Genomic DNA, 42,402 nt, shown 5'->3' with positions numbered 1-42,402 from the left:
TTTGTTGAGGCGCATAATATAAGGCTTTGAAAATCTTGTAAACCCTAAAATGAATCGTTTGGACGTTTAGTGCACGATTTTGTGTTGTTTGTGGAGAAAAGAATCAAAAAAGCTCTCCGGGTGGAGAGCTTTTGTTCAATTAATTGCTTTTAGAATAGAAGCGTTGAAGCTCTGTCAAACCTTGCATTAGAACAGGCAGTTTAGGCGATGTTTCGCGTAAACGCTTGTAATTGTCATCGTACAGCTTGTAGTTACCAAACTTATCGATAACGGTCGTTTGAGAGCCGGTGATCAGTGCGATTTCACGTGTATCGCCGGCTAAGATCCAACGACGGCGACTTTCATCAAACAAATTACGCCCGCTGCTGTAATCGTATGGGTTTGAAGATACGCCCAGCATGTCTTGCAACAGTGTCACTGACAAGTCTAAGTGGCTTGTACTGTGGGTAAATTCCGCTGGTAGCATACCTGGCCAATGGATAACCATAGGCACTTGCAGTTGATATTTGCTGTAGTTGCTGTTTGCGCCCCAACTGTTGGTATTGGTTTCGTTGAACTCGCTACCATGGTTTGAGGTAATAACCACAATCGTGTTTGCAAGCAGTTGCTTTTCTTCTAGGTCTGCGATGATCTTCGCAACTGTTTTATCAGCCGATTTTACCGCTTGCTCGTAAGCTTGCTTGAATCGCTCGCTAGCAGGGAGCTCTTCATTCGCTGCCATCGTTTCTGATTCGAAGTTATCAACGGTTGTCACTTCAATGAAGCTAAACCAAGGCTGCTGGGCTTGCTCTGTTAGCCATGTGTTCCACGCAGAAATAGATTGTGGATCGGTATGAGCTTGGCTTCCATCGAGTGAGTTTGCCAAGTTTAAGCCGCGGAAGATAACTTCAGAATACAAGTCTTCTTCAAAGCCATTGCCACTGAATAAACCAAAGCTATAACCCTGATCTTTCAGTACATCTAGCATAACTGGTGCGCTACCTTGAGCTTTGATGCTACTTGCGTAGCTACTCGGTAAACCATAGAACAGACCAAATGCACCGTATGTATCATTGCTCGAACTGTAATGATTAACAAAGTTTTGATTGTCTTGTGCGAACTGGTACAAGCTCGGCATTTCGTCTTGGTTTAATGCGTCGGCACGTAAGTTGTTCACGCTGATCATCAGCACGTTTAACTTGTTAACACGACGATTGAATTCTAACTTCTCTAGTGGGTAGCTTACTAAATCAATATTACCTTGGTTCTCAGCTAAGCGTTTTAGGTACTCTTCGCGGTCAAGAAGACCGTGTTTTTCCATAAAGCTCTTCGCTGTCATAGGGTATGACAGTGGGAAGTTAGAGCGTTGGCTGGTAATAGGATTGTAGAAGTAAGCATCAGCCCAGATGTAAACCAAATGGCTCGCGATGAAGCTTAAGAAGAACACGGCAGCCAATGGTCGACCAACGTGTTTATGAGAAAGTTTGCGCTGTTTACGCCATACCCATTCAGATAAAGCGAGTTGAACAAGGAAGATCAGCGGCATCACAACAAATAAATGTTGGAGATCTGAGCTGAGTGCGCTTTTGTCTTCGCTAAACAACAACTCCCAAACCACAGGGTTTAGGTGCAGATTAATTGATTGATACGCTTGAGTATCAATCAGCAGCACGGTTTGACCAACCGTAGCAAATATCACTGCCACCAAACGGAAGAGTTTCCTAGATGGCAGGACAAACGTCAGCGGAAATAGAACCAATAAGTACAGAGCAAAAACAAGAAAGCCAAAATGCCCCACCCACGAAACCGCCAAATAGAATTGACCCATCAGGGTTTCTGGCCAAGGCGATTGAACGATATAGCGTGTACCTATCAACATCGAAGCGACGATGTTGAAGAATGCAAACCAATGCCCCCAACCTACTAGTCGGGATACGCGTTCGCCGTATGAGTTTCCGCTGTCTACCATGTACTTGTTCTATTATCCGTTTTTAGTGTGATTTTGGCGCTTCAAGAGAAGACATCAGTGCCTGAGCAAATTTTTCAGCAATAACTTTGCGTTGTGAAGCAGCAACTTGTTGATTTAAGACATTGGTTGCGATATTTCCGGCAATCATTAGCGTCAACTCAGGAGAAGCAGCGTGTTTTTCAAGAACAGCACCCACTTCAGCAAGAATTTTCTCTACTTGTTCGTCAGTATATTTAGATGTAATCGGCATAAAGACTCTAATAATGATAGTAAAAGCGGCTTATGATAACCTACAATGCCCAACAACTTAAACCTTGTAGCAAGATAAAATCACTATGAGCCTTCATCTTTCAAACGTTATTCTGCATCAATTGTGCAAAAACGATCAGGACGAACTGGTTGTTAAACTTCGCCCGGCGTCGTTAGAAAACGATACCTCAACAGAAAACCTTGTCGCGGAACTGCATCGCGTATTCCATTCTAAAGCAGGAAAAGGCTTCGGCTCTTTCCAATCAGACAGCGAATTTCAGTTTTGGCTTCAAGAAATGCGTAAAGGAGAGAGAGATTTTTATGATTTCTCACAAATTAGTGCAAATCGCTTGAAAGAAGAGTTGATCAAGTACCCATTTGCTGACGAAGGTATCTTAGTCTTTGCTGAGTATCAGAGCTTGGCTACGGATTATTTATTTATTGGTATCTTACCAATGAACCAAAGCCTAAAAGTGACAGAAGGCTTAGATATCGATGCTACGGATTATTTAGACATCACTAAGATGGACATCGCGGCACGCATCGATCTATCGAGTTATGACACTGATCGTGATTCAAACCGTTACCTTTCTTACATCAAAGGTCGCGTAGGTCGTAAAGTGGCAGACTTCTTCTTGGATTTCTTGCAAGCGGATGTTGGTTTAGACACTAAACAGCAAAACCAAGTGCTGATGCAGGCGGTGGAAGATTTCTGTGCCGATTCTAAGTTAGAAAAGCAAGAAGCGAACGAATACAAAAAGCAGGTTTACAATTACTGTAACGAGCAAATTAAATCAGGCGACGAGGTGCAAATCTCTGAACTGTCTGGTGAGCTTCCTCCTAGCCAAGATGGTACTAGCTTTATGGATTTCACCAAAGAGCAAGGTTACGAGTTGGAAGAGTCATTCCCAGGCGACCGTTCTACAGTGCGTAAACTAACTAAGTACGTTGGTGCTGGTGGCGGCTTAAATATTAGCTTTGATAGCCTGTTGCTGGGTGAGCGTATTTTCTACGATCCAGAGACAGACACGCTTACGATTAAAGGCACACCGCCAAACTTGAAAGATCAGTTGAGCCGTAATTAATTGAAAGAAGAGAGCATTGTGCTCTCTTTTTTTATGTGAAGTGTGCACACTAAAAGCGCAATTCATGGTATATGCTTGTTATTAATAGAGATAATTGAGGAATGGGCGTTGCTGCAATTCAAAGAGGGAATAAAACAAGCAATCTGGTTTTTGTTTGCGGTATGGTGTGCCTTTGCTGTGGGTATTTGGCTGCAAGCTCAACAAACCATACGTACGATTTCAACCGTTGATGAACTCAGCAGCAAGGTTGATGAAGTGCGTCATATCTTTAACTTTGAGCTGCCTTATCGTGCTCAGCACGTTGACCAAGTCTCTCTCAAACTTCAGCTTGTTTATGCAGTTCGTTTGCAATTGCAGAGCGAGTACTCTGACCGCTGGGGTGGCCCGGACTTAACGCAACTGCTTTATTCAACTGATCGCTTTCTTGAAGGCGCGAGAACATTTATCGGTAGCGATAGTGAGCTAGTCGCTCTGGCTGACCAACTCCATAATAGCCGAGAGTCAGCCAGTAACTCTGAGCAACTGAGAACCATGTACTATCGCTTAGGTGCTTTGGTCTTAGAAGCCATGTTTAGCGATGCAGCGACAAGCTCAGATACTTACCAAGAGCTTGATTCTCTTTTTACCGAGTCACAAAAGCTAGAGCAAAAAGAGCAAGGGGCATTCCAACGTCGATTGGCTCAAACGTCAAGTGTGCTTGCCGCTCATGCTCAAGGCAGCCACCTCGCTAGCCAATTGCTTAACCCTGAATTTTCTAATCAGTTTGCCTCTGTCATTAACTCCCTTGAACAAAAGCTGATGTTTTACATCTCCTTTTTAGTGTTAGTAAGTGGTTCCTTACTCGCGGTGGTTTCTTGGGCTCTGTTCTACAAGGAAACTCCAGTCTTAGATGCTCCAATTCAACCTTGTGAAAAAACGGATACACCAATGAAGCCGAACCCATCTGAAGTGATTTTGCCGACAGAGAAGCAAGTTACCGAGCCAAGTGGTGAGGAGCGCATGCCAGTGGATGTGGTAAAACCAACCACTCCTCTAGAAGAAGAGAATGACGATGCATCTTCTTTAGCCGCGAGTGTGAGCGTGGAGACGGATGAGCCTTATATCGATATAGAGAAAATGCTTGATTCGCTCTCTGGTGATGAAGAGTCTGTGCGTATGTTGTTAGAGGTTTTCATACAAGATCATTCTGAAGATGGTACGAAGCTAAGAACATTGATAGCCGAGGGTAAGGATGAAGAACACGCTCAGCGTATCGCCCATAGCTTGAAGGGAGTGTCAGGCAGCATTGGAGCGATGCCTCTACACTATATATCTGGGGATATCGAATCTTTAATTAAACAAGGTCAGGAAGTCGTTACAGACAAGCTGGATATGTTGGAAGATACCCTGCAGAAAACGACACTTTTTGCTGAGGCAGTTCTTAATAGTGAAAACATTCGAGAAGTGCTAACAGATTGATATTCCTCTGACTTAAAATAGTAGAGATTCAGGTATTAAGGGGCGCTTGCGAACCTTATGCTTTGGTTCGTCATTGTTCCTGTCCTACACCATTTGATCATAGGTAATTTCATGTTCATCCGCCGACTGTCTTCTTGGTTGATAGCCTGTCTGGTTTTAAGCCTTTCGGGATGCTCTCTCTTAGAAGTAAAAATCGATAGTCAAACTGTACCGCTCACCAAACAAGAGCTAAACATGCGCATTATGACGCGTGAATACGCTCAGCAGTTCTTTGCTCAAGTAGAGCAAGCTGCCGATGTGCTCCAAGACAACTACGAGCCTAACGACAAAGTAAACCAATCTTATATTTTACTTTGGAAAATCAATGCGGAAGAAGGGCTTCAAGCTGCCGCTTACCAAGTCTCGCCAATGGCGGCTCTGATTGACACGTGGGTATTTACTCACCAAATGGACCAGTTCTTCAGTGTCGGTGCAGGGAAAGATCTATTCACTACCGGGGAAGCACAACAAGTGTCTGCTCACTTAGCCAAGGAAGTCGATAAGCTTGCACAATCTTTGTTGAAAAAAGACGTGTACTCGAAAACCAAAGTGTTTGTGGCTGACTTTGTTGAGAAATACCCATTCGCGGATTTGAGTATGATCCGTACACCAGCTTATCGAGCTTGGTTACAAGCGAATCAGATCAGTGAGGAAGAAGCTGTAACGACATTGGGTACGATGCCTGAGGCTATCGGTGATGTGTCTGATCGTTTGAGCTTAGTGTCTGAACAAACACCCAAAATCATGACATGGAAAGCGCAGTTGCTCGCACTCAATAGCTCAGCAAGTATCGAACAAGTAAATGCAGCGCTAAACAGCTTGAAGGTTACTTCTGAGTCGTTGAAAGACTTTATCGATAATAACCCTGAGTATATGCGTAACTTGGCACAGCAAATGGCAGTGCAGTTGCAGCCACTTGTTGAAGATATCGACCAGAAAACAGAAGAGCGCTTGGTTCAGTTGAGTGAAGAGCGACAAGCACTAGAAAAAATGGTGGCGAGAGAACGCCAAGAGATTGCTCAAATTATTACAAACGAAAGAGAGAAGTTTGCGCAAGACCTCGACCACGTTTCACAAGAGGTTGTGAACCTTGCAATGGATAAACTGATCGAACTGGTGAAGAGCACCATCATCTACTTCATTTTGTTCATCCTAGTGATCTTCTTTGCTCCTCTTGTTTTGGGCTATGCCTTAGGTAAACGTTCAGCGGTAAGAGCAGGTACCAAATCTGCCTGATTAGCCAGAGCTTAGCCAAACGACAAACATAAAAAAGGACCGAATCGTCGGTCCTTTTTCTATTCTATTGAAAGTTAGAACTATTTAAGCCGTTTGCTGCTTTAGTTCACCTTCTGCTTGTTCTTCTGTTGCTGGTGCTGTTGGTTCGCATTTGTCGACAAACCAACCCATGTACGACGTGAAGATAGTGACGATAATACACACGAAGCTCAACCACATGAATGGCGCGTAAGACAATGTTGCCACACCCAGAATACTCGCCATGTAGATGCCGTTATCACTCCAAGGCACCATACCTGACGTTAACGTACCGCCGAATTCGGCGTTACGAGATAGGTTTTTACGTTTGTAGCCAAGGCGATCGTAGTTTTTCGCACAGATTTTTGGTGTCAGAATCAGTGATACGTACATCGCCGAGCCGAATACGTTACCCATGAAAGCTGTACCAATGGTGCTTGTCGCCAGAGAACCCGCACTTTGAACACGTCGCTCGAACAGTTTCGCAATTGTCTCAAGCACGCCCACCTTATCTAGCAAGCCACCAAAACCAAGACCAAATACGATAACTGCAACAGAACCTAGCATAGAAGACATACCGCCTCGGTTCAGAATCGAGTCAATGAAATCCACACCCGAAGAAATTGCAAATGGTGCCCAAGCGGTATTGAATGCCGTTAGGAAGTCTACATCCTGAATCATTACTGCCCAGATAATACCTAGTAGTGAACCGAAGCTGATCACAGGGAAAGAAGGCATGCGCATAGCGAGTAGAGCCAATACGATAATGACTGGAACAAAAGAATAAGGCGTAATGAAAAATTGTTGTTCCATAGCCTGAATTACTGAGTCAACTTGGCTCATATCCACTTTACCTGCGAAGTGGAAGCCAAATGCAGTAAACATAATACCCGTAATGATGTAACTGATCAGGGCAATAGGCAGCATCCCTTTGATGTGCTCTACGACTTCTACGTTTGACATTGAAGAAGCAAGAATCACGGAATCAGAAAGTGGAGACATTTTGTCGCCAAAGTAACAACCTGATAAAACCGCGCCAGCTGTAATTGGTGCTGGAACCCCAAGACCTTGACCAATTCCCATCATGGCAATACCAGCAGTACCTGCCGCACCCCAAGAAGTGCCTGTTGCTAACGCAGTCAAAGAACAGATGATCATTGTCGCTAACAAGAAGATAGAAGGGTGAATGGCTTTTAAGCCGTAGTAGATGATGGTTGGTACGATACCACCAGAGATCCAAGTACCGACTAAGGCACCTACAGCAAGAAGGATCAGCACGGCACCTAAACCATTAGAAATCCCATTTAGTGCTGCTTTTTCAAGGTCTTTGTATTGGTGACCTAATCTTAGACCCAATAACATGATAATGAACCAACCAATGTACAGCGCAAGCTGGATTGGAAGGTCTAATTTGGCAGTAAATGAAAATGCCAAAAGAAGAAACAAACCTAGTGAGATAAATACCTGTATCAGACTAGGAAGACGTGTTGTAACTTGCTTCATATGTGCCTCTGTCGTTCATGGAGCAATAGAGGAAGGCCGCTCCCTGTTTTAATCGCGCATAACATACATTAACAAAAATTATATTTCGAACATTTGGTGCTTTATCTTGACTTTCATCCGATAAAACGTTTGCTTGTGAAATTAATAACTAAAAAACTTTAAGTTTAATAGTTTGAAATGTTTTGTGATGTAAAAAATATGTGCTGCAAATGTTGTTTTCTCACAGAGTGGTAAGACCATGTAGCACAGTGTTGGCAGTTTTCTCGGTAGGTTTTAGTGCTGAACCGATAAGAAAAGAGAGGAAAATACCTTGGATTATAAAAATTCGCGGTAAACGTTAAAAAAGTTGTGTTTATTTGCAAATTAGGGCTTGAGATTTTGTGTCGAAAATTGAACTATGGAGAAAGTTTTAAAAATATACATGGAGAGTTAGTGCGATGAGAGTAGGTTTAGTTGGTTGGCGCGGCATGGTGGGTTCAGTCCTAATGCAACGTATGGTTGAAGAGAAAGATTTCGATTTGATCGAGCCAGTTTTCTACAGTACGTCTCAAATAGGTATCCCAGCTCCAAACTTAGGTAAAGAAGCTGGTTTACTTCAAGATGCGTTCGATATTGACAGTTTAAAACAACTTGATGCAGTGATTACGTGTCAAGGTGGTGGTTATACAGAGAAAGTTTATCCAGCGCTTCGTCAAGCTGGCTGGAAAGGTTACTGGATCGATGCTGCTTCGACACTTCGTATGGTCGACGACTCTATCATTACGCTGGACCCTGTTAACCTGAAACAAATTCAACAAGGCATTCACGGTGGTACAAACACGTTTGTTGGTGGTAACTGTACCGTTAGCTTGATGCTTATGGGTCTTGGCGGTCTGTTTGAGAAAGGTCTTGTCGAGTGGACGAGTGCGATGACGTACCAGGCGGCATCTGGTGCAGGCGCGCAAAACATGCGTGAGCTGATTTCTCAGATGGGCGTAATCAACGACTCAGTAAGCTCTGAACTAGCAAATCCAGCGAGTTCAATTCTCGATATCGATAAAAAAGTTGCCGACACCATGCGCGGCTCTTCATTCCCAACCGATAAGTTTGGTGTGCCACTAGCTGGCTCTTTGATTCCTTGGATCGACGTCAAGCGCGACAACGGTCAAAGTAAAGAAGAGTGGAAAGCGGGTGTAGAAGCGAACAAGATCCTTGGTTTCCAAGATGGACCAGTGCCAATTGATGGTACGTGTGTTCGTATCGGTGCAATGCGTAGTCACTCTCAAGCACTGACTATCAAGCTTAAGCAAAATGTGCCAATGGATGAAATCGAAGAAATCATCGCAACGCACAACGACTGGGTAAAAGTGATTCCGAATGACCGCGACATCACGGCTCAAGAACTTACGCCTGCGAAAGTAACAGGTACCCTGTCAATCCCTGTTGGTCGTCTACGTAAGATGGCAATGGGCGATGACTTCCTAAATGCGTTCACTGTCGGTGACCAGCTATTATGGGGTGCAGCAGAGCCATTACGCCGTACTCTACGCATCATTCTTGCTGAGAAAGCGTAGCTTGTCTCAACTTTGAGATGTCTATTTTGAAAGCGCCCAACTGGGTGCTTTTTTGATATTCACGTGACAAAAAATTGACTTTTGACCTTTAGCTTTGCTGCGTCTTACAAATCGGAGCGCTGTTATGAAGCAAACATCTAAAGGTTTCACCCTTATTGAACTCGTTGTTGTCATTGTTATTTTAGGCATTCTTGCAGTCGTTGCTGCACCGCGCTTTTTAAACTTACAGCATGACGCTCGGGTCTCTTCAATTCAGGGCATGGCAGCCTCTGTGCACAACGCTGCGGAACTTGCTTTCGGTAAATCAGCTATTGAAGGACAAGAAAAGCTTCCGGCGTACCATGTTGATGGTGCAGGTAGCGTCCAATTTGGTTATCCAATTGTAGAAAATGGTGGTCTAGAGCAGTTTATGACGGCTGAGATGAACTACAAAAACGGTGATGGTGAATGGGTCTGGGATGCATTCAATGCTGGTAAAACTCCAGCCAATCCAAACTATCGAGTTATCACACAATCAAAGTGGGTGAAAGCTTATGACCGAGACTCAATCAAAGCAAGTAACTGCTATGTAAAATACACTACTGCAATGGAAGAGGGTGATGATTACAAGGTTGAAGTCTTCACTGATGGTTGCTAAACCAAGAACGGGCTTCGTCCTGCGGGAATGTTTTTTGCGTGAGAGCTAAAAGCTATATAAAAGCCGATGTGAATTCATCGGCTTTTTTGATCGTAAGTCTGGAGTACGGAACGGGCTGTACTTTGCGAAATTTCTTTATTAAGAGAGACAAATAGAGGGGCTGGCGCCCTCGTTCTTTAGAGTGAGAGATATTGTTCTCCAAACTAACGCCGCGTCATTCCCGAAAGCGACGAAGGAGCGCAGTCGGGAATCTCTTGTTGGAGGCATTACGCCCTGAGATTCGGGAGCGCTCCACTTTAGGCATCGAAAGCCGATTCCTGTTCTATTCTTCCTCGTCCGAACTCACGACGCGATTATCAGGATCTGCTAGTTCACTGCCACAATGCTTACAGTGCATCGCATCTGAATCATGACCAGAGCGATTACAATTCGGGCACTTTACTAATTGTTTGTGCGCATTCATCTCATTACTGAGTTCTGCAGTGATAATGCCGGTTGGGACCGCAAGTATCGAATAACCGAGCAGCATAGTTAATGATGCGATGGCTTTCCCAAGGTGAGTTTGCGGCACCATGTCGCCATACCCAACAGTGGTAATCGTTACGATCGCCCAGTAGATGCTTTTAGGAATACTCGTAAAGCCGTTGTGCGGACCTTCAATAACGAAAATCAGTGCGCCGAAAATGGTGACCAGAATACCTACGGTGCTAAAGAAGATAAGAATCTTACGACGCGCCATCAATAGAGAGCGTAGCAATATGTTGGAATCTTGTAGGTAGCGCACCAATTTCAAGATGCGGAAGATGCGCATGACACGTAGTAATCGCACTACACCCATAAACGAAGCACCAGGGAAGAAGATCGCTAAATAGGTAGGCAGAATCGCTAACAGATCAACTACACCATAAAAGCTGGTGGCATAAGACTTAGGTTTTGGAGAGCAGTACAGTCTTAATAAATACTCAATAGTGAATAGGGCTGTGAAGGTGTATTCGATGTAACGCAGTTCTCGCGACCATTCAGTCATTACCGATGGCAGTGATTCTAGAATCAAAACCACGAGAGAAGTAATGATCGCAATAATCAGTGCGATATCGAAGGCACGCCCAGCACGTGTATGAGTACCGAAAATAATGACGTATAAATGATGCTTGAAAGACTTGCGAGGCATGATGTTGCACTGTCAGCGTTAAAATGAAACGGATTGCAACATCATACCAGAAGTTATGAAATTTAGGCTAAACCAGGGAATAGGTTTCTTAAACCGTTAGCAATAAACTCAATACCAAGAGCGCCCAAGATTAGACCCATAATACGGGTAATCACGTTGATGCCTGTTTGACCAAGGAAACGAACGATCAAAGGCGCAGAGCGGAACAACAACCAAGAGCAAAAACAAAACAGCATGATCGTAACGCTAATACCAACCGTGTCGAGTGCACTTGGGTAACGTGCGCCATAAACAATGGTTGAGCTGATTGCACCTGGACCTGCCATCAAAGGCATCGCTAGCGGTACTACACCTATTTGTTCGCGGCTTACGTATTCCGACTTCTCTTGTTTATTTTGCTTATCTTCACCCAGTTTACCGCTCATCATCGAGAACGCGATACTCAGAAGTAGTAAACCGCCCGCAACACGGAAAGAGTCCAGAGAAATACTGAACATATCCAACAACAACTGACCAGCAAAAAGAGAAATGATCAAAATAATCGCAACGGCAACGTTGGCTGTCGTGGCGGTCTTATTTTTCTCTTCTGGTGTCATATGACCGGTTAGTGATACGAACACAGGCATGATACCAACAGGGTTCACTGCTGCGACCAAACCTAAGAAAAACTGTAGGAAAATAGCTAACTCTAAAGTCTGCATGTTGCTTACTCGTAAACGTTCACAATAGTGAAAAAGAGAGGGGGTAATTTTAGGCGGTAATGTAAGGCAAAAGTGCGGTAGGAAGAAATGAAAAAAACTAACGTATTTGGGCTAGTATTTGTGAGAAAAACTAATTATTGAAGAAAATGTATTCAATCTGGAAACGAATTGTTACGTAGAAAATTGATGAGAGAGCATACTGATTTACACAAACGTTAACATTCGCACATTTTTCACAAAAAGAAAGGTGGTTTGTAGAGAGATAAGACGTATTCGATATACTCTCAGTAGCACAAAAATTAGGGTCCACATGTAATTTTGTTGGCTAAAAATGAAACTTTTTTACAGATTGTTGTTATTTCTTTTAGTTTTTAGTTCGTTTGCTTCTTTTTTGCTCAATAAAAAATGAAGTTTAATTTATTTGTTTATCAATGATTTATGTTGTTTTGTTGTGGTAAACCACTACTTTGGGGGTATTTCAGTTGTGAGAACTGATCCAAGTCAATTTTTTCACACTCTGAAATATTATACTCAGCCCTGAAAGCAATTTACTAAGATGGTTGTTAGTTAGGTCGCTGATAAACAGTAAAAACGAAAGACAATAACCTTACTAAAAAGTTTTTAATATTTATTATTTTAGGAGATCCACCATGCCTGTAACTAACTTAGCTGAACTAGATGCTCTAGTAGCACGCGTTAAAGCAGCACAAGAAGAGTTCGCAACATTTTCTCAAGAGAAAGTAGATGCAATCTTCCGCGCAGCTTCTCTTGCAGCTAACCATGCTCGTATCCCACTAGCACAACAAGCAGTTGCTGAATCTGGAATGGGTATTGTTGAAGATAAGGTAATCAAAAACCACTTCGCTTCAGAATTTATCTACAACAAATACAAAGACGAAAAAACATGTGGCATCTTAGAAGAAGATGACAACCTAGGCACAATGACTATCGCTGAGCCTGTAGGTATCATCTGTGGTATCGTTCCAACGACTAACCCGACTTCTACTGCTATCTTCAAATCTCTAATCTCTCTAAAAACTCGTAACGGCATCATCTTCTCGCCACACCCACGTGCGAAGAACTCAACTAACGATGCGGCGAAACTAGTTCTAGATGCAGCAGTAGCAGCTGGTGCACCAAAAGACATCATCGGTTGGATCGACCAACCATCTGTAGAGCTTTCTAACGCTCTTATGAAGCACGACGGTATCGCTCTTATCCTTGCAACTGGTGGTCCAGGCATGGTTAAAGCAGCTTACTCTTCTGGTAAGCCAGCTATCGGTGTAGGTGCAGGTAACGTTCCTGTAGTTATCGATGAAACAGCTGACATCAAACGTGCTGTTGCTTCTATCCTAATGTCTAAAACTTTCGATAACGGCGTAGTATGTGCTTCTGAGCAAGCTGCAATCGTAGTTAGCGAAGTTTACGACGAAGTGAAAGAGCGTTTCGCTTCTCATAAAGCTCACGTTCTATCTAAAGCTGACGCTGATAAAGTACGTAAAGTACTTCTTATCGACGGCGCACTAAACGCGAAAATCGTAGGTCAACCTGCTCCAGCAATCGCTGAAATGGCTGGCGTTAAAGTTCCTGCTGACACAAAAGTTCTTGTAGGTGAAGGTCTAGGTAAAGTTTCTTACGATGATGAGTTCGCTCACGAGAAACTATCTCCAACTCTAGGTCTATTCCGTGCTGACAACTTCGAAGATGCAGTTGCTCAAGCGGTAACAATGGTTGAAATCGGTGGTATCGGTCACACATCTGGTCTTTACACTAACCAAGACGTAAACGCAGACCGCATCCGTTACTTCGGTGACAAGATGAAGACTGCACGTATCCTTGTAAACATCCCGACTACTCACGGTGGTATCGGTGACCTTTACAACTTCAACGTAGCACCTTCTCTAACTCTAGGTTGTGGTTCTTGGGGTGGTAACTCTATCTCTGAGAACGTAGGTCCTAAGCACCTTATCAACAAGAAAACTGTAGCTAAGCGAGCTGAAAACATGTTGTGGCACAAACTACCTAAGTCTATCTACTTCCGTCGTGGTAGCCTTCCAATCGCAATGAGCGACCTAGAAGGTAAGAAACGCGCATTCCTAGTAACTGACCGTTTCCTATTCAACAACGGTTACGCTGATGAAGTAGTTAAACTGCTTAAAGAGCAAGGCATCGAAGTTCAAACATTCTTCGACGTAGAAGCGGATCCAACACTATCTGTTGTTGAGAAAGGTGCAGAAGCAATGAAGAGCTTCCAACCTGACGTAATCCTAGCTCTAGGTGGTGGTTCACCAATGGATGCTGCGAAGATCATGTGGGTAATGTACGAGCACCCAGAAACTCACTTCGCTGAACTAGCAATGCGCTTTATGGACATCCGTAAACGTATCTACAAGTTCCCTAAAATGGGTAAGAAAGCTGAGCTTGTATGTATCACTACAACTTCAGGTACTGGTTCAGAAGTTACTCCATTCGCTGTTGTTACAGACGACAAGACTGGTGCTAAGTACCCACTAGCTGACTACGAAATCACGCCAAACATGGCTATCGTTGATGCTAACCTAGTAATGAACATGCCTAAGTCTCTAACAGCATTCGGTGGTTACGATGCAGTAACTCACGCTCTAGAAGCTTACGTATCTGTTCTTGCGAACGAGTACTCAGATGGTCAAGCTCTACAAGCGCTTAAGATGCTTAAAGAGTACCTACCTTCAAGCTACGCGAACGGTGCAAACGACCCAATCGCTCGTGAGAAAGTACACAACGCGGCAACGATCGCTGGTATCGCGTTTGCTAACGCATTCCTAGGTGTTTGTCACTCAATGGCGCACAAGATTGGTGCTGAGTTCCACCTACCTCACGGTCTAGCGAACGCACTACTAATCTCGAACGTTGTACGTTACAACGCGAACGACAACCCAACTAAACAAACTGCGTTCTCTCAATACGACCGTCCACAAGCACGTCGTCGTTACGCTGAGGTTGCTGACCACCTAGGCCTAAGCCAAGAAGGTGACCGTACTGCTCAGAAGATTGAACGTCTACTAGCATGGTTGGACGAGCTGAAAGGCGACCTAGACATCCCAATGTCTATCCAAGCTGCAGGTGTTTCTGAAGCTGACTTCGTAGCGAAACTAGACGAACTAGCTGTTGAAGCGTTCGATGACCAGTGTACAGGTGCTAACCCTCGTTACCCTCTAATCACTGAGCTAAAAGAAGTTCTAATGGCTTCTTACTACGGTAAAGCATTCGTTGAAGGCGAAACTTTCGAAGGTACAACTGTTATCAAGAAGAAAGCAGACCAAGTAGCGAAAGAAGCAGCACCAAAAGCTAAGAAAGAAAAAGCTAACGCATAAGTACGACGTTAGTTATGAAGTAGGTTTTCGCTAGCACGAAACTTACAATCGGGAAAACTCAAAGCCCCAGTCGAAAGACTGGGGCTTTTTTTGTTCTTTACATTACCAACGGCTCTGTTAGGTGGCGGATTTAGGTAGGAAGGTTTACTTAGACTTCGGTCGTGACGACGCGTCCGCTAAAGTACTCATTTGCGACAATGTAGGCGGTATTTCTTACCAACTCATCTTGGATCTGAGCCCAATGTCGCTCGTCTAGATCTTCGCTGGTATGGTTTACGGATGGGATGACGCCACCCACACGAATATTGAAAGGGGTCAGCTCTTTTGCCCAGCTGTGAGTAAAGCCAGACACCAGTGCTGCCATGCTCTCTACTCCAGTGAGATCTTCATGGTTGTCATGTGAGATAACGTTAACGATCACGCCTTTCTTCTCTCTCGAACGAAATCGTTCAGCACTGACTTGCCCATAGGTATAGAGAAAGCGAGCCGCAGAAGAAAGGTGGTCAATGTAGGTACTCATTGGCTCTGGAGCCATTAAGCTTGGCATTGGTGAGCTAGTCCAGCAGTTTACGATTACATCGGGAGTCGCACCTAATTGCGACTCTATTTGGTCGAACAATAAGTTGATGGATGTCGTGTTGTCATTGCACACATTCATCGCATATACCCTGTCGGAAAACGCACTGATTTGCTCGTAGCTTGCCTTCAAGGCACTAGGGTTCTGATCACAAAGTACCAACGTTGCCCCAAGATGGGCAAAGTGGTTGGAGCAAGTTCTGCCCAATACAGAGCCTGCAGATGTGACGAGAATGATTGAGTCTTTAATATCCATAGCACCTTCACTGTAATTTCTTGTGTTAAACAATACATCAGTGGTTTGTGCTATCAGCATGGATGAATTTATTTGAGCTCAGTGTGAAAAGGCTCAAACTAACGCTTTTGCGCGACAATTATTGTTTAGGAATTTGTAAGGCGTCACATTTCTGACGTGCTTGGAATGTAAGCTCTTGGCGGAAAAGTGAAACGTTATGCTTGAGTTTGGATTTGGTAATGACGTTGAGCCGTCACTAGTTGATTGTACAAACCTGCATCGGGAATAAGGGTTTTGTTGCGCTCACCTAAGCTGCGGCGCTCGTGACCTGAAAGGTTGTGATAAACCTCTTCTGGTAGATTAAATGTGTCTTCAGGAAGGTAAGTGAGTGCATCAGGCTTTAGGTAGTGGCTCAGTTTTGCCGAAGGCAAGCCAGCATCATGAAACTGTTTCGCTTGTTCTGCTGCGAGTTCATAGCTACTGCTATCAGAACGTAGAGACTGAGGTTGAGATAAACCGAATTGTTGACGAAGAATGTCATCACTGGTGATCACTTCTCGGACTTCTTCAACCGGAACCACATCGCGGACATCGTTAGAAAACATAGACAGAATCAACGAGAAATCAGCGCGACGACCTTCGTGTACGGCATGGTTAATACCATTACCGAACTGAAGTTCGTTGATGATTGCTGCTTTGTCTAAAGTATGGATTTGCATGATGTTCCTCGCTTGATGCACTTTTAGCGGCAACGGAGAGAAGAACTTTAGGAAAAAGAGGGGATTAATTGAAGAAATCGGTTGGAGATGTAATAAAAAAGCCCGCAACAATGCGAGCTTTTTGAATATGACTAAATTGAACTTAGGGGGAAGTTAATTACTTCGCTAGGTTCTCAGCTATGAAATCCCAGTTTACAAGCGCCCAGAAGCCGTTCATGTAATCAGGACGTACGTTGCGGTAATCGATGTAGTACGCGTGTTCCCACAGGTCAACAGTTAGAAGTGGAGTCGTACCTTCTTCTGTTAGAGGTGTAGCAGCGTTAGAAGTGTTAACGATTTCTAGAGAACCGTCAGCTTTCTTAACTAACCAAGTCCATGAAGAACCAAAGTTGTTGATTGCTGCGTCAGTGAACTTCGCTTTGAATTCTTCGAAAGAACCGAATGCAGCGTTGATTGCATCAGCAACTGCACCAGTTGGCTCGCCGCCCGCGTTTGGCGCTAGGCAGTGCCAGTAGAACGTGTGGTTCCAGATCTGTGCTGCGTTGTTAAATACGCCACCAGTAGAAGTCTTGATGATCTCTTCTAGTGTCTTGCCTTCAAACTCAGTACCAGGGATAAGACCGTTTAGCTTAACAACGTAAGTGTTGTGGTGCTTACCGTGGTGGAAATCTAGAGTCTCTGCAGAGATGTGTGGTTCTAGTGCGTCTTTCGCGTAAGGAAGAGCTGGTAGTTCAAATGCCATTGCTCGATTCTCCATAGATATGAAAGGGTTACCTTTCGATTGCTTCCAGTGTTTTTATTTATATGTAGTCGTTACGACTGACTTGAAAAGTATTTTAGCAAGTTTTTACTTTATTAAAACCCCGATATGAAAATATTTTAAGAGGAAAGGGGCAAAGACTTACTAATTATATGGTTTTTATTCTGTGTTTATTGAGTAGAATGTGGCAATAATTAAAGTTCACGTCCATGAATGAGGAAGCGATGGAAACTATCGATAAAATCAAACAGCAGATCTCTGAAAACGCAATCCTGCTGTACATGAAAGGATCACCGAAACTACCTAGCTGTGGTTTCTCTTCTCAAGCAGCACAAGCTCTAATGGCATGTGGTGAGAAGTTCGCTTACGTAGACATTCTACAAAACCCAGATATCCGCGCTGAGCTACCAAAATACGCTCAATGGCCTACATTCCCACAACTGTGGGTTGAAGGTGAGCTGATCGGTGGTTGTGACATCATTTTGGAAATGTTTCAAAAAGGTGAACTTCAGCCTCTTATCAAAGAAGCTGCGGCACGCGTTGAAGGTGACGCTGAGTAATTCGTAAATACTCACATTTGGCGATAGAATACAAAGGAGCCGCATTGGCTCCTTTTTCTTTTTTAGGTTAGTGGAATGAACTTGAAGCTTTACTACGTACATGATCCAATGTGCAGCTGGTGTTGGGGCTACAAACCAACCATCGAAAAATTGAAGCAGCAACTGCCAGGTGTGATTCAGTTTGAGTATGTTATGGGTGGGCTTGCGCCAGATACTAATCTGCCGATGCCTCCGGAGATGCAGCAAAAGATTGAACAGATTTGGAAGCAAATCGAAAGTCAGCTTGGTACCAAGTTTAACTATGATTTCTGGACGTTGTGTACACCAGTACGTAGTACTTACCAATCTTGCCGTGCAGTTATCGCTGCAGGTTTCCAAGACTCTTATGAGCAAATGCTGGAAGCGATTCAGCACGCTTACTATTTACGTGCGATGCCTCCTCATGAAGAAGCAACCCATCTGCAACTCGCAAGAGAGATTGGCTTAAACGTCCAACAGTTTAAGAATGATATGGATGGCACTTTGCTGGAAGGTGTTTTCCAAGACCAACTCAGTCTTGCAAAGAGCTTGGGTGTTAGTTCTTACCCGAGTTTGGTACTGCAAATTAACGACGCTTACTTCCCGATTGAAGTGGACTATTTGTCGACAGAAAATACGTTGAAGCTTATCCGCGAGCGCATCATCGACAACATGCCAGCGCAGTAAACTGAAACTGGTTTTCAAAGCCCAAATAACAAAAAGCCGCTCAATGAGCGGCTTTTTCGTAACGAATTGTATCTATTTAAATGATGCGACTACAGCACCATTGCAGCAATCCAACCGAAGATGATCAAAGGGATGTTGTAGTGGATAAATGTCGGCACTACGGTTTCCCAGATGTGCTCGTGCTGACCATCTGCGTTTAGACCCGATGTTGGACCTAACGTTGAATCAGAAGCCGGAGAGCCTGCATCACCTAGTGCTGCTGCTGTACCTACTAGTGCGATTGTCGCCATCGGTGAGAAACCAAATGCTAGTGAAAGCGGCACATAGATAGTTGCAAGGATTGGAATCGTAGAGAACGACGAGCCGATGCCCATTGTTACCAGCAGACCAACGATCAGCATTAATAGTGCTGCAAGAGGCTTGTTGTCACCGATGCTGGTGGATAGCGATTGTACAAGCGTCTCAACGCCGCCGGTTTGCTTCATTACTGCAGCGAAACCTGCCGCCGCAATCATGATGAAGCCAATCATTGCCATCATGTGTACACCTTTAGTGAACACGTCGTGCGTCTCTTTCCATGCGATAACACCACCGAAAGTGAACACCATGAAGCCAGCTAGTGCACCGATGATCATTGAGCCCGTGTATAGCTGTACGCTTAGCGCAGCAAGAATACCTAAGCCTGCAACCACAATATGTTTTTTGTTTAGCTTCTCTTCAGATTCTTGAACAACGGTCAGTTCAGTTTCTTTGTATTCACGAGGCTTACGGTAGCTAAAGAAGATTGCAGTTAGAAGACCAAACAACATACCCGCGCCCGGCAACAGCATTGCCGTTGGAACTTGGCTTGCCACGACATCTGTTAGACCATTGTCATGTAAGTTCTTCAATAGGATGTTGTTTAGGAAGATGCCACCAAAACCTATTGGTAGAACCATGTATGGCGTGATCAAACCAAAGGTAAGCACACAAGCAACCAAACGACGGTCCAGCTTCAGCTTAGCGAATACGCCCAAAAGAGGTGGAATCAAAATTGGAATGAAGGCGATATGTACCGGAATCACGTTTTGAGATGACATGGTAACAAGTACAAGAGCAACCAATACTGCGTATTTTAGACCCGTAGTCGACGCAGAGCTCTCTTTACCATTTAGGCGTTTGATAACGCTTTTTGCCAAAAGGTCAGTGATGCCAGAACGAGAAATTGCAACAGCGAAAGTACCAAGCATTGCGTAGCTTAGCGCGATAGTCGCACCGCCACCCAGACCGCTTTCAAATGCAGCAACGGTATCCCCAAGGCTCATGCCTGCAACAAGGCCACCAACGATGGCACTAAACGTGAGGGCAACCACCACGTTCACGCGCATCAATGCTAACACGAGCATGACGCACACAGATATAACGACAGGATTCATACTTTTCCTAATATGTTGTGTTTACTTATTATTCTTCGTCTACAAGCGGCCAACCGCCTAGGGCCTTCCATTTGTTGACGATGCCACAGAATAACTCTGCAGTTTGTTGTGTATCGTAGAGGGCTGAGTGTGCCTCACGATTGTCGAATTCCATCCCTGCTGCTTTACATGCTTTAGCGAGAACAGTTTGACCATAAGCAAGCCCACTTAATGTTGCGGTATCAAAAGTGGCAAATGGATGGAAAGGGACTCTTTTAAGTTTACAGCGTTCATTCGCTGCATTAACAAAACCTAAGTCGAAAGCGGCGTTGTGTGCAACCATGATGGCACGCGAACAGTCTGCTGCTTTTTGTTCTTTGCGAATCAGTTTGTAGATTTCTTTAAGTGCTTCTTGTTCGGAAACTGCACCGCGAAGAGGGCTGAATGGGTCACGAATGCCATTAAACTCCAGCGCTTCTTTTTCTAAGTTCGCGCCTTCGAAAGGTTCGATATGAAAATGAATGGTTGAGGCAGGATGCAGATCGCCATTTTCATCCATACTTAGGGTGACGGCGCAGATTTCTAAAAGTGCATCAGTTTGAGCATTGAAACCTGCGGTCTCAACGTCTACTACCACTGGAAAATAACCACGAAAACGCTTTTTCAGGGTTAGAGCTTCATTTTCTATTGTCATGTTGGCTTATATTTGTGTGACGAAGGCTGCATTATTGCAGATTCTACCGATGAGAAAAACCGCAATTTGGGAGAAATGTAGAATTCTATTCCCCATTAACCAGTGAGGGTTATAACCAAAAACAAGGGAGCTGGTCACCTGTTATTCTCGTGATGTTATTTACCATTTTATACCCAAGTCATTCTCGCTGAAGCAAGCATCTCGATGTTACTTGGGTATATGCACTTGCCAAAGTGAGCGTTAACTCCTTATAACCACTTGTAAATTCCATGTTGGCGGGATTTTTGCATTGTTCTGCATGTTTTCAATTGATTCAAGTAAGCGGCAATAGACTGCCGTTTGAGAGATGTACCTAGATGAATAAATGGCTAGTAACCAGTGGTATCGTGATGTCTTTGCTTAGCGCAAACAGTTTTGCGTCGATGGGCAAGCGTTATGTCGCCACACCGCAACAATCACAGTGGGAGATGGTGATAAATACGCCATTGGAGTGCCAGCTTGTGCATCCTATCCCTGGGTTTGGTGATGCGGTATTTTCGTCTCGTGCGAGTAAAAAGATAAACTTGGATTTTGAGCTGAAGATGCGTCGACCTATGGGTGAAACACGTAATGTCAGTTTGATTTCTATGCCTCCTCCATGGCGTCCCGGCGAGCATGCTGATCGCATTACTAACCTCAAGTTCTTCAAACAGTTTGATGGTTATGTTGGTGGGCAAACCGCTTGGGGCATTCTTTCTGAGTTAGAAAAGGGACGTTACCCAACGTTTAGCTACCAAGATTGGCAGAGTCGGGATCAGCGTATTGAAGTGGCGTTGTCATCGGTACTATTTCAGAACAAATACAACGCGTTTAGTGACTGTATTTCTAACTTGTTGAAGTACAGCTTCGAGGATATTGCGTTTACGATCCTTCATTATGAACGCCAAGGGGATCAGCTCACCAAAGCATCGAAGAAACGCTTATCGCAAATCGCAGATTATGTGCGTCACAATCAAGATATTGATTTGGTGCTGGTGGCGACTTACACCGATTCAACTGACGGTAAGAGCGCAAGTCAAAGCTTATCGGAGCGACGTGCTGAATCGCTGCGTACTTACTTTGAGTCTCTTGGTTTATCTGGTGATCGGATTCAGGTCCAAGGTTATGGTAAGCGTCGCCCGATCGCAGACAATGGCTCACCAATTGGCAAAGATAAAAACCGTCGCGTAGTGATTTCACTTGGGCGAACTCAGGTTTGATCTGACATTTGACACAATAAAAGACGCCAGAGAATAAACTCTGGCGTCTTTGTCGCTATTTGACGTTGTTTGAATACTATTGTTAATCGTATTGGCTTATTGCCGAAAATTAGTTGAGTCGGAACTTGGCGATAATCTCACAATTCGTCGCGGTATCAATCTTCTCAACTTGTTTGGCAATCGTTGGGTTTGGATGGCGTTTCATAAAGTCAATCAAGGCTTTTGTACAGCATCCAATTGAATCAATAAAGCTTGCACAATCTTTGTTTGGACACTGAGGGATCAGTGTCAGTACTTTTTCAGACGCTAACTGAAGGTATTTGAGCTCGTACTCTGTATCACCTGCCCAACGCCAAAACTGAGCTAGGTTGTGGCATGAAATCACCGAAATCAATAGTCTCTCATCGGCTTCTATTTCCACGCATTCGCTAATATCTTCACTCAGGCTAAGGGCTTGCTGGTAATGAAGAATGCTGCGAACAGGGTCATCTAGTTGAAGTGCTGTATCGGCTAGAAGTGTGTGTTTTTCCCATTCACTGATCATTATCGTTATCCCACATATCGATGTTGCTGACAAATCTAAACGATAACCATTATCAAGTAAAGCAATTTGTTTATAAACAACAGGCAGGTCTCAGACCTGCCTGCAACAACATGATATGTTTCAATAGAGAAAGGGATTAACCTTCTAAACCTGCCGAAGCTTGTTTATTTTGAATCAGTTCTACCATGTAACCATCGGGGTCTTTGACAAAAGCGATGTGGGTTGTGCCGCCTTTAACTGGACCCGGCTCACGAGTTACGTTCCCACCTGCCGCTTTGATCGCGTCACACGTTGAGTAAATATCGTCTACACCGATCGCAATGTGACCAAATGCAGAGCCTAGGTCATACTCAGTTGTGCCCCAGTTGTACGTTAGTTCAATGACAGCACCTTGAGACTCATCTCCGTAGCCAAGAAATGCAAGGGTGTATTCGTACTCTTTATTTTCATTGGTACGAAGCAATTGCATGCCCATTACTTCAGTGTAGAACTTGATAGATTTGTCTAAGTCACCCACGCGCAGCATGGTGTGAAGAATTCGACCGTTTGACATTTTTTTGCTCCTAGCGATTGTTTCAGACAGGGTTATTCGTCTGGATACACTTTATCTTTGAATTCACACAGGTCTTCGATGATACAACTACCACAACGCGGCTTTCGTGCAACACAGGTGTAGCGACCATGAAGGATCAGCCAATGGTGTACATCAAGCTTAAACTCTTTTGGCACCACTTTAAGAAGTTTTTCTTCCACATCGTCGACAGTTTTGCCCATCGCAAACTTTGTACGGTTCGAAACACGATAGATATGCGTATCTACCGCAATTGTTGGCCAACCGAATGCGGTGTTCAGTACAACGTTAGCTGTTTTACGACCCACACCGGGTAACGCTTCAAGCGCTGCGCGATCTTCTGGCACTTCACCGTTGTGTTTTTCGAGCAGGATCTTACAAGTCTTAATGGTGTTTTCGGCTTTTGAGTTAAACAGACCGATGGTTTTGATGTATTCCTTTAAACCATCGACGCCCAAATCAAGAATGCCCTGCGGTGTGTTGGCAACTGGGTAGAGTTTATCTGTTGCTTTGTTCACACTTACGTCTGTCGCTTGCGCAGAAAGCAGTACGGCGATAAGGAGTTCAAACGGAGTGCTCCAATTGAGCTCCGTTTGAGGATTAGGATTGTTTTCTCTTAATCGTTCGAGAATTTCAATTCTTTTGACTTTGTTCATTGCTGACTTCCAAACCCGTCTTTGCGGTTTATGAAAAAGGCCCTACGAGTGGTAGAGCCTTGATTTTAGAATTTTTACATTATGCGTTAGTTACGCGAGCACGCTCAATGGCTGGTTTTTCTTCTTTTGGCTGACGTGCCTGAATTGAGCTATCGATAACATTTTTCAACGCTATCAAAAGTCCTACCCCGATGAAAGCGCCTGGTGGTAATAATGCAAGTAGGAAGCTGCTATCGAAGTGGAATACTTGAATGCGCAGTGCTGCAGCCCAATCGCCAAGGAGTAGGTCTGCACCATCAAACAGGGTGCCATTACCGATAAGTTCACGCATTGCGCCAAGTACAACCAGTACAGTTGTCATTCCCAGACCCATCCAAAAACCATCTAGTGCTGCTGGCAGTGGATCATTTTTAGATGCGTAAGCTTCCGCACGACCAATGATAATACAGTTGGTTACGATCAGAGGAATGAAAATACCAAGAGATAGATACAAGCCGTAGGCATAAGCATTCATGAGCAGTTGAACGCAAGTTACCAAAGAAGCAATGATCATAACGAAAACGGGAATACGGATTTCTTTTGGTACGTAGTTACGAATCAGTGAAACCGTCACGTTCGAACCGACAAGCACCAACAAAGTCGCAATACCCAAACCAAGCGCGTTGGTAATGGTGGAAGAAACCGCAAGTAGAGGACACAAACCCAGAAGTTGCACTAGGGCTGGGTTATTACTCCACATGCCGTTTTTCATTAGCAGTTTATTTTCACTCATGGTTGCCTCCTGCGCAGTCTAGGGGCTGGTTCAGAATCTCATCACGAGATTTATTAACATAGTTTACCGTGTTTCTTACCGCTTTCACTACTGCGCGAGGGGTAATCGTAGCACCAGTGAACTGATCGAAATCGCCACCATCTTTACGAACGCGCCAAGAATTCCAGTTACTTTCTGTCACTTGTTTACCCGTGAAACTCAAAATCCAGTCGGTAACACGTAAATCGATTTTATCGCCCAACCCCGGTGTTTCTTGATGGCTTAGGATACGAGTACCAAGGATCTTGCCTTGGTTATCGATGCCAGTGATGATTTTGATTTCACCGTTGTAGCCATCTGGAGCGATGGATTCAATCGCCATTGCCGTTGGTTGACCATCTTTAGTTGCGATATAAGTTGGCATCGCTCGAACCGTACCTAGATCGGGCGCTGACACCATCGTACACGCGGTAACAAGATTGTTGTCATGCATTTCTTCCGGAATCACTTGGTTAAGAACCGACAGCAATTGCTTTTGTTCCTGAAGTTTAATTTGATCTTTTGTTAGGTACTGAGTCAGTGCCACAAGACCGGTTGTAGCACAAGCGAAGATCGCAAGTGTCAGACCATTTTTTCTAATAGCGGTTAACATGTTTACCTCAGTGACCGTAAGTTCTTGGTTTGGTGTAGTAGTCGATCAACGGTACACACATATTGGCAAGCAGAACGGCAAAGGCAACGCCATCTGGGAAACCGCCCCAACTACGAATAATAAATACCAATGCACCAATAAGCGCACCAAAAATCAAACGACCTTTCACGGTAGTGGATGCTGATACAGGATCAGTTGCGATAAAGAATGCGCCCAACATCGTAGCACCCGAAAGTAGGTGGAAGATTGGTGAAGCAGTTTCTCCTGGTGTGATTAAGCTAAATACTGTGCTAAACAGCGCCAAACTGCCTAGGAAGCCAACAGGAATGTACCATTGGATGATGCGCTTTTTGATCATAACCAGTCCACCGACTAAGTAAGCAAGGTTTACCCATTGCCAACCGATACCAGCAAGACCACCAAACATAGGTTGTGATAGCACTTCACTTGGTGTCGCACCAGTGTGGATACCGGTTTTAAATGCGTCTAATGGGGTTGCCATTGTCACGCCATCCACTCCAGCGCGAACTTGTTGTAGTGACAAGCCATCAAAATCATAACCAGTGAAGATCAGAGATAACGCGTCTGCAAAACTAACGTGCTCAGACATCAATGAAACAGGTGCGCTCCAACTTGTCATCTGGACAGGGAAGGAGATAAGTAGCACCACGTAGGCGACCATCGCTGGGTTAAATAGGTTTTGACCAATACCACCGTATAGGTGCTTCGCGATCACGATGGCAAAAATCAAGCCGATGACCATGATCCACCACGGAGACCATGGTGGGATAGCAACGGCTAATAACCATGCTGTCACGATGGCACTGTTATCACGAAGTGCACGCATTGGTGAACGCTTACGCACAAGCATGACTAGCGCTTCTAGCGACACCGCGACCGCAATAGCGAACACAAGTTGAATGATGGTGCCCCAACCAAAGAAGTAGGTTTGAGCCACTAAGCCAGGAATTGCACACAGCGCTACCCATTTCATCAAATCAGGCGTACTACGACGGCTGTGAGCGTGTGGTGAACTGGCAATAAAAAACGACATTACTCGTTCTCCTCAGTATTGTTCTTATTCGCTTCTTGCTGAGCCTTACGCGCTTTAGCGCGGGCAATGGCAGCGGCAACTGCAGCTTTCTTTGGATCTTCAACTTGTTCAGCAGGAGCTTCAGTTTCTACAGGTTCTGTAGAGTTTTCTTGCTTAGCTTTGCGTGCTTTTGCACGAGCAATCGCAGCGGCAACTGCGGCTTTCTTTGGATCTTCAACTTGCTCTGCAGGCGCTTCCGCTTCAACAGACTCTGTTTGTGCTTCTTGCTGAGCTTTGCGTGCTTTAGCGCGAGCAATGGCTGCGGCAACAGCGGCTTTCTTCGGATCTTCCGCTTGTTCTGCAGGTGCTTCCGTTTCTACAGGTTCTGTAGAGTTTTCTTGCTTAGCTTTGCGCGCTTTTGCACGAGCAATCGCTGCAGCAACTGCGGCTTTCTTCGGATCTTCAACTTGCTCTGCAGGCGCTTCCGCTTCAACAGACTCTGTTTGTGCTTCTTGCTGAGCTTTGCGTGCTTTAGCGCGAGCAATGGCAGCAGCTACAGCAGCTTTCTTAGGATCACTGCCTTGCTGTTCAGACGTTTCTGATTCTACAGGTTCGGTTGAATCCTCTTGTTGTGCTTTTTTCGCTTTAGCTCTGGCGATAGCTGCCGCGACGGCTGCTTTCTTGTCACCAGCTTCAGCAGGTGTTGATGTGTCTTCTTGCTGAGCTTTCTTGGCTTTTGCACGGGCAATAGCGGCTGCAACTGCAGACTTCTTATCGTCAGCATTATCCTCAGATGTGTCACCTTGCTCTTTTTGTGCTTTACGCTCACGAGCAATACGTTTGCGCTCTTCGCGTAGCTTCGCCATTTCTGAGTTATCAGGTTCTGCTGCGCCAGATTGAGCTGCTGCAGCTTGTTTTGCTTTTGCTTTGGCAATCGCGGCAGCAACCGCTGGTTTCACTGCTGGCTCGGCTTTCGCTTCAGCGTTCTCTTTTTGCGCTTTCACACGAGCGATCGCTGCTGCAATCGCATCGTCACCACCAGATGCTTTCATGTCTTTACGACGATCATCCGCGGCTTTCTTGAAGCGATTCTCACGTTCTGCTTTTTCGCGTTCCATACGCGCTTTTTTCTCTTCAAAGCGCAGTTTAGCTCGTTCAGCGGCTGCCGCTTCTTGAGCGCGAGTACGGATTTCAGCTTTCGCTTGACGATAATATTGAACCAGTGGAATCTCACTTGGACACACAAATGCACACGCACCACATTCAATACAGTCTTTTAAGTTCAGCTCTTCCAGCTTGTCGTATTCTTGGCTTTTCGCATACCACTGGAGCTGCTGTGGCAGTAGTGACGCAGGACATGCCTCAGCACATTGGCTACAACGAATGCATTCCATTTCGTGTTGGTCAGAGGCGATCTCACGACGTTTCGGTGCCAGAATACAGTTTGCCGTTTTAGTGATAGGAACCTGAGCGTGAGGTAGGGTAAAGCCCATCATTGGACCACCCATGATCAGACGCTGCAGCTTTTTATCTGCTTTATAGCCAAACTCATCTAAAAGCGCTTGTACTGGCGTACCAAGAAGTGTCCAAACGTTACGTGGTTGTTTGAAGGTTTTACCTGTAAGCGTCACGATGCGATTGACCATAGGTTCGCCATCGATCACTGCACGTTTAATTGAGTATAGAGAACCAACGTTTTGAACCAGGATGCCAATATCTGCAGGGATAGCACCGCTAGGAACTTCTTTATTGGTCAAAATCTTGATGAGCTGCTTCTCACCACCAGAAGGGTATTTGGTTGGGATAACGCGGATCACGATGTCTTTGTTCATCGCCGCTTGTTCCAGTGCTTTGATTGCTGCTGGCTTGTTATCTTCAATACCGATGATGGTCAGTTTTGGCTTAAGGATATGCTCGACGATCTCGATCCCTTGGATCAATTCGTCAGCATGTTCTTGCATGAGTTTGTCATCGGCGGTGATGTAAGGCTCACATTCGGCTGCGTTAACGATAAGAATTTCGGTACGTGCAATACCCGATTGGATCTTCTTAGCAGTAGGGAAGCCTGCGCCACCCATGCCAGAGATACCAGCAAGGCGAATCACATCGATTAACGCATCAGCGGATTCTTGAGTGTAATCGGCAACGGGCGTTTTCTCACACCAAGCATCGTTACCATCTGGCGTAATCACTGCGCACAGTTCGCTCAAACCCGATGGGTGAGCAACGGTTCGTGGCTCAATAGCCGTCACTTGACCGGAAGTTGGTGCATGAACCGGAACGGTAAAGCCACTGTCTGACGCCGTTAGTTGCTGACCTTTCAACACCTTGTCGCCAACAGCAATCAATAGATTACCTGCTTTACCTATGTGTTGTTTTAGAGGTAGGACGATTTCCGACGGAATGGCTGCATGAACCAATTCAGTTTTGTTGGATTGCTTTTTGTTTTCTGCCGGATGCACGCCACCTGGGAAATCCCATAGCGAACCAGTACGAATTTGTTCAATCAAAGACAACATACGAAACCTTATTTAATTGAATCAGTCACGTTCGCTGCACTGGCAGCATCCGTAATGTTAACCACTGGAATGGCGTTAAGTTTCCACTTCCAGCTCTCTGTGGTGGTTTCCACAGGAATCATTTCAATACAGTCGGTTGGACAAGGCGCAACGCACAAGTCACAACCCGTACACTCGTCTTTGATCACGGTATGAAGCGCTTTGGTACCACCGACAATCGCATCCACAGGACACGCTTGAATACACTTGGTACAACCGATACACATGTCTTCATGGATGAAAGCAACGGTTTTGACTTTGTTGTCGAGGTCGTGTGCCGACTCTTCCGCTTCGACACCCATCAAATCCGCCAGTTTTTCAATGGTCGCTTGACCACCTGGGGGACACTTGTTGATTTGATCGCCGTTAGCAATCGCTTCTGCGTATGGACGACAACCTGGGTAGCCACACTGACCACACTGAGTTTGAGGAAGAATAGAATCGATTTGATCGACGATCGGGTCGGCTTCTACTTTGAAGCGAATCGACGCAAAACCGAGTATGGCCCCAAATACAGCGGCAAGCGCTGCAAGGGCAATGATCGCAATTAAAATAGTACTCATTGTCTACTTCACCAAACCAGTAAAGCCCATGAAGGCAAGAGACATAAGACCTGCGGTGATCATTGCAATCGAAGCACCTTTAAACGGTACAGGTACGTCAGCTGCAGCAATACGTTCACGCATTGAGGCAAATAGGATCAATACCAAAGAGAAGCCAACTGCCGCACCAAAACCGTAAATGATCGATTCAATGAAGTTGTGGTTTTCATTGATGTTAAGCAGGGCAACACCCAAAACAGCACAGTTGGTTGTAATCAATGGTAGGAAGATACCCAACAGACGATAAAGCGTCGGGCTGGTTTTGTGCACGACCATTTCGGTGAACTGTACAACAACAGCGATCACCAAAATAAAGCTCATGGTTCGTAGATATTCGATGCCCAGTGGACGTAAAACATAGCTTTCCACTAAGTATGCACACACAGACGCGAGCGTTAGTACAAAAGTTGTAGCTAAGCCCATGCCAATTGCTGTTTCCAGTTTTTTAGACACGCCCATAAAAGGACACAAGCCCAAAAACTTCACCAGTACAAAGTTGTTCACCAGCACAGTGCCGACCAACAACAAAATATATTCGGTCATAGTTATTACGTTCTTAAAATCCGATCCCAATATTATCGTGTTTTGTGACACCAATAACAACCAAAGAACGGTGTGGTTTTATGCACCCGATGGAAAATTATACGTGTATGTGATGTGAGTGGATGGATTAATAAGAAATTGAAAAGTTTGGTGAATGGTTGTTAACAAAGGAAAACGCAATTTTCGTCACTGATTTAACGCACGCTTTGCTGGCGGCTTCACTCTTCATTTCTTGGATAAAACGAAATAGAAAATGCTCATACCCCTAATGAGCTAGGGGGATGAGCTAAGGTTAACGTTTCTAGATTGATTTACAGTTTTTCTGTAAAGGTGCGGCTGATAACGTCTTGTTGCTGCTCTCTCGTTAGCGAGTTAAAACGTACTGCGTAACCAGACACTCGAATCGTCAATTGAGGGTATTTTTCAGGATGTTCAACCGCATCTAACAGCATGTCTCGGTTGAGAACATTAACATTGAGATGCTGACCACCTTCAATCGCAATAGCCTCATTGCTTGCTTCATGATGGAAGTACCCATCCATTAGCGCCGCAAGGTTCCTCTTCTGGCTTGACTCATCTTTACCTAATGCATTGGGTACAATTGAGAAGGTGTAAGAAATGCCATCTTTCGCGTAAGCAAACGGCAGTTTGGCAACCGAAGCTAACGAAGCAACCGCTCCTTTTTCATCACGACCATGCATTGGGTTTGCACCTGGACCAAACGGCATACCTGCGCGGCGACCATCTGGCGTGTTACCCGTTTTTTTGCCGTAAACCACGTTAGATGTGATGGTTAGGATCGACTGAGTTGGCACAGCTTCACGATAAGTGTGCATCTTCTGAATTTTTTTCATGAAGCGCTCTACTAGATCACAAGCGATGTCATCAACGCGTGGATCATTGTTACCGAATTTCGGGTAGTCGCCTTCGATTTCAAAATCAACGGCGATGCCATTTTCGTCGCGAATCGGTTTCACTGTTGCGAATTTGATTGCAGCTAAAGAGTCTGCCACCACAGATAGACCCGCAATACCACACGCCATGGTTCGATGTACGTCACGATCCATCAGTGCCATTAATGACGCTTCGTAGCTGTAACGGTCATGCGAGTAATGGATGATGTTCAACGCAGTGACATATTGAGTCGCTAACCATTCCAACATATTATCGAAGCGCGGCATTAGTGCGTCAAAGTTGAGAATTTCATCTTGAACTTTTTCTACAGATGGACCTACTTGCGCTTTAGATTTCTCGTCTATGCCGCCGTTGATTGTGTATAGCAGCGCTTTTGCAAGGTTGGCTCGTGCGCCAAAGAACTGCATGTGTTGACCAACAATCTGTGGACTCACACAACAAGCTATCGCGTAATCGTCGTTATTGAAATCTGGGCGCATCAGATCGTCGTTTTCGTACTGAACGGAAGACGTATCAATTGACACTTTTGCTGCGTATTGCTTAAACGTCTCTGGTAATTGCTCTGACCACAGGATCGTCATGTTTGGCTCTGGTGCTGGTCCCATAGTATGCAATGTATGTAAGTAGCGGAATGTCGTTTTAGTTACGAGCGTGCGACCATCTACCCCCATCCCAGCCATGGCTTCTGTTGCCCAGATTGGGTCACCAGAAAACAGTGAATCGTATTCTGGTGTACGCAGGAAGCGAACCATGCGCAATTTCATGATGAAGTGGTCGATCATCTCTTGCGCTTGTGATTCATCAATCAAACCATTTGCGATATCGCGTTCTAGATAAACGTCTAAGAAGGTTGATGTACGACCCAATGACATTGCAGCGCCATTTTGTGATTTAACCGCCGCTAGGTAGCCAAAGTAGGTAAATTGAATCGCTTCTTGTGCTGTTTTTGCGGGTAGCGACATATCAATGCCGTATTTCAGACCCATTTGACGAATGTCTTCAAGTGCTTGAACTTGATCGGCAATCTCTTCACGCAGGCGAAGTGTCTTTTCAAGATCACTGCCACGCTCTAGGAAAGTTTGTGTTGAGTTGTATTGCTCTTTTTTATCTGCTTTTAAGAATTCGATACCGTAAAGGGCGATACGTCGGTAATCACCGATGATACGTCCACGACCATAAGCATCTGGAAGACCAGTAATGATGCCTGATTTACGACACGCTAGGATCTCTTTGGTGTACAGATCGAAACACGCTTTGTTGTGAGTTTTGCGGTATTCGGTGAAGATCTTTTCTACGGTTGGGTCTAGCTCTCGACCGTACACTTCGCACGAGTTTTTCACCATACGAATGCCGCCATTGGCGATAATGGCACGTTTGAGTGGCTGTTCGGTTTGTAAGCCAACGATCTTTTCTAAATCTTTGTTGATGTAACCCGCATCGTGAGAAGTAATTGTTGATGGCAGAGCGGTATCGAAATCAACAGGCGCGTGTGTGCGGCTTTCTTGTTTAATGCCTTCAAGCACTTGGTTCCACAATGCTGACGTAGATTCACTTACCTCAGCTAAGAAGGACTCGTCTCCTTCATAAGGGGTGTAGTTTTTTTGGATGAAGTCACGAGTGTTGACAGCATTTTGCCATTCACCAGCAGCGAATCCAGTCCATGCGTCAAGCATATCAGTCGTCGGAATAGTCATTAGTAAATCCCTAAGTTATTGATAAATAGAATGGAGGCGACGAGTAGGACGGAACCATTCTTAACCCTTTCAATCGTATGGACTTACTATTTATGAGTAAAATGAATGCTTTTCATTTTTTAAATGACTAAAATGCATTAATATTTAAATCATAGGTTTATGGTTGGCTTTTGCTTTTGGAACCACACATTTAATGCTTGGTATCGTGAATTTATCGGCGAATTAAAAGTAAAACAGAGTAATGAGCAGATTTGCCGTCATTCGAATTAGGAAGAAGCGGTGTGTATGAAGAGATTGTGTAACTGTATTTACTAAGCTTATTTGTGCTGAGATTCTAGAGGAGCAGATACGAAAAAGCCGCGTCTTTCGACACGGCTTCGTCTGGAATTTGGCTCCTCCTGCTGGATTCGAACCAGCGACCTGCGGATTAACAGTCCGTCGCTCTACCGACTGAGCTAAGGAGGAATTGCTTTGCTTGAAAGCGGGTCGAATCTTACCGAGCACCTATATTTCTGTCAACACCTAAAAAACACATTTCTAGTAAAAAATAATGGAATTTTATCTTTACTTTCTTGTAATCCTTGCCAGTAAAGGGCTGGAGTTACTTATCCACCAAATTTGTGGATAACTATGTTGATGAGATCTGAGTAAAGATCTTTTACATGCAACAGTGTTGTTTTATTTTGAATTTTTAAGCAGAAATAGGCACTGAATAAGCAAATAAAACAGTGATTTATTTAGATTGACGCAGAATTAGTTAAAGTGGATAAAATTTAGCCTTTTGGGGATAAAGGATAATATTAGGTCTTTCTGGGGAAAAGTTGTGGAAACTAAATTGTGATGATTTGGGGAGTATCACCAAGTAGGGCGAAAGACTATAACAGAGTCACCAGACTAAGGCTAGATCAAAATAGAGAAAGCACAAAAATTAGTAACAATGAGCTATAAATCTAAAATAGACGTAGATTTCATCTAATAAGGTGTATATATATACAGCCAAAGTGCAGTAAATTTGAGGAAGGGTATGAGTAAAGTTTATGAACTGGTCTCTGAGTATCAACCATCTGGTGATCAGCCAACCGCTATCAAACAGTTATTGGAAGGGTTAGACGCAGGTCTTGCTCATCAGACGCTATTGGGTGTAACTGGCTCAGGTAAAACATTCACGTTGGCAAATGTGATTGCGCAAGCGCAGCGTCCTGCCATCCTCCTTGCACCAAACAAAACGCTGGCAGCTCAGCTGTATGGTGAGATGAAAGCCTTCTTCCCAAATAATGCCGTAGAGTACTTCGTCTCTTACTATGATTACTACCAACCTGAAGCATACGTTCCAACGACGGACACCTTTATTGAAAAAGATGCTTCAGTTAATGCTCATATTGAGCAAATGCGTTTATCGGCCACTAAAGCCTTACTAGAACGCAAAGATGCGATCATCGTAGCGTCGGTATCGGCTATTTATGGTTTGGGTGATCCGGAATCGTATCTGCAAATGATGTTGCACCTGCGCCGTGGAGATGTGATTGATCAACGTGATATGCTGCGCCGTCTTGCAGAGTTGCAATATTCTCGCAATGACGTTGCATTCGAACGTGGTCAGTTCCGCGTTCGTGGTGAAGTGATTGATATCTTTCCGGCAGAATCAGACCAAGATGCGGTCCGTGTCGAAATGTTTGATGATGAAGTGGATTGCATTAGCGTATTCGACCCTCTGACTGGAGTGGTGAAACAGCGTGACTTACCACGTTATACCATCTATCCAAAGACTCACTATGTGACCCCGCGTGAGCGTATCCTTGATGCGATTGAAAGCATCAAAGATGAGCTTGAAGTTCGCAAGAAGCAGTTGCTAGATAACAACAAGCTTCTAGAAGAACAACGCATCAGCCAACGAACTCAGTTCGATATTGAGATGATGAACGAGCTAGGCTTCTGTTCAGGTATCGAAAACTACTCCCGTTACTTAAGTGGTCGAGCGGAGGGTGAGCCGCCCCCAACACTATTCGATTACTTACCTCATGATGGTTTACTGATCATCGACGAATCGCACGTTACAGTTCCACAAATTGGTGCGATGTATAAAGGTGACCGTTCGCGTAAAGAGACGTTGGTGGAGTTTGGCTTCCGTTTACCTTCAGCATTGGATAACCGTCCGATGAAGTTTGAAGAATTTGAGGCGATTTCTCCACAGACGATATTTGTATCAGCGACACCAGGTAACTACGAGCTGGAAAAATCAGCCGATGAGATTGCTGATCAGGTTGTACGCCCAACGGGTCTGCTCGATCCGGAATTGGAAGTACGTCCGGTATCGACTCAAGTTGATGACTTGTTGTCTGAAATTCGCATTCGAGCGGCGAAAGATGAGCGTGTTCTGGTGACGACGTTAACCAAGCGTATGGCAGAAGACTTGACCGAATACCTTCACGAGCACGATGTGAAAGTTCGATACCTTCACTCAGATATCGACACCGTTGAGCGTGTCGAAATTATTCGCGACCTTCGTTTAGGTGAGTTCGACGTGTTGGTAGGGATCAACTTGTTGCGAGAAGGTCTCGATATGCCCGAAGTATCGCTGGTGGCGATCTTGGATGCAGATAAAGAAGGTTTCTTGCGTTCAGAGCGTTCATTGATTCAGACCATTGGGCGTGCAGCTCGTAACATCAAAGGTAAAGCGATTCTTTACGCAGATTCGATCACTAAATCGATGAAGAAAGCAATGGACGAAACGGATCGTCGCCGTGAGAAGCAAAAAGCATATAACGCAGAGATGGGCATTGAACCTCAAGCCTTGAAGCGCAATATCAAAGACATTATGGAGCTGGGGGATATCACTAAGTCCAAACGTCAACGGAACACTAAGCAAGTTCCGTTATCGAAAGTGGCAGAGCCTTCGCAAACCTACGAAATTATGTCTCCACAGCAGTTGGAGAAAGAGATCAGTCGTCTAGAAGCGGCGATGTACCAACATGCTCAAGATCTGGAATTTGAATTAGCAGCGCAAAAGCGTGACGAGATTGAGAAGTTACGCGAGCAGTTCATCGCTAACAGTTGATTGATTGCTTCATTCCATGCCCAAGTGTTTGTGTTTACATAAATCGCTTGGGCACTTTCTTTCCCCTTACTCAACAGACAAAAAAGAAGCCAATAGGCAGTCGGATCTATTGGCTCGTTTTGTGAACATATCGTTCACTAACAACGTCAGTTGGCTAGGTGACCCGAGGGGTCATTAGTTTAAGAGCATGGTTTGTGCCATAATTTAACCTGTTGATATTCGGTTTAGTTTATTTAGAATACCCACAATCTTACGAATGATTATTTGCAAAATGCAAAGCGTAATGCGATTATTATTTAAAACACAACAAAAAATCGGCTAGGCTATGCAACAAATAACAGAAGGTCAAAAGTCTCGTTATCTACTAATGGTAGAAGACACCGCATCTGTCGCGGCATTGTACCGTTCTTACCTAACGCCACTCGGCATCGATATCAATATTGTTGGTACAGGCAGAGACGCAATCGAAAGTCTGAACCACCGTATTCCTGATCTTATTCTGCTCGATCTTCGTCTACCTGATATGACGGGGATGGATGTATTGCACGCAGTGAAGAAAAGTCACCCAGACGTGCCAATTATCTTTATGACTGCCCATGGCTCTATCGATACTGCGGTAGAAGCAATGCGTCATGGTTCTCAAGATTTCTTAATTAAACCATGTGAAGCTGACCGTTTACGCGTCACGGTAAATAATGCGATCCGTAAAGCTACCAAGCTTAAAAATGAAGCGGATAATCCGGGCAACCAAAATTACCAAGGCTTTATCGGCAGTAGCCAAACCATGCAGCAGGTTTACCGCACTATTGACTCGGCGGCGAGCAGTAAAGCAAGTATTTTCATCACGGGTGAAAGTGGTACTGGTAAAGAGGTGTGTGCCGAGGCAATTCACGCAGCAAGCAAACGTGGTGATAAGCCGTTTATCGCCATTAACTGTGCTGCCATCCCTAAAGATCTGATTGAGAGCGAGCTATTTGGTCACGTAAAAGGTGCATTTACTGGCGCGGCAAATGACCGACAAGGTGCGGCTGAGCTTGCTGACGGCGGCACTTTGTTTCTTGATGAGCTTTGTGAGATGGACCTAGACCTCCAGACAAAGTTACTAAGATTCATTCAAACGGGGACGTTCCAAAAAGTCGGTTCTTCGAAGATGAAGAGTGTGGACGTACGTTTTGTTTGCGCAACGAATCGCGACCCTTGGAAGGAAGTGCAAGAAGGGCGTTTTCGTGAAGACTTGTACTATCGTTTGTACGTGATCCCATTGCACCTTCCACCGCTGCGTGAGCGTGGCGAAGATGTAATTGAGATTGCTTATTCGTTGCTTGGTTATATGTCTCACGAAGAAGGCAAAAGCTTCATCCGCTTCTCGCAAGAGGTGATTGATAGGTTCAATAGTTATGAATGGCCGGGTAACGTTCGTCAGTTGCAAAACGTACTGCGCAACATTGTGGTATTGAACAACGGCAAAGAGATTACGTTAGACATGCTGCCACCGCCGTTGAACCAGCCAGTGGTTCGTCAATCGGCATCAAAATTTATTGAACCTGACATTTTGACGGTGTCAGACATTATGCCGCTTTGGATGACTGAGAAAATGGCCATCGAGCAGGCGATTCAAGCGTGTGATGGCAATATTCCACGCGCTGCGGGCTACTTAGATGTCAGCCCATCGACGATTTATCGCAAGTTGCAAGCTTGGAATAGCAGGGACGAAAAACAAAACGTATGAGTATGAACGTATTAAATCAGCAAAAGATTGAAGAGCTGTCTGCTGAGATAGGCAGTGATAATGTGCCCGTTTTGCTTGATATTTTTTTAGGGGAAATGGACACCTATATAACCCGATTATCTGATCTTAAAGGCAATGAGCAATTGATCTATTTGAAAGAGATCAGCCACGCACTCAAAAGCAGTGCCGCAAGCTTTGGTGCAGATCGACTGTGTGATTTGGCTATTGCGATCGACCGAAAAGCGAAGTCGAATCAGTTAGCCGAGCAGGGTGAGGATGCCACAGAGATGCTCGCTTTGCTTGATGTCACACGCGATGCCTATCGCTCTTGGACAAACTAGCGCTTTGTAGACGCTATTCAATGAGCACTAAAACATAAAGCCCTTCCGGTGTGGAAGGGCTTTTTCATTCGAGCAAATGGCTCTAGCTGGAGTCGTTTTCTCGATGCGAACTTTCTAGTTCGACGGCAACTGGTTTTCAATCGCAAGTTTGAGCTTGTCTCGATCATGACGCCAATCGCGATTAGTAGAAGCTAACGACTCGGTGACCACATTCCAGTTCTCAAGCACCTCTGGCTCTGTTTCTTCTGCCAATACGACATCAATCTTTCTTCCTTGGCAAGCACGCTCGCACCATTCGAGTTTTTGCTTCATTGTCATACGCCCAGCAGGACCATACTCTGGACTCAAGTTGGCGACAAAAATCACTTTTGCAGTTTGATTTGCGGCAATAGCTTTACCCAATTCAGGTAGGAGTAGTGGCGGCATAATGCTTGTTAAGAAACTTCCGGGACCAAGAATGATGGCGTCAGCTTCAGCAAGCGCTGTCACAGCTTCTTTGGTTGCGGGAACTTCTGGAGATAGATCGAGGCGACGCAAATCGGCATCCATCTCATCGACGTTGGTTTCGCCCGTAACCCATTGCCCATCGACCGATAATGCGGTGAGATCGGAAGGGTGCTCAGACATAGGCAGAATGTTGACGTCGACTTTCAACATATTGCGAATAAGGTTAATCGCTTCTAATGGGCGTACCGATAGGTTATCCAGAGCGGTCAGCATTAGGTTACCTAGGTTATGTCCGTCGAGTTCGCCAGTACCTTTGAAGCGATATTCGAACATCATGGAACTGATTGATGGTTCAGTGATCAACTGGTTGATACAGTTACGCGTATCACCCCATGCAATACCCCCTTGGCAATGGCGAATACGACCGGTTGAACCGCCATTGTCGGTTGTAGCAACAATGCCAGTTGCATTGCTGCCAAAATCTTTTAATGCTGCCAACATACGGCCTAAACCGTGACCACCACCAACTGCGACCACTTTCTTATCGGTGTAGATATTCATTACGTTCTTCTAATAATCTTGTAAAAAACGACTACAATTTAACTTAATGAGTGCCAAAGGGGTACTCACTAAGCGGTAAATTGTGTTTCTAGAGAGTTTTTTATCACTCAAGTCTGGATTCCATTACAAATATTAAGTATTTTACACGGCAAAGCTATCAGGGGTTTACCTCCTCTGGTTGCCATAACTCCGAGCTCACTATGCTAAGTCTAAGGATAGGCGTTTTGAGCCAGTGACATTCTGTCACAAGGGCATAATTGGAAATGATTATGCCTCCCGTGTTTGGAAAGGTGTTCCGTGGCGCAACAATTCGAAGACAAATTTCATCGTAAGTTCTATTACTTGCGTCTGTCTGTGACTGACGTATGTAATTTCAAATGTACCTATTGCCTTCCTGACGGCTACAAGCCATCGGGCAATAAAAACTCGTCTTTTTTATCTCTCCCTGAGATCAAGCGTGTCGTAAGAGCGTTTGCAGATTGTGGTACCTCAAAGGTCCGCATCACAGGTGGTGAGCCGAGTTTACGCAAAGACTTTACTGACATTATCCATTCTGTCGCAACGACGCCTGGCATCAAAAAAGTCGCTACAACGACTAATGGCTACCGCATGGCGAAACAGGTTGCTGATTGGCGTGAAGCTGGGCTGACTAATATTAATGTTAGTGTGGATAGCCTTGACCCCCGCATGTTCCATCAAATTACTGGTGAAAATAAGTTCACTGAGGTGATGAATGGTATCGAGCGCGCATTTGAAGTGGGTTATGAGCAAGTCAAAGTTAACGTGGTGCTGATGAAAGACCTTAACCACAGTGAGTTGCCTGCTTTTCTTAACTGGATTAAAGACCGTCCAATCCAATTGCGTTTTATTGAGTTAATGCAAACAGGAGAAATGGATGAGTTGTTTGCTAAGCACCATGTCTCTGGTGTTGCGATCCGAAATCAATTAATCGCCAACGGTTGGTTACTGAAAGTCCGTTCTCATAATGATGGACCTGCTCAGGTTTTCGTTCATCCTGATTACAAGGGTGAAATTGGTCTTATCATGCCTTATGAAAAAGACTTCTGTGAGAGCTGTAACCGACTTCGTGTCTCGGCTATGGGTAAACTGCATCTTTGTCTGTTCGGTGAACATGGCGTGGAGTTACGTGACCTGTTAGAGCGCGACGAGCAAGAAAGCGAATTGATTGAACGTATTCAGGCACAGTTGCAAACCAAATCCGTAAGTCACTTCTTGCACGATGGCAACACTGGTATGACGCCGCATCTTGCGTCTATCGGCGGTTAACTCCAATCAGATTTCACATCAGGAGCAGACGTGGCTTCTGATGATTTTTCCAGAATCGATACCTTGCGTATCAAAAAGCAAATTAAAGAATAGGTGAACAAATGGGTCACGCTGAAAGCAAATTTCAACCTGCAAACATTGCCGTTCTAACGGTATCTGACACTCGTACTGAAGAAAACGACACCTCTGGTGGTTACCTAGTTGAACACGCGAAGGAAGCAGGTCATAACGTCGTTGATAAGCAAATCGTAATTGACGATATGTACAAGATCCGTGCGATCGTTTCCCAGTGGATTGCGGATGAAAACGTACAAGCAATCATGATCACTGGTGGTACTGGTTTCACTTCACGTGACAGCACTCCAGAAGCGCTTAAGCCTCTATTCGATAAAGAAGTAGAAGGCTTTGGTGAGCTGTTCCGTTTGGTTTCTTATGAAGAAATTGGTACTTCAACCATTCAATCTCGTGCGATTGCTGGTTTCGCTAACCACACTGTTATCTTTGCAATGCCTGGCTCTACAGGTGCGTGCCGCACAGGGTGGACGAAGATCATCAAGCAACAACTAGATGCAAGTCATCGTCCTTGCAACTTTATGCCACACCTATCTGTATAACCTTTCCTAAAAGCGAAGGAAAAACCATGACCCAATTTACACATATCAATGCGTCTGGCGAAGCGAACATGGTCGACGTATCAGCGAAAGCGGAAACGGTTCGTGAGGCGCGTGCAGAAGCATTCGTTCACATGGCACCTGAAACTCTGCAATTGATTGTTTCTGGCCAACATCATAAAGGTGATGTGTTTGCAACCGCACGCATCGCTGGTATTCAAGCGGCAAAAAAAACGTGGGACCTAATTCCACTTTGCCATCCTCTATTGCTTTCGAAAGTAGAAGTACAACTTGAAGCAATTGAAGCTGAGAACATGGTACGCATTGAATCCGTTTGCAAGCTAGCAGGTAAAACTGGTGTTGAAATGGAAGCGCTAACGGCAGCTTCTGTAGCTGCATTGACGATTTACGATATGTGTAAAGCGGTACAAAAAGACATGGTTATTGGTCAAGTTCGTCTTCTAGAGAAGACGGGTGGTAAATCTGGTCACTTCAAGGCGGAATAATGATTAAAGTTCTTTTCTTTGCTCAAACGCGTGAACTGGTTGGTATCGATGCGCTTGAGCTCGATGATCAATTCAACAATGTTGAAGCGATTCGTGCTCACTTGGTTGAAATTGGTGAAGGTACAGAAGGTAAGTGGGATCTGGCCCTTGAGCCTGGTAAATTGCTCGCTGCAGTAAACCAATCTATTGTCCCACTGGATACTGAAGTGAAAGAGGGTGATGAAGTTGCTTTCTTCCCCCCTGTGACAGGAGGTTAAGATGGATCCTCGTGTTTCTGTACAGGCTGAAGACTTTTCTGTTGATCAAGAATATCAGCGCTTGTCGGAAGGCACTGCGTCTGGAGCCGTTGTTACGTTTATCGGTAAGGTTCGTGATATGAATCTTGGTGATAATGTGATCGGTCTGCACTTAGAGCATTATCCTGGAATGACAGAAAAAAGCCTGATCGATATCTGTAATGAGGCGGAGTCACGTTGGCCATTACTTGGGGTCCGTGTGATACATCGTGTTGGTGACCTTGATACCGGCGATCAAATTGTGTTCGTAGGAGTCTCAAGCGCTCATCGAGGTGCGGCATTTGATGCTTGTGAATTCATTATGGATTACCTAAAGACTAAAGCGCCATTCTGGAAAAAAGAACGTACAACGAGCGATAACCGCTGGATTGAGTCACGAGATACTGACCATCAAGCTGCGCAGCGTTGGGAAAAGTAGAACCGTTTTTTATTCTGCGACCAAATCTACTAAAGCCAGATGTTCATCTCATCTGGCTTTTTCTTTTTTTACGATAAAAACGGAGTTTACTTCCTACTTTGACCTGCCGATAAATTCATCACCTTTCCTTCCTTTCACCTCTCGGTGACCTTGTTCACAATAAAAAATATCGAACAAGATATATGCAATTATTAATTAGACTCAATGTGTCACAAATGTTAATTTTTATACATATATCTAGCATAAGATGCTACCAAAGAGTTTGAATTTAGATTTATCGACAGTTTTGCCTGCCAAATGAACTCGCAAATCTGCATTTATCTACCCAATACAAACTATGTAGTATTTATTGCTAAATACGAGCACTAATTACAGAATTATTAGTTTTTTTGCTACATTTTTATGGCAAATTACTTCAATGATTGCTAATGTGTGCCGCAGTCTTTGTAAGGTTTTAGTGTTTTGTGCTCAGAAAGTGTACTAAAAAATTCTAAAATTCTGACCGTTCCAGTCCCTTGCAGAGAAGTCATGGATGCTAATGAAAAACTTGGAGTTTTACGCATGTATAAGAACAAAATCACCAAAGCCCTTCTTCTAGGTGCTGGTCTGGCAGTGGCTGCCTCTTCTTCTACCGCTTTCGCTGCTGACGTTCCAGCAGGCACTAAACTAGCAGATAAACAAGAACTCGTTCGTGGTAACGGTACTGAAGTTGCAACAATCGACCCGCACAAATCTCAAGGGGTTCCAGAGTCGCATGTGATTCGTGATCTTCTTGAAGGCTTAGTGAACCAAAATGCAGA

At 44.6% G+C, this 42,402-nt stretch carries 39 protein-coding genes, 1 tRNA gene and 1 riboswitch (1 of these 41 running past the window's edge); of the genes, 18 read left to right on the top strand and 22 right to left on the bottom strand.

Going from position 1 to position 42,402, the window contains the following annotated elements; translation table 11 throughout:
• Nucleotides 1-139: 139 nt before the first annotated feature.
• Both VHA02S_RS05400 and VHA02S_RS05395 read right to left on the bottom strand, forming a co-directional pair.
• Nucleotides 140-1,948, bottom strand: coding sequence for a DUF3413 domain-containing protein (locus VHA02S_RS05400; RefSeq protein ID WP_009698525.1), 1,809 nt, complete (start codon nt 1,946-1,948; stop codon nt 140-142).
• 22 nt (nt 1,949-1,970) lie between these two features.
• The gene (locus tag VHA02S_RS05395) at nt 1,971-2,198 is read right to left on the bottom strand and encodes a YejL family protein (protein WP_005444651.1); all 228 of its coding nucleotides are present in this window, start codon (nt 2,196-2,198) and stop codon (nt 1,971-1,973) included.
• A gap of 85 nt (nt 2,199-2,283) precedes the next feature.
• Between VHA02S_RS05395 and yejK the strand changes: the two genes are divergently transcribed.
• The 3 genes from yejK to VHA02S_RS05380 all read left to right on the top strand — a co-directional run bounded on the left by yejK (nt 2,284) and on the right by VHA02S_RS05380 (nt 6,015).
• On the top strand, nt 2,284-3,282 hold the full coding sequence (yejK, locus tag VHA02S_RS05390; RefSeq protein WP_005444652.1) for a nucleoid-associated protein YejK: 999 nt from the start codon (nt 2,284-2,286) through the stop codon (nt 3,280-3,282).
• A 108-nt stretch (nt 3,283-3,390) separates the two neighbouring features.
• On the top strand, nt 3,391-4,740 hold the full coding sequence (locus VHA02S_RS05385; RefSeq protein WP_038898604.1) for an Hpt domain-containing protein: 1,350 nt from the start codon (nt 3,391-3,393) through the stop codon (nt 4,738-4,740).
• Between the two features lie 111 nt (nt 4,741-4,851).
• The gene (locus VHA02S_RS05380) at nt 4,852-6,015 is read left to right on the top strand and encodes a hypothetical protein (protein ID WP_038898603.1); all 1,164 of its coding nucleotides are present in this window, start codon (nt 4,852-4,854) and stop codon (nt 6,013-6,015) included.
• A gap of 84 nt (nt 6,016-6,099) precedes the next feature.
• Here the strand turns inward: VHA02S_RS05380 and nhaC are convergent, their stop codons facing one another.
• Nucleotides 6,100-7,536 carry a Na+/H+ antiporter NhaC gene (gene nhaC / locus VHA02S_RS05375; RefSeq protein ID WP_005444657.1) on the bottom strand — a complete coding sequence of 479 codons (1,437 nt, stop codon included), beginning with the start codon at nt 7,534-7,536 and terminating at the stop codon, nt 6,100-6,102.
• A 437-nt stretch (nt 7,537-7,973) separates the two neighbouring features.
• Between nhaC and asd the strand changes: the two genes are divergently transcribed.
• Complete coding sequence (gene asd, locus VHA02S_RS05370; protein WP_038898602.1) at nt 7,974-9,089, top strand: aspartate-semialdehyde dehydrogenase; 1,116 nt, start codon at nt 7,974-7,976, stop codon at nt 9,087-9,089.
• 124 nt (nt 9,090-9,213) lie between these two features.
• A complete protein-coding gene (locus tag VHA02S_RS05365) occupies nt 9,214-9,726 on the top strand; it encodes a type II secretion system protein (RefSeq protein WP_005444659.1) in 513 nt (170 codons plus the stop codon).
• A gap of 322 nt (nt 9,727-10,048) precedes the next feature.
• On the opposite strand, the gene VHA02S_RS05360 is transcribed toward VHA02S_RS05365, so the two are convergent.
• On the bottom strand, nt 10,049-10,897 hold the full coding sequence (locus VHA02S_RS05360; RefSeq protein ID WP_038898601.1) for an ion transporter: 849 nt from the start codon (nt 10,895-10,897) through the stop codon (nt 10,049-10,051).
• A 62-nt stretch (nt 10,898-10,959) separates the two neighbouring features.
• Nucleotides 10,960-11,598: a YchE family NAAT transporter gene (locus tag VHA02S_RS05355; RefSeq protein ID WP_005444661.1), complete on the bottom strand. Its 639-nt coding sequence runs from the start codon at nt 11,596-11,598 to the stop codon at nt 10,960-10,962.
• A gap of 650 nt (nt 11,599-12,248) precedes the next feature.
• Here VHA02S_RS05355 and adhE point away from each other — a divergent pair.
• On the top strand, nt 12,249-14,951 hold the full coding sequence (gene adhE, locus VHA02S_RS05350; protein WP_005444662.1) for a bifunctional acetaldehyde-CoA/alcohol dehydrogenase: 2,703 nt from the start codon (nt 12,249-12,251) through the stop codon (nt 14,949-14,951).
• A 148-nt stretch (nt 14,952-15,099) separates the two neighbouring features.
• Here adhE and VHA02S_RS05345 read toward each other — a convergent pair whose 3' ends face one another.
• From VHA02S_RS05345 to sodB, 3 genes are all read right to left on the bottom strand, one after another.
• Entirely contained in the window at nt 15,100-15,843 is a 744-nt protein-coding gene (locus VHA02S_RS05345; RefSeq protein WP_017189356.1) for an SDR family oxidoreductase, read from the bottom strand.
• Nucleotides 15,844-15,977: 134 nt separating this feature from the next.
• Complete coding sequence (locus VHA02S_RS05340; protein WP_038898600.1) at nt 15,978-16,481, bottom strand: VC2046/SO_2500 family protein; 504 nt, start codon at nt 16,479-16,481, stop codon at nt 15,978-15,980.
• A 157-nt stretch (nt 16,482-16,638) separates the two neighbouring features.
• A complete protein-coding gene (gene sodB / locus VHA02S_RS05335) occupies nt 16,639-17,223 on the bottom strand; it encodes a superoxide dismutase [Fe] (protein ID WP_038898599.1) in 585 nt (194 codons plus the stop codon).
• 242 nt (nt 17,224-17,465) lie between these two features.
• Here sodB and VHA02S_RS05330 point away from each other — a divergent pair, with 242 nt between their 5' ends.
• Together VHA02S_RS05330 and VHA02S_RS05325 are read left to right on the top strand one after the other, a co-directional pair.
• Nucleotides 17,466-17,801 carry a Grx4 family monothiol glutaredoxin gene (locus tag VHA02S_RS05330; protein ID WP_005444666.1) on the top strand — a complete coding sequence of 112 codons (336 nt, stop codon included), beginning with the start codon at nt 17,466-17,468 and terminating at the stop codon, nt 17,799-17,801.
• A 75-nt stretch (nt 17,802-17,876) separates the two neighbouring features.
• On the top strand, nt 17,877-18,506 hold the full coding sequence (locus VHA02S_RS05325) for a DsbA family protein (RefSeq protein ID WP_005444667.1): 630 nt from the start codon (nt 17,877-17,879) through the stop codon (nt 18,504-18,506).
• Between the two features lie 89 nt (nt 18,507-18,595).
• Here VHA02S_RS05325 and VHA02S_RS05320 read toward each other — a convergent pair whose 3' ends face one another.
• Both VHA02S_RS05320 and rnt read right to left on the bottom strand, forming a co-directional pair.
• Complete coding sequence (locus tag VHA02S_RS05320) at nt 18,596-19,921, bottom strand: Na+/H+ antiporter family protein (protein ID WP_005444668.1); 1,326 nt, start codon at nt 19,919-19,921, stop codon at nt 18,596-18,598.
• Between the two features lie 28 nt (nt 19,922-19,949).
• Nucleotides 19,950-20,594, bottom strand: a complete 645-nt coding sequence (gene rnt / locus VHA02S_RS05315) for a ribonuclease T (protein ID WP_009698519.1) — start codon at nt 20,592-20,594, stop codon at nt 19,950-19,952.
• Nucleotides 20,595-20,950: 356 nt separating this feature from the next.
• Here rnt and motY point away from each other — a divergent pair, with 356 nt between their 5' ends.
• Entirely contained in the window at nt 20,951-21,832 is an 882-nt protein-coding gene (gene motY / locus VHA02S_RS05310) for a flagellar protein MotY (RefSeq protein ID WP_005444670.1), read from the top strand.
• Between the two features lie 109 nt (nt 21,833-21,941).
• On the opposite strand, the gene VHA02S_RS05305 is transcribed toward motY, so the two are convergent.
• The 11 genes from VHA02S_RS05305 to VHA02S_RS05255 all read right to left on the bottom strand — a co-directional run bounded on the left by VHA02S_RS05305 (nt 21,942) and on the right by VHA02S_RS05255 (nt 32,816).
• Complete coding sequence (locus tag VHA02S_RS05305) at nt 21,942-22,376, bottom strand: DUF2753 domain-containing protein (RefSeq protein WP_005444671.1); 435 nt, start codon at nt 22,374-22,376, stop codon at nt 21,942-21,944.
• Nucleotides 22,377-22,512: 136 nt separating this feature from the next.
• Complete coding sequence (gene gloA / locus VHA02S_RS05300; RefSeq protein WP_009698517.1) at nt 22,513-22,929, bottom strand: lactoylglutathione lyase; 417 nt, start codon at nt 22,927-22,929, stop codon at nt 22,513-22,515.
• 32 nt (nt 22,930-22,961) lie between these two features.
• The gene (nth, locus tag VHA02S_RS05295; protein ID WP_005444675.1) at nt 22,962-23,603 is read right to left on the bottom strand and encodes an endonuclease III; all 642 of its coding nucleotides are present in this window, start codon (nt 23,601-23,603) and stop codon (nt 22,962-22,964) included.
• A 79-nt stretch (nt 23,604-23,682) separates the two neighbouring features.
• Complete coding sequence (locus tag VHA02S_RS05290; protein ID WP_009698515.1) at nt 23,683-24,375, bottom strand: electron transport complex subunit E; 693 nt, start codon at nt 24,373-24,375, stop codon at nt 23,683-23,685.
• Nucleotides 24,368-25,006 carry an electron transport complex subunit RsxG gene (gene rsxG / locus VHA02S_RS05285; RefSeq protein ID WP_005444679.1) on the bottom strand — a complete coding sequence of 213 codons (639 nt, stop codon included), beginning with the start codon at nt 25,004-25,006 and terminating at the stop codon, nt 24,368-24,370. Before rsxG ends, VHA02S_RS05290 begins: the two co-directional genes overlap by 8 nt.
• A gap of 7 nt (nt 25,007-25,013) precedes the next feature.
• On the bottom strand, nt 25,014-26,060 hold the full coding sequence (gene rsxD / locus VHA02S_RS05280; RefSeq protein ID WP_009702728.1) for an electron transport complex subunit RsxD: 1,047 nt from the start codon (nt 26,058-26,060) through the stop codon (nt 25,014-25,016).
• Entirely contained in the window at nt 26,060-28,558 is a 2,499-nt protein-coding gene (rsxC, locus tag VHA02S_RS05275) for an electron transport complex subunit RsxC (protein ID WP_058649096.1), read from the bottom strand. The genes rsxD and rsxC overlap by 1 nt, the downstream gene beginning before the upstream one ends.
• A gap of 8 nt (nt 28,559-28,566) precedes the next feature.
• The gene (gene rsxB, locus VHA02S_RS05270) at nt 28,567-29,160 is read right to left on the bottom strand and encodes an electron transport complex subunit RsxB (protein ID WP_005444686.1); all 594 of its coding nucleotides are present in this window, start codon (nt 29,158-29,160) and stop codon (nt 28,567-28,569) included.
• Between the two features lie 3 nt (nt 29,161-29,163).
• Nucleotides 29,164-29,742: an electron transport complex subunit RsxA gene (gene rsxA, locus VHA02S_RS05265; RefSeq protein ID WP_005425202.1), complete on the bottom strand. Its 579-nt coding sequence runs from the start codon at nt 29,740-29,742 to the stop codon at nt 29,164-29,166.
• Between the two features lie 311 nt (nt 29,743-30,053).
• Entirely contained in the window at nt 30,054-32,351 is a 2,298-nt protein-coding gene (gene pflB / locus VHA02S_RS05260) for a formate C-acetyltransferase (protein ID WP_038897677.1), read from the bottom strand.
• A 389-nt stretch (nt 32,352-32,740) separates the two neighbouring features.
• A tRNA-Asn gene (locus VHA02S_RS05255) sits at nt 32,741-32,816 on the bottom strand.
• 559 nt (nt 32,817-33,375) lie between these two features.
• Between VHA02S_RS05255 and uvrB the strand changes: the two genes are divergently transcribed.
• From uvrB to luxU, 3 genes are all read left to right on the top strand, one after another.
• A complete protein-coding gene (gene uvrB / locus VHA02S_RS05250) occupies nt 33,376-35,406 on the top strand; it encodes an excinuclease ABC subunit UvrB (RefSeq protein WP_005444695.1) in 2,031 nt (676 codons plus the stop codon).
• 325 nt (nt 35,407-35,731) lie between these two features.
• Nucleotides 35,732-37,135: a quorum-sensing sigma-54 dependent transcriptional regulator LuxO gene (gene luxO / locus VHA02S_RS05245; protein WP_005444697.1), complete on the top strand. Its 1,404-nt coding sequence runs from the start codon at nt 35,732-35,734 to the stop codon at nt 37,133-37,135.
• Nucleotides 37,132-37,476: a quorum-sensing phosphorelay protein LuxU gene (gene luxU, locus VHA02S_RS05240; protein WP_005444699.1), complete on the top strand. Its 345-nt coding sequence runs from the start codon at nt 37,132-37,134 to the stop codon at nt 37,474-37,476. The genes luxO and luxU overlap by 4 nt, the downstream gene beginning before the upstream one ends.
• A 114-nt stretch (nt 37,477-37,590) precedes the next feature.
• On the opposite strand, the gene VHA02S_RS05235 is transcribed toward luxU, so the two are convergent.
• The gene (locus tag VHA02S_RS05235) at nt 37,591-38,484 is read right to left on the bottom strand and encodes a YvcK family protein (protein WP_038897678.1); all 894 of its coding nucleotides are present in this window, start codon (nt 38,482-38,484) and stop codon (nt 37,591-37,593) included.
• A 175-nt stretch (nt 38,485-38,659) separates the two neighbouring features.
• Nucleotides 38,660-38,793: riboswitch (molybdenum cofactor riboswitch) on the top strand.
• Here VHA02S_RS05235 and moaA point away from each other — a divergent pair.
• From moaA to VHA02S_RS05205, 6 genes are all read left to right on the top strand, one after another.
• Nucleotides 38,782-39,771 (top strand): GTP 3',8-cyclase MoaA, encoded by a 990-nt coding sequence (gene moaA / locus VHA02S_RS05230; protein ID WP_005444703.1) that lies wholly within the window; start codon nt 38,782-38,784, stop codon nt 39,769-39,771. It overlaps the preceding riboswitch by 12 nt.
• A 101-nt stretch (nt 39,772-39,872) precedes the next feature.
• Nucleotides 39,873-40,385, top strand: coding sequence for a molybdenum cofactor biosynthesis protein B (gene moaB / locus VHA02S_RS05225; protein WP_005433210.1), 513 nt, complete (start codon nt 39,873-39,875; stop codon nt 40,383-40,385).
• 26 nt (nt 40,386-40,411) lie between these two features.
• Nucleotides 40,412-40,888, top strand: coding sequence for a cyclic pyranopterin monophosphate synthase MoaC (moaC, locus tag VHA02S_RS05220; RefSeq protein ID WP_005444714.1), 477 nt, complete (start codon nt 40,412-40,414; stop codon nt 40,886-40,888).
• The gene (gene moaD / locus VHA02S_RS05215) at nt 40,888-41,145 is read left to right on the top strand and encodes a molybdopterin synthase sulfur carrier subunit (protein ID WP_005444716.1); all 258 of its coding nucleotides are present in this window, start codon (nt 40,888-40,890) and stop codon (nt 41,143-41,145) included. Before moaC ends, moaD begins: the two co-directional genes overlap by 1 nt.
• Before the next feature lies 1 nt (nt 41,146).
• Nucleotides 41,147-41,602, top strand: a complete 456-nt coding sequence (gene moaE, locus VHA02S_RS05210; RefSeq protein WP_009702831.1) for a molybdopterin synthase catalytic subunit MoaE — start codon at nt 41,147-41,149, stop codon at nt 41,600-41,602.
• Nucleotides 41,603-42,163: 561 nt separating this feature from the next.
• Nucleotides 42,164-42,402, top strand: partial view of an ABC transporter substrate-binding protein gene (locus tag VHA02S_RS05205; RefSeq protein ID WP_009702147.1) — the start only. The gene runs 1,393 nt beyond the window's last position; the window shows 239 of its 1,632 coding nt (coding positions 1-239); it begins with the start codon at nt 42,164-42,166; its stop codon lies off the right edge, out of view.

This window comes from Vibrio harveyi NBRC 15634 = ATCC 14126 = KCTC 12724 (assembly GCF_001591145.1).
GTDB lineage: Bacteria > Pseudomonadota > Gammaproteobacteria > Enterobacterales > Vibrionaceae > Vibrio > Vibrio harveyi.
This window is presented reverse-complemented; position numbering and strand designations above follow the sequence as displayed.

Coding starts and splice junctions, on each gene's coding strand:
- VHA02S_RS05345 (WP_017189356.1), bottom strand. CDS start 15,843: ATGCTGATAGCACAAACCACTGATGTATTGTTTAACACAAGAAATTAC.
- pflB (WP_038897677.1), bottom strand. CDS start 32,351: ATGACTATTCCGACGACTGATATGCTTGACGCATGGACTGGATTCGCT.
- luxO (WP_005444697.1), top strand. CDS start 35,732: ATGCAACAAATAACAGAAGGTCAAAAGTCTCGTTATCTACTAATGGTA.
- adhE (WP_005444662.1), top strand. CDS start 12,249: ATGCCTGTAACTAACTTAGCTGAACTAGATGCTCTAGTAGCACGCGTT.
- VHA02S_RS05325 (WP_005444667.1), top strand. CDS start 17,877: ATGAACTTGAAGCTTTACTACGTACATGATCCAATGTGCAGCTGGTGT.
- nth (WP_005444675.1), bottom strand. CDS start 23,603: ATGAACAAAGTCAAAAGAATTGAAATTCTCGAACGATTAAGAGAAAAC.
- yejK (WP_005444652.1), top strand. CDS start 2,284: ATGAGCCTTCATCTTTCAAACGTTATTCTGCATCAATTGTGCAAAAAC.
- asd (WP_038898602.1), top strand. CDS start 7,974: ATGAGAGTAGGTTTAGTTGGTTGGCGCGGCATGGTGGGTTCAGTCCTA.
- VHA02S_RS05330 (WP_005444666.1), top strand. CDS start 17,466: ATGGAAACTATCGATAAAATCAAACAGCAGATCTCTGAAAACGCAATC.
- rsxG (WP_005444679.1), bottom strand. CDS start 25,006: ATGTTAACCGCTATTAGAAAAAATGGTCTGACACTTGCGATCTTCGCT.
- VHA02S_RS05355 (WP_005444661.1), bottom strand. CDS start 11,598: ATGCAGACTTTAGAGTTAGCTATTTTCCTACAGTTTTTCTTAGGTTTG.
- VHA02S_RS05365 (WP_005444659.1), top strand. CDS start 9,214: ATGAAGCAAACATCTAAAGGTTTCACCCTTATTGAACTCGTTGTTGTC.
- rsxC (WP_058649096.1), bottom strand. CDS start 28,558: ATGTTGTCTTTGATTGAACAAATTCGTACTGGTTCGCTATGGGATTTC.
- VHA02S_RS05305 (WP_005444671.1), bottom strand. CDS start 22,376: ATGATCAGTGAATGGGAAAAACACACACTTCTAGCCGATACAGCACTT.
- rsxA (WP_005425202.1), bottom strand. CDS start 29,742: ATGACCGAATATATTTTGTTGTTGGTCGGCACTGTGCTGGTGAACAAC.
- uvrB (WP_005444695.1), top strand. CDS start 33,376: ATGAGTAAAGTTTATGAACTGGTCTCTGAGTATCAACCATCTGGTGAT.
- moaE (WP_009702831.1), top strand. CDS start 41,147: ATGGATCCTCGTGTTTCTGTACAGGCTGAAGACTTTTCTGTTGATCAA.
- VHA02S_RS05400 (WP_009698525.1), bottom strand. CDS start 1,948: ATGGTAGACAGCGGAAACTCATACGGCGAACGCGTATCCCGACTAGTA.
- VHA02S_RS05360 (WP_038898601.1), bottom strand. CDS start 10,897: ATGCCTCGCAAGTCTTTCAAGCATCATTTATACGTCATTATTTTCGGT.
- luxU (WP_005444699.1), top strand. CDS start 37,132: ATGAGTATGAACGTATTAAATCAGCAAAAGATTGAAGAGCTGTCTGCT.
- rsxD (WP_009702728.1), bottom strand. CDS start 26,060: ATGTCGTTTTTTATTGCCAGTTCACCACACGCTCACAGCCGTCGTAGT.
- sodB (WP_038898599.1), bottom strand. CDS start 17,223: ATGGCATTTGAACTACCAGCTCTTCCTTACGCGAAAGACGCACTAGAA.
- moaB (WP_005433210.1), top strand. CDS start 39,873: ATGGGTCACGCTGAAAGCAAATTTCAACCTGCAAACATTGCCGTTCTA.
- VHA02S_RS05395 (WP_005444651.1), bottom strand. CDS start 2,198: ATGCCGATTACATCTAAATATACTGACGAACAAGTAGAGAAAATTCTT.
- nhaC (WP_005444657.1), bottom strand. CDS start 7,536: ATGAAGCAAGTTACAACACGTCTTCCTAGTCTGATACAGGTATTTATC.
- moaD (WP_005444716.1), top strand. CDS start 40,888: ATGATTAAAGTTCTTTTCTTTGCTCAAACGCGTGAACTGGTTGGTATC.
- VHA02S_RS05235 (WP_038897678.1), bottom strand. CDS start 38,484: ATGAATATCTACACCGATAAGAAAGTGGTCGCAGTTGGTGGTGGTCAC.
- VHA02S_RS05380 (WP_038898603.1), top strand. CDS start 4,852: ATGTTCATCCGCCGACTGTCTTCTTGGTTGATAGCCTGTCTGGTTTTA.
- motY (WP_005444670.1), top strand. CDS start 20,951: ATGAATAAATGGCTAGTAACCAGTGGTATCGTGATGTCTTTGCTTAGC.
- moaC (WP_005444714.1), top strand. CDS start 40,412: ATGACCCAATTTACACATATCAATGCGTCTGGCGAAGCGAACATGGTC.
- VHA02S_RS05320 (WP_005444668.1), bottom strand. CDS start 19,921: ATGAATCCTGTCGTTATATCTGTGTGCGTCATGCTCGTGTTAGCATTG.
- rsxB (WP_005444686.1), bottom strand. CDS start 29,160: ATGAGTACTATTTTAATTGCGATCATTGCCCTTGCAGCGCTTGCCGCT.
- VHA02S_RS05340 (WP_038898600.1), bottom strand. CDS start 16,481: ATGCAAATCCATACTTTAGACAAAGCAGCAATCATCAACGAACTTCAG.
- gloA (WP_009698517.1), bottom strand. CDS start 22,929: ATGTCAAACGGTCGAATTCTTCACACCATGCTGCGCGTGGGTGACTTA.
- VHA02S_RS05290 (WP_009698515.1), bottom strand. CDS start 24,375: ATGAGTGAAAATAAACTGCTAATGAAAAACGGCATGTGGAGTAATAAC.
- rnt (WP_009698519.1), bottom strand. CDS start 20,594: ATGACAATAGAAAATGAAGCTCTAACCCTGAAAAAGCGTTTTCGTGGT.